Here is a 56,711-nt window from a genome sequence, read left to right as displayed (position 1 = left end):
TCGCGGTCCTCGGCAAACCCGCTCCGTCTGTGATAGTTGCCCATGGCATCTCCTTTGAACTGTATGTCCCGGCAAGGTCGGATCCGCCCAACCGTCTCGCATGGGACTTAGCAAACGGTGTGCCGACATAAAGAAACGAAAACCCGGCACGCCATCACGGGCGCGGGCAAAGCACTTCTTACAAAGGCCGGTAAATTAGCGCTGGACAGTGCAGTCCGATTTCCGCCAGGACCGGCAAGGATGCTTGGCGTCCGGCTGGTGGAACACCTGAAGAATCGACCTTGCTTCGAGAGCCTCCGCTCCATCGGAAACATTCCGAAATACCATCAGCATCGGCTTACAGTCGCTGGCATGGATGTTGCTTGAGTACCTATTGCGTGTTCATGCAAACGTATCTTTCATAGGGAGACACGAAGTGGCCCAGATTTCTTTTGAATTGCAGACCCGGCAGCAGACCACGCTTACACCTAGGCTGCAGCAGTCTGTCAAGCTTCTTCAAATGTCCACCTTGGACTTCAGCCGCGAAGTGGCCGAGGCCATCGCCAACAACCCTTTCCTGGAAGAGCAGGAAGATTCGTCCGCGACCGCTGATGCGATAGCCTCGACTCCGGACAGTGAGCATGAGCGTGCTTCATTACAGCCTGCTTCATCGTCCCGGGACGAGCAAGAGCCAATGCCGGCAACCCAGCATATCGAGGCCGATGCCCCGTCAGGATATTCCGGCGACTACCCTGTCAGTCGAAACGCCGACTCGTCCGACCCGGATGTCGGTCAATGGGCGCGCAGCGAAACCTCCTTTAAAGAGAGTCTTCTTGCCGACGCATGCGCTTATAAATTAAGCGAACGCGATTACACCTTGGCGCAATACATTATTGAGGCCCTTGATGACGATGGCTATCTTCGGATCCCCTTCTCGGACTTGGCAGATGCCTCGCAATTTTCTCCTCCCCCCCAGGACAGCGAATGGGAGATCGTCCTGCACCTGGTGCAGCAAATCGGAACGCCGGGCCTGGGTGCGCGCAATCTGTCGGAATGCCTGACGCTGCAACTGAACGCCTTGCCGGAGGATACCGCCGGCCGCGCGCTTGCCTTGCGTATCGTGACCGGACACCTGGACAGGCTGGGCCGCTGCGATTACCCCGGCCTGGCGCGGGTGCTTGATTGCGCTTCGCAGGACCTGCAGCAGGCTTGCGCTTTGATACGCTCTCTGGATCCCCGTCCAGGAGGGCGTTATAGCGCGGTAGATCCGTCTTGCTATGTGGTGCCGGACGTTATCGTACGCAAGGTCGGCAAGGCCTGGGTGGCCATCGGCAACGACAGCGCCATTCCTCAGGCCCGGCTTAACACGGCTTACGCCCAGGTTTTCAAGGAAACCCGCTATAACGGCCGCTCGCTTATGGCGCAGGCTTTGCAGGAAGCGCGCTGGCTGATGCGCAGCCTGGAGCAGCGCAGCACAACGATACAGCGTGTGGCGCAAGCCATCGTGGCGCGCCAGCAAACCTTCTTCGACTACGGCGAAATCGCGCTTCGCCCACTGATGCTAAGCGAAATAGCCGATGAGCTTGGCCTTCACGAATCCACCGTCTCGCGTGCGACCAGCAACAAATACCTGGCTTCGCCTCGCGGCATCTATGAATTCAAGCACTTTTTCTCTCGTGAGCTGGCAACGAGCTCTGGCGGCACCTGCTCCGCCGTTGCGGTGCGGGCGCTGATCCAGGAAATGATCGAGGAAGAAAACCCGAAAGCGCCGCTCTCGGACGTAACGCTTGCCAGCAAGCTGGCGCGCGAAGGGGTGGTCGTGGCGCGGCGCACCGTGTCCAAGTACAGGGCCCAGATCAAGTATCCCTCCGCCGAACTGCGACGCGCGCCCTAATGCTCCAGGGAGCGTCGCAGGGCCGGCCGGCCAGACAGGACACGGGACCGTCGGAACGGCCCGGGGACACGGGCGGGGCGCGCAACAGGGTAAAATGAACGCTTTTTGCGCCGACGCAAAAGCCATGCTTATCCTGACCATTCCTTACGCCGCCGCAACGCGTTGTGCTCCATGAGCGCAAGCGATTACGCCGTCCGCCTGGAGAATATCCACAAGTCCTTTGGCTCGAATGAAGTCCTGCGCGGAATCTCGTTCTCGGCCAGCCAGGGCCATGTCCTTTCCATTATCGGCGCCTCGGGCTCCGGGAAAAGCACGCTCTTGCGCTGCATCAACCACTTGGTGGTGCCCGACGAAGGCTTGGTTCACATAGGCGGCGAAACGCTGCGCAGCCACAAGCGCCGGGACGGCGTGGCGGTCAGCAGCGATCCCCGCCAGTTGGAACGCGTGCGCGCGCGCCTGGGCATGGTTTTCCAGAACTTCAACCTGTGGTCGCACCGCAGTGTCCTGCAAAACATCATTGAAGGGCCTGTGCATGTGCAAGGCGTTCCCAAAAATCAGGCCAGCGACTACGCCCTTCATCTGCTGGCCAAGGTCGGCCTGTCGGAAAAAAAAGACGCCTATCCCTCGGAGTTGTCGGGGGGACAGCAACAGCGCGTCGCCATTGCACGCGCCCTGGCCATGAACCCCGAGGTCTTGCTGTTCGACGAGCCCACCTCGGCGCTGGACCCCGAAATGGTGGGCGAGGTCTTGCGCGTCATTCGCCAACTGGCGGATGAGGGCCGCAGCATGCTGCTGGTCACACACGAAATGAAGTTCGCCCGCGAAGTCTCGGATCGGACCATATTCATGCATAACGGCTTGATAGAAGAAGAAGCGGCCCCCGATGTCCTCTTCGGACAGCCCGAATCCGAGCGCCTGCGCCAATTCCTGCGGCCCACTCATTAATCCTCGCCCATGCCGGATATCGCCTTGCGCCGGGGCAGACATTCCCGGCACTTTGGTAAGATCTTGGTTCCAGGGACGGCACCGCCCATTGCGATCATCCCTGCCATGGCAAGCAAACCACAACAATTGCCGGCTGCTTGCGCGGCCTTATCTAGGAAGACTCACGTGATCAAACCTATTATCCCAAAAGCCGCGCTGTGCGCGGGCCTGGCGCTGCTGGGGCTGAACATTGCCTCGGCCGCGACGCTTAAAATCGGTACGGAAGGCGGTTATCCGCCCTGGAGCATGGTCGATGCCGCCGGCAAGGTCAGCGGATTCGATGCCGATGTGGGCAATGCGCTTTGCAAGGAACTGGATGCGGATTGCCGCTACGTTGTCCAGGCCTTCGACAGCCTCATACCGTCGCTGGACGCCAATCGCTTCGACCTGATCATCTCGGGCATGTCGGTCACGCCCGAGCGCAGCAAACGTATCTCGTTCAGCATTCCCTATGCCGTCGAAGATGCGATTTTCGTCCTGCCCAAGGGCAGCGCCCTGATTTCCGCAGGCAGCGCCGATGCCATCTTCAAAGGGCTGGCCGGCAAGACGGTGGGCGTGCAAGGCGGCACCACCCACGGCGATTACTTGCGCAAGTCGGCCCCCGACCTGAAGATCAAGAATTACGATACGCTGGATCAGATGCAGATCGACCTGGATGCGGGCCGCCTGGATGCCACCTTCGCCGACCTGACCTCGCAATCCAAGTTTCTTAAGAAAGTCGGTGACAAGAACTTCGCCCTGTCCAAGCTAATCATCAAGGGGTCCTCGGCGCCGGAAGTCCTGGGCTATGGCATCGGCGTGGGGATCAACAAGGAAAAAACCGATCTGAAGAAAAAGGTCGACGCCGCCTTGTGCAAGCTTATCAACGACGGCACCGTCAAGGCATCCAGCGAAAAATGGTTCGATATCGATATTTCGAACTACGAGGTCTGCAAGAAGTAAGTTTCCATGCTCGAGACTATACAGTCGGTGTTGCGCGAAGGATGGGGCTGGACGCTTCTGCGCGGCACCGCCATGACCCTGCTCATCTCGATACTCGGCATGGCCCTGGGCATAGTCATAGGCATAGCGGGGGCCAGCATCAAGACCGCCGGCTCCCGGTTGCCCGGTTTGCTCGTTACCGTCTACACCACCGTGGTGCGAAGCATCCCCGAGCTGCTCGTCATCTATTTGCTGTTCTTCGGTTCGGTCCAGGCGGCCGCCGACCTGGCCGATGCGCTGAACTGGCAAGAGGCCATGACCAGTTGGTTTCCCGCCCTGGTCGGCATACTGGCGATAGGGCTCATAGCGGGCTCTTACGGCGTCGAAGTGTTTCGCGGCGCCCTGAACGCCATACCGTCCGGCCAGATCGAGGCCGCCAAGGCCATCGGCATGACGCCGGGCCAGCGCCTGCTGCGCATCGTCATCCCGCAAATGTTCTGGTATGCGCTGCCGGGCACCAATAACGTATGGCAGACAGCGCTCAAGGACACGGCGCTCATCTCGCTGGTGGGTCTGGTGGAAATCATGCGCGCCGCCGTGCTGGGCGCCGCCGCCACGCGTGAACCTCTGGCGCTGTATTTGATGGCCGGCGCTTTGTATTTTATTGTCGGCGTCGGCAGCCAGGGCTTGTTCGTATTGGCGGAGCGCCATTTCGGCCGCGGCATGAAGGGGCATTGACCGATGATAGACTCGGCCCTCTTTCAGCACACCGTCGCCAACCTGTTCCAGGGCTTCGGCCTGAGCGTCTACATCGGCCTGACGTCCATCCTCCTGGCTTCGTTCATCGGCCTGGGCCTGGCGCTGATGCGCATGTCGCCCAACACGCTGGCATCGCGCTTCTCATTCGTCTACAGCACCTGCTTTCGCGGCACGCCGCTGCTGGTGCAATTGTTCATTCTTTACTACGGCATAGGCACCCTGCCTTTCGTGCGCGAAAACCCGGCCCTGTGGTGGCTGTTCAGCGATGGCGGACGCTGCGCGATACTGGCCATCGCGCTGAACAGCGGCGCCTACGTCAGCGAAGTGCTGCGCGGCGGCTTCCAATCCGTGCCCAAGGGGCAGATCGAGGCGGCCAAGGCTTGCGGCATGTCCGCCACGCTGCGTTTTCGCCGCGTGGTCTTTCCGCTGGCCATCCGCCAGGCGCTGCCGGCCTATAGCAACGAGATTGTCCTGGCCATCAAAGGCACCAGCCTGGCCTCGACCATTGCGGTCATGGAATTGACCGGGCACGCCAAGCGCCTCATGAACCAGAACTATGCCATTATCGAAACTTTCATTCTGGCGGGCATGCTGTACCTGATGATCAATTTCTTCCTGCTGGCCTGCGTGCATATGCTCGAGCGCTGGCTTAAACACTGAACGCCGCCCAAGAGGCGGCCGGCCTGGGAATATTTCGATGACGCGCAAGCAACTCCCCCATATCGCCTTGCTGGGAACCGGCGGCACTATCGCCTCGACAGCCGGCGCCGCCACGGCACTGGCTGATTACTCGGTGACCGAGGGCATAGAGGCCTTGCTTACCGCGGTGCCTGAAATCACGACTCTGGCCGACATCCGGTGCGAGCAAGTGTTCAATGTGGACAGCCGCTGCGTCACGGGCAAGATGCTGTTGAAACTGGCGGCGCGGCTCGACAGCCTGCTGGCTGATCCAGCCGTCGATGGCGCCGTGATCACCCATGGGACGGATACCCTGGAAGAGACCGCCTACTTTCTGAATCTGACGATAAAAAGCGGCAAGCCCATCGTGCTGACCGGCGCCATGCGGCCCGGCTCGGCGCTGAGCGCGGATGGCCCTCTTAACTTGTATAACGCCATCCTGCTTGCTTCCCGGCGCGAAGCCTGGGGGCGAGGCGTGCTGGTCATGCTGAATGATCGTGTCCATGCGGCGCGCTTCGTCACCAAGACCAACACCACGCAGGTCGAGACCTTTCAGTCGTCCGGCCAGGGCAGCCTGGGCCAGATCGTCAATGGCCGGCTGCACCTGTATCAAAAATCCGAAAAACTGCATACTTTGGACACGCAATTCAGCCTGGCGGGCGTTCGCAAGCTGCCCGCGGTGGACATTATTTACGATCATCAGGACGCCGGCCCGCATCTGTACGATGCATCGATCGCCTCCGGTGTACAAGGCATCGTGGTGGCTGCTTGCGGAAACGGCAGCCTGTCGCCGCAAGCCGAGAAAGGCCTGAAGCGCGCCGTCAAACACGGAATCGCCTGCGTGCGCTGCAGCCGCAGCGGCTCCGGCATAGTGACCGCAAGCCCCAATGATGCCCGGCGCGGCCTGATTTCGGGCGATTCGCTGAATCCCCAGAAAGCACGGATACTTCTTATGCTGGCCTTGACGCTAAGCCGCGACCGCGACACGATCCAGTCCTGCTTCGACCGGTACTAGGGCGTGTCACCCTGAAGGGGAAGCCTCACGCGCCGCGGGTGGAATCCGTTGTCGGGCATCGCAGCCTGCGCACGCTTTCAAAACGCCGCGCACGGCCGCTGATGGGGTCGGCGAACTCAATGGCGCGGGCAAGCAGTTGCAAGGGCCGGCTGAAATCGTCGGATTCGCCATACGGCCTCAACTCCGGGTAGAAACTGTCGTTGCATATCGGCATGCCCAAGCCGCTCATGTGAACACGCAGTTGATGCTTGCGCCCGGTACGCGGCCGCAAGCTGAACAAGCCCAGGCCCCCGGTTTCGGTCAGCAGTTCAATATGCGTTTCGCTGTTCGGCTCACCGTCGACCTCTTGCATGGTGAAATGGCCTGGCCGGGGCAGGATAAGGCTGCGCCGCAACATGGGCAGCGCCACGTCTCCTCGCAGCGGCGCCAGGGCCTCATACTCCTTGCGCACATCACGGGTCTGGAACAAGGTTTGATACGCGCCCCGGCTTTCCGGATCGGCGCAGAACAGCAGAACCCCGGCGGTATCCCGGTCCAGACGGTGGATCGGACTAAGCAAAGGCATGTCCAGCGCCTGGCGCAGGCGGGTCAAGGCGGTTTCGCGCAGGTAACGGCCGCCCGGCGTGCTGGCCAGGAAATGCGGCTTGTCCACAGCCACCAGATATTTATCGCGAAACAGCACCGGCAACTCGAAGGGAAGCTCGGGCTCCTGGGGCACCTCGCGGTAATACCAAAGCCAGCGCAATCCTTTGTAGGAATCGCCGGAAGCCTGCGGCACACCCGCCTCGTCGACGATTTCCCCACGCTCCAAGCGGCCTTGCAAAACCGGCGGCGGCACATGCCCGAAGCGCTCGACCAGAAAATCCAGCAGCGTCGTCCAAGACCCCGCAGGCAGATAGACCCGGCTGGGCGCCACGCCATCGCGCAAGGGCAATGGCGCATTGCGCACGAAATCTATACGACGGCTTTTCTTCAAGGCGCTATGCCGCCCAGTCCAGGATGACCTTGCCGCTTTGTCCGGACAGCATGGCGTCGAAGCCTTGGCGATAATCATCGACGGCATAGCGGTGGGTAATGATGGGCGACAGGTCCAGCCCGCTTTGCAGCATGGCCACCATCTTGTACCAGGTTTCAAACATTTCCCGACCGTAGATCCCCTTGATCTCCAGGCCCTTGAAAATGATTTTGTTCCAATCGATGCCGAAGCCGCTGGGGAGTATGCCCAGCATGGCGATCTTGCCGCCGTGGTTCATTTCTTCGAGCATGGATTCGAAGGCGCTGGGGACACCCGACATCTCCAGGCCCACGTCGAACCCTTCGGTCATGCCCAGTTCGGCCATGACATCATGCAAGGATTCCCGGCTTACGTTCACCGTGCGGCTTGCCCCCATGCGGGCGGCCAGTTCCAGGCGGTAGTCGTTCACATCGGTAATGACGACATTACGCGCGCCCACATGCCGGGCGATGGCGGCAGCCATGGCGCCTATCGGGCCGGCGCCCGTAATCAGCACATCCTCGCCCACCAGGTTGAACGCCAGCGCCGTGTGCGTGGCATTGCCGAAAGGATCGAAGATCGCCGCCAGCTCGTCCGGGACATCGTCGGGTATCTTGAACGCATTAAAAGCCGGCAACGCCAGGTATTCGGCAAAGGCGCCCGGCCGGTTGACGCCCACGCCCGAGGTATTGCGGCACAGGTGACGCCTGCCCGCCCGGCAATTACGGCAATAGCCGCAGGTGATGTGCCCTTCGCCCGAAACCCGGTCGCCGATCGTGAAGCCGCTGACCTCCTGGCCGATTTCGACAATCTCGCCCACGTATTCGTGGCCGACATGCATGGGTACCGGTATCGTCTTGCTGGCCCAGTCATCCCATTTCCAGATATGAATGTCAGTGCCGCAAATAGCGGTCTTTTTTATTTTTATGAGGACATCGTTGTGGCCAACCACCGGGCGCGGAACGTCTGTCAGGGTCAAGCCGGTGTCGGGTTCGAGTTTTGCGAGGGCTCGCATGGTGTGCTCCGATAAAGCGTAGTAAGCGGTTTGCGTCAGATCACGTCCAGCTTGCGGCCCGCGCGCTCGAAAGCCGCAACCGCCCGGGCGATCTGTTCCGGTGTATGGGCCGCGCTCATTTGGGTGCGGATGCGGGCACGGCCCATGGGCACGACCGGATACGAGAAACCGATCACGTAGACCCCCTCGTGCAAGAGCTCCTCGGCCATCTTGCCGGCCAACTGGGCATCGCCGAACATCACGGGAATAATGGGGTGTCCGCCCGGCACCAGGTCGAAACCCAGATCCTGCATCGCTTGCCGGAACAGCCGGCCGTTCTCGTGCACGCGCTGGCGCAAGGCCAGGCCTTCGTCGCTTTCCAGCAGTTCCAGCACGCGCAAGGAAGCCGACACGATGGCGGGCGCCAGGGTATTGGAGAAAAGATAGGGGCGCGAGCGCTGCCGCAACAGCTCCACGACGGACTCGTGCGCCGCCACATAGCCCCCCGAAGCGCCGCCCATGGCCTTGCCCAGCGTGCCGGTAATGATGTGGACCCGTCCTTCGACTCCGCAATATTCAGGCGTGCCGCGGCCGTTTTCGCCGATAAAGCCGACGGCATGCGAATCGTCCACCATGACCATGGCGTTGAACTCATCGGCCAGGTCGCAGATGGATTTCAGGTCGGCGATGATGCCGTCCATGGAAAATACGCCATCGGTGGCAATCAGCTTGTAGCGCGCGCCAGCCGCGTCGGCGGCCTGCAACTGCGCCCGCAGGTCGGCCATGTCGTTGTTGGCATAACGATAGCGGCGCGCCTTGCACAAGCGGACTCCATCGATAATGCTGGCATGATTCAACGCATCGCTGATCACGGCATCATTGTCGTCGAGCAGCACTTCGAACAAGCCGCCATTGGCGTCGAAGCAACTGGAATACAAGATGGCATCGCCCATTTTCAGGAAGCGCGCAAGCGCCTGCTCCAGCTGCTTGTGCCCGGCCTGCGTTCCGCAAATGAAACGCACTGACGCCAGGCCGAACCCCGCCGTTTCCAGGCCCTGCCGGGCCGCTTCGATCAGACGCCTGTCGTTGGCCAGCCCCAGATAATTGTTGGCGCAGAAATTCAGTACATAATCGCCGCCCGCCAGGTGCACCTGGGCCGCTTGCGGGCCGTCCAGGATACGCTCGGCCTTGTAGAATCCGTCGGCGCGCAGTTGCTGGATCTGGCTTTGAACATGATCTAGAAAGGAATTCCGCATGAAAGTATCCCGGGTCGTATCGGATGAAAATGCTGTCGCAATCGTCAATATACTGCAAGCCTCAAAGGAAAAAAGCCAGGCAACCTTCGTCGCCTGGCCTTTTTCAATGCCGCGCCAGCCTTTACGCCGCGGGAGCCGGCAAGCCCTCGCGCCGCAATCTGACTCCCTGCCTGAACCACATCAGCGCCAGGATCAGCAAGGCCGGTATGTATGTCCAGAACTCCGATGGGCGAGACGGATTGGGGACTTTTATTTCCGCCACATCCCAGCCCTGTTCCCATCCGGCGCGGCGCGCCTGGCTGCCGAAACGAACCGCCGCGATCTGGGCCTGGTCGCCCATGGCCATGACGGTCAGGCCCGCGGCCGAGAGGCGCTGCATCCCGGCCGAGTCGCCCGTTGCGGTGTTGCCCTCGGGCAAGGCGGGCAAAGGCACGGCCACGGTTTTCTGCAGCTCTTCGCCTTCCAGGTTCATGCCCTTCAGCACTGCCACCAGACGGCCTTTGTCAGGCATGTCCGCCGCCGTCTTCAGCAGTTCGGCGGGAGGCCGGCTTTCATATTTGGGCGCCAGGTGGTTCATGAAATAATCGGGCCGGAACAGCATGAAAGTGACCAGAAGAAGCAGCGCCACTTCCGTCCAGGAGGCCTTGACGCGCATCCATTTCATGGTGGCCGCCGCGAAGGTCAGGGACGCCAGGGTGGCGCCGCCAACCACCAGTACCAATTCGCTCCAGCCTTCCACGTCGATCAACAGCAACAAGGGATTGAACACGAACATGAAGGGCAGAACCGCCGTGCGCATGGCGTAAGTCACCCCTTGTATGCCCGTCTTGATGGGATCTTCGCCCGAAATCGCCGCGGCAGCGAAGGTGGCCAGCCCCACGGGCGGCGTGATGTCGGCCATGATGCCGTAATAGAAGACGAACATGTGCACCGCGATCAAGGGAATGACCATGCCGCTTTGCGCGCCCAATTCGACCACCACCGGCGCCATCAACGTGGCCATCAGGATGTAGTTCGCCGTCGTGGGCATACCCAGGCCCAGCACCAGGCATACCGCCGCAGTGAAGAAAAGCATGGCCAGCACGCTGCCCATGGAAATCAGTTCGACGAACGCCGTCATGCGCAGGCCCAGACCGGTCAGCGTGATGGCGCCCACGATAAGCCCCGCCGTGCCGCAGGCAATGGCGATGCCTATCATGTTGCGTGCGCCCTCTTGCAGGCCGTTCACCGTTTCCATTACGCCCACGCGCACGGACTGCCGTACCTCCTGCTTGCGGAACCATGCGATCAGGGGCCGCTGCGTCAGCATCTGGATCACCATGGATACCACGGCCCAGAACGCCGACAGCCCCGCCGACAGTTGCTCCACCGACAGGCACCAGACCAGGACACCGATGGGTATCAGGAAATACAAGCCCGCACGCACTGTGGGCCAGGGTTCGGGCCGCGAGGGATTGGTGATGTTGATATCCGTGGGCAGGTCGGGATGCGATGCTGAAATACGCAGCAGCCACAAGTACAAGGCCACCAGCAAGGCGCACAGTATCCAGATGGCCGCGGCGCCCGCGACCGCCTGCACCCCCACTCCTATCCAGTAGACCAGCCCCATGACCACCAGCGAGCCCGCGATGCCCATGCCCCAGCCCGCCAGCTTTTGCAGCAGGGTGCGCGGCTTGCCCGTCGACATCATCGGCTGTATGCCCAGTTTCAGCGCCTCCAGGTGGACGATGTAAAACAAGGAAATATATGAAATGCTGGCGGGCAGCAAAGCATGCTTGATGATGTCGGTATATGGTATGCCGACATACTCGATCATCAGGAAAGCTGCCGCCCCCATGACAGGCGGCATGATTTGCCCGTTGACCGACGACGCGGTTTCGATGGCGCCGGCGCGTATGCCGCCGTAGCCGGCCTTCTTCATGAGTGGAATGGTGAAGATGCCGCCGGTGACCACATTGGCGACCGACGACGCCGATACAATGCCGTTCACCGCGGACGATACCACCGCCACCTTGGCGGGCCCGCCGCGCAAATGGCCCAGCAAGGCGAACGACACTTGCATCATGTAGTTGCCGGCCCCGCAGCGATCCAGCAACGAACCCAGTAATACGAAAATGAAAATATAGGAGACCGATACGCCCAGCGCCACGCCGTACACGCCTTCAGTGGTAAGCCACATGTGCGATACCAGGCGCTCGATGGAGGCGCCGCGATGAGCCAGCGCGTCGGGCAGCCAAGGCCCCAGGAATACATACATGACGAAAACGGCGCCCAGCACCGCCATCGGCGCGCCCAGGGCGCGCCGCGTCACCTCAAGCAGCAGGACCAGGCCGATGCTCGCCACGACGATATCCGTAGTCGTGGGGATGCCAGGCCGGGACGCCAGTTCCTTATAGAAAAAATAAAGATATGCGCCGCAAAAGCCGGCGATCAGCGCAAAAACCCAATCGAACCAGGGCATCTTGTCGCGCGGGGAGCTCTTGCGCGCCGGATAGGCAAGGTAGCCCAGGAACATCGCAATGCCCAGGTGCACGGCACGCGCCTCGGTGTCGTTGAGTATGCCGAAATTGAGCGCAAATGGCAGCGGCGAGGCATACCATAGCTGGAACAAGGACCAGGCGATGGCGCCGCAGAAAAGGACAGCGCCGGCGATCCCGCCTACGTTGCGGCCACCACGATCGACGTCGGCAACCAGTTGTTCCAGATTGGCATTCGTGGTCTGCTGCGCGGCAGCGGACGGCGGGGATGTCGTACTCATGCTTGATTCCCTATTGTGTTTCCATCAGGTACCCAATGCGCCGGATGCGGCGCCAGGATGGTCACCTATACGGGCGGCTTGTGGCCGCCCGGTTCAGCTGTGCTTCATGATCCATGCATCGGCAACAGATGCATGGACCCGATGCATGTATAGGCTTACATCAAGCCTTTTTCCTTGAAGTACTTTTCGGCGCCCGGATGCAGGGGAGCCGACAAGCCGTTCTTGGCCATATCCTTGGCCACCAGGTGCCCAAAGGCGGGATGCAGTTTTTTGAAGTCTTCGAAGTTGTCGAAAACGGCCTTCACGACAAGATATACCGTTTCTTCCGGGACATCCGCCGACGTCACGAAGGTAGCCAGCACGCCATAGGTGTTGGTTTCCTGCGGGTTGTTGGGATACAAGCCGGCCGGAATAGTCGCCTTCGCATAATAAGGATTATCCGCCACCAGCTTATCGACCACCGGACCGGTCAAGGACATCAGCTGCGCGCCGCAAGTGGTGGTCGGATCCTGGATGTTTGCCGAAGGGTGGCCCACGCCATACATGAAGCCATCGATCTTGCCGTCGCACAAGGCGGGGCCGTGCTCGTCGGGGCGAAGCTCGGATGCCAGCGAGAAATAGCTAAGGTCCAGGCCTTTGGCTTTCAGGAATTGCTCCATGGAAGCGCGCGTGCCCGATCCCGGATTTCCCACGTTGAAGCGCTTGCCTTTCAGGTCGTCGAAAGACTTGATGTTGGCGTCCTTGCGGACCACATAGGTGAAGGGCTCGGGATGAATGGAAAATACCGAACGCAGCTTTTTGTAGGCGCCGGCATCCTTGAACTGGCCCTCGCCGTTATAGGCGTTATAGCCCACATCGGACTGCACCACGCCCAGATCCAGTTCGCCCGCCTTGATGGTGTTCACGTTGAACACCGATCCGCCGGTGGACTCGACCGAGCAGCGCACGCCATGCTTGGCGCGATCCTTGTTTACCAGGCGGCAAATGGCGCCGCCCGCCGCATAGTAAACGCCCGTCACGCCGCCAGTGCCGATGCTGACAAACTTTTGCTGTGCGGCTGCGGGCAATGGGGACGCCAATGCCGCGAACATGGCCGCTGCTCCGGCCGTCATGGCCAAACGCTTGGTTAAAGGGGATGCTAAGAACTTATGCATGTCGATCTCCTTGGGGTTTCCCCGCTGTTTTATTTCCGGCTGGTAACCGGTGATTGCGCAAGCACTTGCCAAGGTGTGCAAATACCTGCGATGAACTGCAGCGCCGGCATGTGCCGCAACGCTTTCAATAAACACGATGCCGCGATGACTTGTTTCATTGGCTATTGCCTCGCGGAGTCCAATAAGCCAGTTCGTCGCGCAGGCGCAACTCGACCTCATCCAGGCGATTAAGCACCGCCTTGCCCCCTCGCGCGGCAAAGCGGGCAATAAGATGTTCGGCCAAAGCCAAGGGCCCCGCCATGGTGTGAAAGAACGACCCCGGCCCTTTGCGTGAGCCAGCCCCGGCGCTGGATTCCGACTGGAACAACAAAACATGCGCCGCGTTCAAGGCCAACGGCGACAATGCATCGTCGGTGAGCGCGACAAGCACCACGCCCCGGCGCGCCGCCTCGCGCGCCACTCGCACTGTCGGCGTCGAATAAGGCGCCTGCCCTATCGCGATCAACGCATCGCCTTCACCCAGCATTTCAGCCTGTTCGTCCAATGTGCTTCCGGAACCATCGAGCAGCACCCCGTTGCGCTGAACCAGTTGATAGGCATAGCGCATTTGAAATGCCGTTCCGAAACTGGAGCGCGATCCCAGAAAACCCACCAGCCTGGCCTTGAGCATGGCCTGGACCGCCGCGTCGAACTGCGCAGGCGTATTAAGCGAGCATGCCGACTGCACGGCGCGTCCTTGCAGTCCGGCCAGTACATCGTGGGCGGGCAGCATTCCTTTAGGCCCCCCGGATGCCTGCAATTTGGCGGCCCGCTGACGCAAGCCATAACCCCCGCTTGCCAACGCTTGCTGAAAGGGCGCGCGGAAACTGTCGTAGCTTTTATAACCCGCGGCCCGCGCCAGGCGCAGCATTGTAGCGGGCGAAACAGATAAGGCCTGAGCCTGCCGCCGCATGGACCATAGCCCCACTTCAGCCGGATGGCCGCTGACCCAGCGGGCCGCCCGCTGCAGCTCGGGAGGGAGCTGGGCGAATATTGCCAGAAGGCGTTCTTGCGGCGTGTTGGCCAGGGATGTCATAAGCTGACGGGCAGGTAAAAATCCGAAAAAACATATGCTACAGCGATTGAGAAATTTAAAACAAATGTTTTCATCGGGGTTTGCCCTAGGTTAGCGTCAATCGCATAACTTGCATGCATGCTTGACGAATTAGTCATGCGCTTCTACGATGCAACAGACATTGACATGAACTGTCGATTTGTTTCATCAACCCGTCGCAAAGCCATGGTCTTGCTTCACCTACCTAGCACGAGTTACCTATGAAAGCTGGATCGCAGTGTCTCTGGCAATGGGCGCTCCGAAGTGCGACGATTCTGTTGATGGGCTCCGCGCTGTTCGACATGTCCGCGTACGCGCAACAGCGCCTGGTGCGGGTCGGGATCTTCGAAAACGCGCCTGAATTGCATATGGACAACGGGCAACCCAGCGGAATTCTTGGAGAACTGCTCAGCGCCGTCGCAAACACCGAAAAGTGGACACTGACTCCGGTAGCCTGCGAATGGCGAGACTGCCTTGAGGCCTTGCAGGAAGGCCGCATCGACCTGATGCCGGATGTCCCTCATTCCGTGGATCGAAGCGATCTTTACGATTTTCATAAAGTACCTTCCCTGCATAGCTGGTCGCAGATGTATCAACACCCGGATGAGCGCATAACCTCGGTACTCGATCTGCAGGGTAAGCGCATCGTATCGCTGGCGGGCTCCGTGCAGGCCGATTACATAGCGTCCCTGGCCGGCAGTTTCGGAATCCGGGCCCAGCTTATCGGCGTCAGCGACCTGCAGGAAGGTTTCGCCATGGTTGCCGACAACCGGGCCGACGCCGCGGTGGCCAACTATTATTACGGAGAATTGCACGCGGCGAAGCGAGGCCTGGTCGCCACACCGCTCATGTTTCAGCCGACGCAATTGTTCTACGCCACGAAGAAAGGCCGGAACATCGATTTGCTGGACGCCATAGACCGGAACCTGACCGAATGGCAGGGCGACTCCGAATCGGTCTACTTCCGCATCCTGCAGCGCTGGGGCCAGGCCACGCCTGCCGCCTCCGTCCCCTCATCGTTCTGGTGGGTTATCTCGTCGCTGGGATTGCTGCTGGTGATGGCCCTGGGCCTTGCGGCCCTTTTCAAGGCGCAGGTCAATCGGCAAACCCGTCACCTCAAAGCCAGCGAGACCAGGCTCAATACCATACTGGACAGCGTCGACGCCCATATCTACATCAAGGACAGGCAGCTAAAGTACCGCTACGGGAACCATCAGCTATGCGAGTTCTTCGGCCTGCACGCGCCCGACCTGATCGATCGCCGCGACGACGAGTTTCTTAGCGGTACCTCCCTGTCCCAAGTGCGCCAGAACGATCTGCGCGTGATCAATAACGGCGAACGGGTGGCGCTCGAAGAGCAGGTCGCCAAGCCTGGCGGGCAAGGCGTTGATACCTTCTTCTCCATCAAGATCCCGCTGCGCGATAGCCGGGGCAAGGTTGAGGCGCTCTGCGGAATTTCCACCAACATCACCGATCACAAGGTCACTCAGGCCGCGGCGCATCGGCTGGCCTACTACGATCCGCTGACCGAGCTGCCCAACCGCCGCCTGCTGCTGGAGCGCATGGGCCATGCGCTCGAGGCGGTACGCTGCGGCGCCGGCATCGGCGCCGTCCTGTTCGTGGACCTGGACAACTTCAAGCGCATCAACGACGCCCGGGGCCATGTCCTGGGCGACGCGGTGTTGTGCGGCGTCGCCCAGCGCCTGAAAGACATGGTACGCGGCGTTGACACCGTCGCCCGCATTGGCGGCGACGAGTTCGTCATTCTGCTTGATCACTTCGGCCGCACCCAGGAAGAAAGCGCCCGCATCGCCATGACCATCGCCGAAAGCGTGCGGGCGGCGCTGGAGCAGCCCCTGATCATTGACGGACAGCCCTATTTCTCCGGCGGCAGCATAGGCGTCACCCTGTTGCGTCCCGACGGAAAATCCACCCACGATGTGCTGCGCGAGGCGGACACCGCCATGTACCGCGCCAAAGAATCGGGACGCAACCGGGTCGCATTCTATGAAACCAGCATGCAGACCGAAATCGAGGAAAGACTGGCGCTGGAACACGACTTGTCGCTGGCCATAGGCACAGAGCAGTTGGGCATGTACGCACAGCCGCAATACGACAGGAATGGAGACATAGCCGGGGCGGAGCTATTGATCCGCTGGGAGCACCCCACCCGCGGCTCGATTTCGCCATCCCGTTTCATTCCGATTGCCGAAGAGACCGGCGTCATCCTGCGCATCGGCGACTGGACGCTGCAGCAGGCTTGCAGCACGCTGTTGCGGCTGGAGCAAGCCGGCCAGCACTACCCGTTATCCATCAACGTAAGCCCCCGTCAGTTCCGGCAGCCGGACTTCGTCAGCCGGGTGCGCGAGATCGTCCTGGAATCGGGCGCGCCAGTGCACCGCCTTATATTCGAAGTCACCGAAGGCATACTCATCGAGGACCTGCAAGGCGCCATCGACCGCATGGCGGAGCTTTCCGACATCGGCATCCGCTTCTCGATAGACGACTTCGGAACCGGCTACTCCAATCTGACCTATCTGAAGCGCCTGCCGCTGTATGAACTGAAAATAGACAAGAGTTTCATACACGATGCTCCCGGCGACCCCGACAACACCGCCATCGTGAAACTGATACTTGCCATGGCCAAGCAACTTAGTTTGCGCGTGGTGGCCGAAGGGGTGGAAACCCAGGCGCAAGCCGACTTCCTCAGCGCGCTGGAATGCGACGCCATGCAGGGCTACCTATTCGCCCGCCCCATACCCATTGCGCGCTGGCTCGATTCCTCACACACCGAGCCCTTGGCCAAAACGCCTTAACCGGGCCGCGAGATCTCGGACAAGGCTTCTGCGGCCGTGTCGCTGCCCGCTCCGTCCACAGCCATATCGCCAAGCGCAACGATACCCACCAGCCTTTTATCGGCATTGACAATAGGCAGGCGCCGCACCTGATTCTCGCTCATGATCTTGCATGCTTTTTCGACCGAGTCGTTTTCATAAGCCCACAACACGTCTTCCGACATCACATCGCGCACCTTCGTATCGGGGCTCCTGCCATCAGCCACGGCCCGGATGGCGATATCCCGATCGGATATCGTGCCTATCATGCGATCGTTCTCGCCAACCGGCATCAGGCCGAAATCGCCGTCCCTCATTTGCCTGGCGGCATCCTTGATCGTCGCGTCGGGAAACACGACTTTTACATCGTGACTCATCACATCTTTAAGCTGTTGCATTTTCATCTCCCTTTCCAACATAACTGGATAAAGTCCGAGCCTTACACGCGGTCGCGCAATTGCGTCACGCCCCGCTGCTCGGCGCAGTGCTTGCAGCAGAACATGACCCCGTCCTTCTCCAAGCCATGGCCGATGATCTTCACACCGCAGTGCGAGCATTCGGGTGCAAGTTTATGGATAGCACATTCATAGCTGTCGAATGTGTAGCTTTTACCGGCCGCAACGATCTGGAAAGCCTTATCGTAGTCATTGCCGCAAGCATCGCATTTGGGCATATCCTTCCTCCTTGAAAGCGTTGAAGAAGGCGTCGCGCCTGGCGCCGCCACCCGAAGGGAAGAGAGCAAGCGACATGCCGCCGCTTCGGCCGGTCAGGCCAGTGCGGTATCCAGCAGCATCATCAACACGAATCCCAGTATGAGCCCCAGCGTGGCATGCGATTCATGGCCTTGCCGGTGCGACTCCGGGATGATCTCGTGGCTGATCACGAACAGCATGGCCCCCGCGGCGGCGGCCAGCCCCCAGGGCAGGAGTGCCGCCGATAACCCGATGACGGCCACGCCCAGCACCGCCGCAAGCGGCTCGATCAAGCCCGAAAACACCGCCACGCCCACCGCCATGCCGCGCCCATAACCCACGCTGCTTAGCGCCAGGGCCACGACCAGCCCTTCAGGCACATCCTGGATGGAGATACCCATCGCCAACGCCCGCGCGCCGATTTCGTCGGGTCCCGCAAAGCCCACGCCTATGGCCAGGCCCTCGGGAAAGTTATGCAGGCAGATGGCCAGCACGAATAACCACACGCGCTTCATCTTTCTGGCGCGCGAGCCCTCCAGCCCCTTGACGAAATGCTCATGCGGAACCGATCGGTCGATCAGGAGCAGCAGCGCGGCTCCCACGATGATGCCGCCGCCCACGATGCCGCCCGCCCCCCAAGGGCCGGCGCCTTGCTCCCTTGCCACATTCAAAGCCGGAATGATCAGCGAGAAGGAACTGGCCGCCAGCATCACACCGGCGCCGAAACCCAGCATCGCATCGTTGGCGCGTTGTGAAAAAGGGATGGAAAAAATGACGGGCAAGGTTCCCAGCGCCGTTGCGAAAGCCGCCATGGCGCCCCAGCGCAATGCGCCCACCAATTGCGGATCGTCCATCACCAGCCGCGCATAGAAATCCACCAGGACGAGAATGGCCGCAATGACAAGAATCAGCAGGCCGATGGAAAAACCGGACCGTATCGACTGAGCATCATCCATGGGTTAGCTCCCCCCGCTTACAAGGCACTGGAAAATCATAAACCCGTCCTTTATACTCAATAGTTATATATAAGTTTCCACTAATTCGTAGTAGTTTTATATGTCGGCTGGTAATTTACTGGTTTACCCCTAATCAATACCCACAGCATGACCGCCTCGATCCGATCCCTATTCCGTCCCCTGTCCGCGCTGTTCAAAGGCGCCCTATTGGGCACCGCCCTGCTCGCAGCCGGCTCCAGCCACGCAAGCGAATGGCCGGAACATCCCATAACGATGCTGATGGGATTTCCCGCCGGATCGGGCGTGGACGTCATTGCGCGCAGCATTCAGGAACCTCTTCAGCAGGCATTGGGCGTGCCCGTCGTCATCGACTATCGCTCGGGAGCGGGAGGCAATCTTGCCTCTGCCGCCGTGGCACGCGCCAAGCCCGACGGTTACACCATCTTGCTGGGCACCGCCGCCACCCATGGCATCAATCCCGCCATCTATAAAGAACTGCCTTTCGACGTCGAAGAAGACTTTACTCCCATCGCTCCGCTGATCGATGTATCGAATGTGCTGACCATCAATCCCAAGGTCATCGATGTCAACACCGTCGAAGACTTCATCGCCGAGGTCAAGGCAAACCCCAACAAATACTACTTCGCCTCGACCGGCGTGGGTACGGGAACGCAATTGGCTTTCGAAGAGTTCAACGCCCGCGCTGGCCTGAAAATGGTGCACGTACCTTACAAAGGCGGCCCCGAGGCGCTGCAGTCAGTCGTGAAAGGGGAAACCTGCTGCATCTTCAATCAAGTGCAAACGGTTCTGGGCCAGTACAAGGCCGGCACTGTGCGCTTGCTGGGCGTATCGACTGCCAAGCGCATCGATGTCGTCAAAGACGTGCCAGCCATCGCTGAAAAGGCCATACCCGGCTTCGACAGCTATATCTGGTTCGGGCTTTTCGGACCCAAGGGCATGGATCCGGCACTCGTCCGGAAAATCAATGCCGCCGCCACACAGGCCCTGCAAAATCCCGATGTCGCCAAACGGCTGACCTCGACGGGCAACACCATCCATGTATCCTCGCCCGAAAAATTCCGTCAGACCGTGCACGACAACCGGACGAAGTGGGCCGAAATCGTAAAGGCCGCCGGCGTGACGATTCAATAAGCGCAAATCAATGCAGTCAAAACGGGCGGCTCCAATGGGAGCGCCCGTTTTTCATTTCACCATGGCGCCACCGAAATGGTTACGCCAGGAGCAAATTCGATCAAGCCATCGCTTATTTGGCCTGGGAATACTTGAACGTGCCCACCGCCGTCGCCATCAACAAGGAATCATCCAGCAAGACCTCGGCGCGGGTGAAGAACACGCTGCGCCCTTTGCGCTCGGTGTACCCCTTCGCCACCAGGATTTCGCCCTCGCCGCTGCCGATGAAGTTGGTGGTCAGCGACAAGGTCAGGCTGCGCAGCGGCGGCTCTCCGGGCTCCGCATACAGTCCGCTATAACCCGACACCGAATCCAGCAGGGTGCATATGACCCCGCCGTGGACCCGCCCCGTCCGGTTTCCCAGTTGGGTCGACATCGGCAGATGCATCTCGGCATAGCCGGGCGACCACTTCACCAGAGTGACGCCCATCCACTCCAGGAATGGGTTGTTGATAAGTAGCGGTGTCTTGCTTTCGGGTGCCATACAGGTTGAAGTCCAATAGTTTGGGAAAACGTTAGCTTAACGTGTATGAGACATCCGGCGGGGCGCGAGCCCCTGCGTCGCTTCAGTCCTGTATTCCCTTCGCATCGCCGTCAGAACCATCATCGGACAGCTTCACCGCCTCGCTGGCAATCAGCTCCAGTCTTTCGCCTTCGAAATCGGCGTGCAGCGGCTCCAGCGCCGGCATGGTCCTGTTGGCTTTGGACGACAGCTCGCTGAAGCGTGATGCCTTGCCGTACAAGCCTTGCTGGCCGGCCACGGCCGTGACCGTGCTGTTGTAGTGCCGGCTGACGGTGTCCAGGGTTTCGCCCAGCTTTTTCAGGCGCTCGGCCACGACGACGACCTGGTTGTAGATCTCGCCGGCTCGGGCACTCAGTTCGTGCGCCTGCTCGTTGCTGCGCGCCACCATCCACAGGTTCGCGACCGTCTTCAATATGGGCATCAGGGTCGTATGCGATACCAGGATGACGTTGCGCTGGTAGCCGTAGTCGAACAGTTCCCTGTTGTGCTTCATGGCCTCGATATAAGCCGGTTCGATAGGCATGAACATCAAGACGAAGCTGGGGCTGCGCATGCCGATCAGATTGCTGTAGTCCTTTCTTGCCAGGTCGTCGATATGATTGCGCACGGCTTTTACGTGCGCATCCAGCGCCCCACGTATTTCGGCCTCGGTTTCGGCGGCGATGGCGCGGTCATAATCCACCAGCGACACTTTACTGTCGATGACGATGTGCTTCTGGTCGGGCAGCTTCACCACGAAATCGGGCTGCCGATTATTGCCCTGCTCATCCTTGAAGCGAGGTTGCGACTCGTAATGATCGCCCTTGACCAGGCCGGCCAGCTGCAGCGTCCGCTCCAGTTGCACTTCGCCCCAATTACCGGTGGCCTTCTTGTCGCCTTTAAGCGCGGTGGCCAAGGTATTGGCCTCGGCGCTTATCCTCAGGCCCACTTCGAGCACACGCTTGATCTCGGAACCCAGCGATACATTGCCGCGCAAGGTTTCGTCATGCACCTGGTTCACACGCTGCTGGAAGCCGTCGATCTGCTCACGGAAGGGTTTTAGCAATGCATCCAGGGAGCTCTGGCTATTTTGCGCGAAGGTCTTGCCTTTTTCCTCGAGTATCTGATTGGCCAGGTTCTGGAATTCCATTTTCAGTTGGGCGCGGGACTGTTCGAAGCTGGTTTTCATTTCCTGAAAACTGGCCTGCCTTTCGGCATGCACCGCCTGCATTTCGGCCAGCTCCTTGTCCAACTGCGCATAGCGCTGGGCCAAAAGCTGGAAATCGGCATCCTTGACCGTCACGCTCAAGCGGGCTTCTTCCAGGCGTTCCTGCAGGCTTTGAACGGTCGATTCGCTGCGTGCCAACTGACGGTCGATATGCACTTTCTCCGATTCCACGCCTATTACCTGATTCTTGGCCTGATCCAGTTCCGCGCGCAGCTCGGTCAGTATCTCGCCACGCTGCTTGGCAAGGTTCTGAAGGACAGTCATGCCATCGCGGGCCTGTGCCAGAAGACGGCGGTAATACATGGCCGCCATGATGAAACCGGCCGCGACGGCCAGTACCAGCAGCCATATGCTGTCGGCATCCATGGGTAATTGATCCATACCTTATTCCTTTAGCGATACCGCGGCGCGCCATCGCGTTGTTGACCTAATCTTTTTCAAGTTCCGCCCGGGTTGAAGGTATAGTATGTCGTCGTTGATGACATATCCATACTGTATACATATATACGTCCATTTTTCAGGCAGGCCCATGAGCAAGACAAAATCCCCCTGGCCGTTGCGCTGGGACCTTCTGCTGCGCTATCGATTGATTGAAATCATCGCTCAATGGGAGGGGCGCCTGACGACCAATCATTTATGCAATAGCCTGGGCATAGGCCGCCAGCAAGCATCGAAGGATATCAATTGCTACCTGCGCGACGTCGCACCCGGCAATCTGGTGTATGACCGCCACTTGAAAGGCTACAAGCCGACGCCGGATTTCCATCCGCGGCTGACCACGGGCAATGCCGACGAGTATCTGCACATCCTGGGACGCAACAAGGATATCAGCCATACTTTCGATGCGCTTGACCTTGAATTCACCAACACGGAAGTCCTGCATGTGCCGCTGCGCAATATCCATCCCACGGTACTGCGCCCGCTGGTCCAAGCGGCAAGAGAGCAGAAACGTGTCGAAATAAGCTACATATCATTGACATCGCCCGTTGCCGAGACGCGCGTCATAGCCCCGCACACGCTGGTTTGCACGTCGCTGCGCTGGCACGTCCGCGCCTATTGCGAGAAAAACCGCGGCTACCGCGACTTCGTCCTGAGCCGCTTTCGCGGCCAGCCCGAAATCATAGGCGATTCCCCCAACGCCAAGGCGGAAGACGTTTTATGGAATACCGAGGTCATTATTCGCCTGGCGCCCGACACGCGGCTCAGCCCCGTGCAACAAGAGATCATCGCGCATGATTACGGCATGGCTGACGGTACGCTGGATGTTCCCACGCGCGCGTCTCAGGTCGTCTACGTTCTGCAGGCATTCGATATCGATCCCTACAAGCAATCGGTCAAGCCGGAAGCCCAACAACTGGTCATTGAAAACTACAGGGAAATAGAGCCTTACCTGTATTAGTATCCCGCCTCCGGTGCATTACAGTAAACTTCTGTACTTCGAATTCCTGCAAGCATCGGCATCAAGCGCCTTGTATGAACCAAACCATGCATAGAATCTGCACCCGTCTGGCCGAAACCGCTGTATTGACCCTTACGCTGACCGCCGCCGCGCTGGCACATGAGGCCTGGCCGCCTCACGACCACGCCGTGCAGCTCGTCGTAACCGCACCGGCGGGCAGCATTGACGACACGATAGCGCGCCTGGTCGCGGAGCAACTGAACAACCAGCTTCACGCCAAGTTCGTTGTGGCAAACCAGTATGGCACCAACGGCAACACCGGTGCCGGCATGGTCGCCGGGGCTCCGGCCGATGGCAGCCGCTTGCTGCTGTCGAGTGCGGGCACCCTGGCGGTAAATCCAAACGTGTTCAGGGATCTGCCTTTCGACCCGCAAAAGAGCTTCCAGGCAATCGGGCTGATCGCGGACATACCGAATATCCTGGTGGTCAACAGCGACCTGCCTGTGCGCAGCCTTGCCCAGTTCAACGACTACGTCAAGACCCATCCCGGCGAGGTCAACTTCGGCTCCAACGGCAATGGCAGCTCCACACATCTGGCCGGCCAGCTATACATGAACGACATCGATGCCAATATGGTCCATGTCCCCTATAGCTCGCCCGAACTGGCCACCAACAACCTGATTGCCGGCGAGATCCAGTCCATGTTCCAGCTGGTTCCCGGCATCCAGAGCCAGATCAAGGCGGGCAAGGTCCGGGCGCTGGGCATTATGGCCCCCAGCCGTTCCAGCGCCTTGCCCGATGTGCCGACCATGGCCGAGCAGGGCCATCCCCGCCTGCTTGCCACGCACTGGCTCGCACTGCTGGCGCCCAAAGGCACGCCCCCGGACATCATCGAACAGGCAAACAAGGCCCTGAACGACGCGCTGAATGATCCCGCCCTTAATCAAAAACTGACCGGCATGGGTGCCATCGTCCTGGGCGGCGCCCCGCAAGACCTGGATGACACGCTGGCATCTTCCTTGAAGAAATGGCGCAACGTCGTTTCCAGCGCCGATATCCGGCTGCAGTAAAGGCCCGCCTTTACCCATTGGCGGAAGCGAAGGCCGCCTCTACAATGGTTTCATGGCCTTAATCGGCAGCACTCATGCAAGGAGCCATCATGCAAGACACCATCGGCTGGGTAGGCTTGGGAAAAATGGGCCTGCCCATGGCACAGCGCCTGTTGCATGCCGGACACCCCTTGCATGTCTGGGCGCGCAATCCCCAGCAAACGCTGGCCCTGCGCCAGCAAGGGGCAAAAATCGCCACCGACCTGATCGAGCTCGCCCAACGGTCGCGCACGGTCTTTACCATACTGGGCGACACCCGCGATGTCGAAAGCGTCTATAGCGACATGACGCAAGGCATCCAGCCCGACACCTTGTTCATCGACATGACCACGGCCGCGCCCTCGATCGCCGCCGACATCCGCAAGGCTCTGGAGCAGCGGCACGCCCGATTTCTGGATGCGCCCGTCACCGGCGGTGTGGCCGGCGCCGCCAAAGGTACGCTGACGCACTTCGTGGGCGGCGACACGCAAGATATCCAACGCTGCGCGACGCTGTTGGCGCAATTGGGCCAGCGCGCCGTTCATTGCGGAGAAGCCGGATCGGGCTATCGCATGAAGCTCGTCAACCAGACCATCATCGCGGGAACCTTCCTGGGCCTGGCAAACGGCATGGCGCTTGCTCGGGGCGGCCATTTTGACACCGGACTGTTGACCTCCGCGCTGGGCACGGGCACCGCGTCGGGCTTGCTGTTCAATTCGTATGCCGAACGCATGATGGCCGGCAGCGGCGAAATCACGTTCACGCTAGGCTTGTTGCGCAAGGATTTGCGTCTGGCGCAAGCCGAAGCCGAGCTGCAGCAAAGACCTTCCCAGTTCCTGAACTTCGCGGTCCAGCGCCTTAACATCGCCTGCGAGCGCTTCGGCGCGCATGCCGGTGTCCAGATGCTGGGCCAGCTGGACGATTGACCGCCTTAGGCTTGCGGCGCCGGAAACACCGGCTCGCCCAAGTTCTGCATAAGGCGGTTGGCCCACGCAAAGATCGAACCCGCATGCAGCAGATCCAGTATCTCAGCCTGTGTCAATCCCACATCCTTAAGCGCCTGGATATCGTCCGGCCCTATGTTTTCCGGCTCTTCGGTCAGGCGTATGGAAAAGTGCGCGATGGCCTTTTCACGTTCGTTGACGCCGGCGCTGCGCGGATCGTCGAAGACCTGTGCGACAGTGTCGTTGCGTTTGGCCAGTTGTTCGAAACGCTGGGCATGTACAGACGCGCAATACACGCAACCGTTTATTCGCGATACCACCAGAGAGCTTAGCTCGCGGTCGGCCCGCGCAAGTCCGCCCGGCGCGTACATGATGGCGTTGAACGCCTCGGACCGCTGTTTCAGGATGGCTGGCTGATGCACCAGAAAAAGATAGTAGTCGGATACCTTGGCCTTGGGATGGCTCATTTCCAGCACCTCGGTCTGCAAAGGCGTGCAGTTGTCCGGGTCGACCACGTCCAGCCAGGCTTTCCACTCCAGCGTTTCGTTGGTGTAGCCATTGTTTTCGATAACGGCGCTCATAGCGACTCCAATGCCTTCATGGCGGAAAGGCCGGCGACCAGCCGAATCTGATACGACAGGAACGCCACCAATTGCGCCAGAGTCACGATATCGGGGGTGGCCATGCCGGCATCGCGCAGTTGCTCGAGCGCCGCCTTGTCGCCGTCGACTGGCTTGAGAATCAGTTTCCCGGTGAATATCAGCATGGCCCGCAAGCGCGACGGCGGCAAGTCGTCGACCCGCCCGCCCTCGATGGCGGCTATTGCCGAAGCGTCCACGACATGATCGGCAAGCGCATCCCGATAGTGCTGCGTCAATGCGACGGAGCGGGACAGGATACTTGCGTGCCAAGCCACCAACAGGCGCTCTTGTATCGGCAGCCCCTGGCTGGAGGGATCGAAGAAAAGCTCGTAGCTGCCCTGTGTGGCATGCACGACCTTGTGCCGGGCGTGGCGAACGCCATACAACGGATCGGCCGGTGTCAGGCCCACGATTGCATCCACGGCATCGCCGGGGCCCGTCTGGGCCCCGGCCGCTGGAGAGGTGATGTCATTCATAAACTTCCTTTTCTGGAACCGGCTTATGCCGGCGTCCATTCGTCGCCGAATATCTCAGGCTCGTTATAAGCCTGCAACTGGACAAAATGCGTATCGATGTTTTCAACGTACAACAGGCTGGCGATCCCTTTGGACAAGCGCTCGGCGCCGTCGCTGATGGCTGGGATATCGCCCGATACCGTTCCATGCGTCAGGGTGGAAGGGTAGCAAAAACAATGGATGCGGGACAAGCCAGGCATGGAACCGGCTCGTTTTTCCTGGAACTCGAAGGCGGGCCCCAAATCGGGCGAATCCTGCAATTCCTTATCATCGCCGCCCTCTTGTGGAGAATAGCGATCCGACCAGACCCGCAGATGCCGGGCGATCCTCGCGTATTCCGGGCGGCTTTGCCAATCGATGCCGAATCCTGTGGACAGAATCAGGAAATCCAGCGCAAATTCCTTTTTGGGCGTAATCACCCGCAGTTCGCCGCCCTGCTCGCTCACCTCCAGCACCGGCGCGCCCAGATTGAAGCGCGCATTAGCATGCCGCGACACACGCAAGACGCTGGCGCGCGGAGGCGGCACCTGCTGCACATTGATGTAATGCCGTATCCGCCACTTCCACTCGTCGGGCAGATCCACGAACCCGTGTGTGTAGCCGGGGTTGCCCGCACCCTTGCTTTTATTGATGCGCGGCAGTTCAGCGCGGCGTATAAGCAGATCGACGCTGGCCGCCCCATTTTCCAGCGCCGTGCCCGCGCTGTCCATGGCCGAGGCGCCCGCCCCCACCACACCGACCCGCATTCCGCGCAAGGTCGAATAGTCCATATCGTCGGAGGAATGGGCCCAAAGCCGGCGCGGCAACCGCGCAACAAAATCCGGAACGGATGCGCCGCCCAGGCCGTCGCGGCCGGTGGCCAATACTGCGCGGCGCGCGTATATCGTGGACAGGCCCGCCGGCGATGAAACGCTCAATTCCACATGATCGCGATAGGGCACGATGTCCCGCACATGGTGCTCGTTGCGCACGTCCAGACTCAGCACGCGCCGGTACCAGCGCAGGTAATCCATCCATTGCAGGCGCGGAATCTTGTCCAGGCGATTCCATTCCTCCACACCGAACTGCGCTTCGAACCAGGCCCGGAACGTCAGCGCGGGAAAGCCCAGCGCCGGACCGGTAAGCTGCTTGGGCGAGCGCAGCGTTTCCATGCGCGCCGTGGTCGCCCATGGACCTTCGAACCCCGGCGCCGCGCTATCGAAAATCCGGGCCCGCATACCCTTGAATCCCAGCGAGGCCGCCGCGGCCAACCCTGCCATGCCGCCACCGATAATGGCGACATCCAGCAGCTCCTGTCCGTTTATCGATGCCGACGGCACCCACTGCCTGGCAGGAAGGTCGAGCCAGGCGATGTCCTGCGCAAGGCGCTGTTCAAGCGCGTCCAGCCCCTGAACGGGGGAGAAAAAACGAGTATGAGTCATTATGCGGGAGGAAAAACGTAGAGAAAATTCAAAAAACGAGGCGGCAAGGTTGCGGCTCAGGCGGCATCTTTGTCGGGCGCGGGCTGAAAGGGATCGGCGTCCTTGGGCAGCCCGCTTGGATCGCCCGCCACGAAGCGGGGTACATTGGCGCTGGCGTAGTCCCACATTGCCTGGACCAGCCGGGAACCTTCGTCGGGCAAGGTCCGGTCGCGATGCTTGATCACACCCATAAGATAGGGAACATGCCGGTCGATGCCGCGAAACACCACACCTTCGGGCGACATGGTTGTCGCGGTGAGCGGATCGACCAGCGCCACGCCAACGCCGGCACGCACCATCATCAATGCGCTCAGCGACGAGGTCGTCTCGATTTGGCGCCTGGGCCTGGCGGTGGGATTGTTATGCAAAAGCGCCGTCGAAAGGCGATGCCGCAAGCCCGTGCGATTGGACATTGTAATAACGGTGTTGTCGCCCAGCTCGCTCAAGCGGACGACGGTGCTGGCCGCCAGGGGATGGTTGGCGGGCAACGCCAACACGCAAGGAGCCTGCCCGGACCACAACAGTTCGCAGCGCCCCAGATCTATGGGCAGGCTGATCACGCCGATGTCCGCCTGCCCGTCGGCCACGGCCTGAACAACGTCGTGGGGCTGAAAGGTGTCGATATACAGCTTGTATTCGAATACGGGCTGGCTGCGCTCCAGCAGCCCTATCGTGGTGGGCAGCAAGCTGGAGCCCAGGGAATAGGTCGCCGCAACCCGAAGCGGGCGACTCTGGCCGCCTGCGATCTCGCGGGAACGGCTATCCAGTTGCTGCAGGCCAGCCAGGACATTGCGCACTTCTTCGTAGTACTCGCGCCCTTGTTCGGTCAGGGTTACCTGGGGGCGGGTGCGGGTGAACAGCATGAAACCGAGTTCCTGCTCCAGATCCTGGATTTGCCGGCTGACCATGGGCTGTGACCGATCCAGCAAGCGTCCGGCCGCCGTGACGCTTCCTGCGGAATACACGGCGGCAAAGGCTTCGAGTTGACGGATTTCCATTATTGGACGCCTGAAGAAACAAGGACGGTCCGACTCACCGGACAATATGCAAATTATACATTTACCAAAAGTAACCATTCAATAATTGAATGGCAATATCTGCACACGGTTTTATGGCACAAGCGGTTGGGGAAATATATCCCATATTGACCATGGGGATTATCGTTTTACGCCGAAGCAATGCTCCAACCCCGGGAAATCGCCCCCTTTGACATCGGCGGCATAGCGCTCGGCCGCCGAGCGCACCATGGCGCCAACGTCGGCAAACTGCTTGGCGAACTTGGGAATCCGGTCTCCGCTAAGGCCCAGGATGTCCTCGGTCACAAGGATTTGCCCGTCGCACGCAGGGGAGGCGCCAATACCTATGGTGGGCACCGCCAACGTCTCGGTAATGCGCCGTCCCAGGCTCTCGGCAACCCCTTCCAGCACGACGGCGAAAGCGCCCGCTTGCTCGTGGGCCACGGCATCGCGCAGGATGCGCTCGGCGGATTCATCCGTCATGCCTTGCGCCTTGAAGCCGCCCATCGTATTGACATACTGCGGCATCAAGCCCACATGGGCCAGCACGGGAACGCCTCGCTCGACCAGGAAACGGGTGGTTTCCGCCATCGCCATGCCGCCCTCCATCTTGATGCCGTCGGCGCCGCTGGCCGCCAGCATGCGGGCGGCATTGGCGAAGGCCTGTTGCGGTGACTCCTGATAGCTGCCAAAAGGCATGTCGACGATAATGCAGGCATGGCTGGTCGAACGCACAACGGCGGCCGCATGCGAGGCCAACTGATCTACGGTAATCGACAAGGTATTGGGCAAGCCGTAGCCCACCATGGCCGTCGAATCCCCGATCAGGATCATATCCAGCGCGTCGTCCAGCAGGCGGGCGAACGGGGCCGTATACGCCGTCAGGGCGGCTATCTTCTGCTGGCCCTTATACGCCACCAACTGGGGTACGCTGACTCGCTTGACCTGATTGTGAACACTCATATCTTTCTCCTGACTCTTCCTGAATAACGCTTGTGCGTGAAACCAAATGAAGCCTTACCGCACTGCAACAACCGTATAATCGGGTAGATTACCCGAAAGAACAAGTCAACAAATGCGATGTCTTACGGAGGGCACCCGATGTCTACAAATCAAAACACCGTTACCTTTCACGATGGCCGCGAGGCGCCGCAATTGGGCCTGGGCGTATGGCAGGTTGAAAACGATGTTGCCGCAGCCGTCGTGCAAACGGCGATAGACGTCGGCTACCGGTCCATCGACACGGCAGCCATCTACGGAAACGAAGAGGGCGTGGGCCGGGGCATAGCCCAGTCTAACGTCAAGCGCGCAGACCTGTTCATCGCCACCAAGCTCTGGAACGACCGCCACGGCCACGATACATCCAAAGCGGCTTTCGAAGAAAGCCTGGAAAAGCTCGGTCTGGACTACGTGGATCTGTACCTGATCCACTGGCCCGTCCCCAAGAACGGGCTTTACGTCGACGCGTGGGAAACCATGATCCAGCTTCGGGACGAAGGCAGGGCAAAGTCCATAGGCGTATGCAATTTCAATATCAACCACCTGCAAAAGCTGCTGGATAAGACCGGCGTGCTGCCTGTGGTGAATCAAATCGAACTGCACCCGAATTTCCAGCAGGCCGATCTGCGCGAATTCCACGCCGAACACGAAATCATCACCGAAGCCTGGAGCCCCCTTGGGCGCGGCAAACTATGGGAAGACCCCACCCTGGTCGGCATTGCGCACAAGCACAGCCGGTCCGTCGCGCAGGTCATGATTCGCTGGCATACGCAACTGGGCAATATGGTCATCCCGAAATCCATCACACCCAGCCGCATCCAGGAAAACTTCCATGTGTTCGACTTCACGCTCGACGCCGAAGACATGGCCGCCATTGCCGCACTGGATCGGCCCGATGGCCGCGACGGCCCCGACCCCGAACTTTTCCGGCTGCCTAAATAGCAGGACAGCCCCAACCAGGCTACACGGCGTCGCGCGCCCCACGGGTCATAAACGCAGCCAGCCCCGGCGCGCAAGCAAACACCGCAAACAAGGCAAGGGCCGCTTGCTGCGCGCCCTGCATGCCCCCGGGATCGGTGAATCCAGCCGCATTCGTGACCATGCCGGCCAGCGAGGCGCCCATGGCCATGGCATAAAGCTGCAAGGTGGTGATGGCTGCCGACGCGATGTTTTCCTGCCCCTTGGGCGCCGACTTGAATACACGGGTCAACATATTGGGCCAGCATAGACCCACGCCTACCCCCACGCCCAGCAATGGAGCCATCAGCCAGTTGGCGCCGCCCTGCGACGACAAGTCGGCCATGGGCAGCATCCAGGCCAGCATCGCCAGCGATGCGGCCGATGCCAAAGGGCCGGCCACCATGAGGCGATTGGCCGTGGCCGTGGAACGGCTGGAGCTGACGAATGAGCCCAAGGTCCAGCCCGCCGACATCAGCGCCGTCCAATAGCCGGCCACCAATGGGCTTTTCCCGTGTATCGATTGCAGGAAATAAGGGATATAGATTTCCGTCGTCACGCCTATGCTGAGCAGGCAAATGCAGGCATACAGGCTGCCAAGCGCCGTTTGCGCCGAATACGAGCCCGTCGGGAACAAACGCACGCGGGCGCGGCCGTCGATCTTCGCGATCAGGACCGCAATCGACAAGCCCGCTGCAATACCCGCCGCGTTCCATGCCCAGCTATGAACAAGGCTGGCGACCGATACGACAAGCACCGACAGGGCCAGCAACGATATGCTGCCCAGCGGCGCCTGGGTCCGTTTGCCTGCGGCCCGTCCATTCTGCACCAACTGCGTATGCACCAGCAGGGCAAGAATCGCCGCGATCGGCACCACCGCCCAGAACGCCAGCCGCCAGTGGCCCGTCTGGGCGAAGATGCCGCCTATCGCCGGCCCGGCAAGCGTGGCCACGCCCCACATGCTGGACACCAGAACCATGGCCCTGGACCAAAGACGTTCATCGAAAACCAGCCGGACCGCGGAATAGCTGAGTCCCAGCAGCAAGCCGCCGCCCAGCCCCTGCACCGTGCGCGCCGCCAGCAGCCAGAGCATTGCAGGCGCCATCGCGCAGGCTATTGTGCCGCCCACGAATACGGCAATCGCCAGCAGGAAGGCGCGCCGCAGTCCGAACTGCTCCATAGATTTGGGCGAAAGCGCGGAGCCCAGGATGGAGGCAACGACAAAAAGCGTCGTGTTCCAGGCGTAATATTGCAGGCCTCCGATGTCATCGACGATGGAGGGCAGGATGGTGGTGACGATGTACACATTGACGGCATGCACCGCTACGCCGCCCGCCAAGGCCAGGGACCGCAAGCCGTTGCGGCCCCATAAAAGCTCGGACCATGACCCTGTATGTTTTGTATGCATAGTTGATGCCGCTTTGAAATACCGGTTCAGCAAGCCGCATGCTGGTCATCCCGGCATCTTCCTGAGCCCCACCGCAAAGCGGTTCCATCCGTTGATGGCCACGATCAGAAGGGTCAGATCCGCCAGTTCCTGATCGCTGAAATGCGGCCGCACGATATTCCAGACCTCGTCCGGAACATGCGTTTCGGCCACTAGTGTAAGCGACTCCGTCCATGCCAATGCAGCCCGCTCGCGATCGGTGAAGAAAGGCGTTTCACGCCATGCGACCAGCGTATCAAGCCGGCGGTCGGTTTCGCCGCCCTTGCGCGCATCCGTGGCGTGCATGTCGGCGCAGTATGCGCAGCCATTGATCTGCGAAGCACGCAGGCGCACCAATTCCGCCAATGGTTTTTCAATACCCGATTTGTCTATTTGTTTTTCCAGGCCCAGCATCGCCTGAAGCGCTCCAGGGCTGGCCTTGTAAAAATCCATACGGGGTTCCATATTCTGCTCCTATGCGAAAGTTGGTTGAAGCCGCCGGCCGATGCGGGCGACAGAGCAGAGTCTAGGCTTTAAACTGGACCTGAAAAATAGCCATTTTTTATTATTTTCAGGTTACCAGTTTGGACATCCACATAACGCTGCATGCCAACAGCGATCTTGTCGGCCAGATCTACCGCCAGATACGAGCGGGAATACTGGACGGCCGCCTGCAATCGGGCGAACGCCTGCCTTCGTCGCGCTATCTGGCCGTACAGCTTGGAGTTTCCCGCAAGACCACACTGGAGGCTTTCGAACGGCTGGCGTCGGAGGGCTTTCTTTTCGCACGGCCCGGATCCGGCACCTATGTTGCGGATGCCATGACACGGCTGCCTACAATCGCGGCGCGCCCCTCCGGCGCAAAGGCCAGGGCCGGGTCCCTCTGGGACACCTTGCCCACGCCAATCTCCATGCCGCGCCCCACTGCCGCTCTGCCAATGAATTTCGCGGGTGGCGTGACCGACAAGACGGTGTTTCCCGTCAGTGCCTGGAGGCGCTGCGTAAACCATGCCTTGCGCGATCAGCTGCGCGATGCGGGCGGCTACCGCGAGCCCGCCGGCGAGCCTCAATTGCGGCTGGCGGTCTCGCGCTACCTGGGCTTTAACCGAGCGCTCCACTGCACTTGGCAAGATGTCATCGTGACGCAAGGCGCCCAGCAAGCGCTCGACCTTATTGCGCGTGTCATGATCCGTCCCGGCGACACGGTCGCCATCGAAGATCCCTGCTATCCGCCCGCCCGAGCCAGCTTCACGGCCCTGGGCGCCAAAATAGCCCCCACTCCCGTGGAGACGACCAAGGGCTGATCGTCAGCGCGCTGCCAGACAGCGCGCGGCTGGTCTATGTAACGCAATCGCATCAGTTTCCGCTGGGCATGCCCATGAGCGTGGAGAGGAGGCTGGAATTGCTGGAATGGGCCAAACAGCGCGATGCCGTGATCATTGAAGACGACTACGACGGCGAATTCCGTTTCGAGGGCCGTCCCCTGGAACCGCTTAAAAGCCTGGATAAGGCAGGCTTGGTGGCTTACGTAGGCACATTCTCGAAGACGATCTTTCCCGAACTGCGCATCGGCTACATGGTTCCTCCCGCCAGCTTGGCCTCGCCCCTGCACAAGGCAAAGCAAATCGTGGACTGGCACGGCAGCACGCTAATGCAGACCTCGCTTGCGCGTTTCATGCAGAATGGAGATTTCGCCAAGCACCTGCGCCGCGTGCATAAGCTTTATTCGGCCAGGCGCGAGATGCTGCTTTCGCATTTGCGCGGCGAGCTTGCACCCTGGTTCCATCCGCCGCTCCAGGCAGCGGGCATTCATCTGGCGGCTCGATTCAGCCAACCAATGCCAGAGTCCGCGGTTATCGAGCTGGCGGGCAAAGAGTTCGTAGGCCTATACGGAATATCCCAGTTGTATATCAAAGCGCCCGCCCAGCCAGGCCTGCTTTTCGGCTACGGCGACATCGGCAAGGAAGACATTGATGCGGGACTGAAAAAACTGGCCCGCGTCCTAACCACCATGCAGGCCTGTAGCGGCAACTAATAATGCGGCGGCTTTTCGACTGCGTACGGATCGGCGCCGCCTTCGCTGGCGGCCTCGCCCAGCCGTTTTACCAATGCGGTGCATAGCGCGCGCAATTCATCAATCTGCTTTTGCTGCTCGTACACCTGCCGGTTCAGTTCCAGCACCAGATCTTCCTGCGCGGTCAGTTTCAGCTCGATATCGATTAAACGCTCTTCCATACCCACGGCCATGCTCTCAGCTGAAAACCGCCATTTTAATCCGCCCGCCGTACAAGACGGGAATCAACGGTTCTCAATCGACGGACAATCGCTTACGATCATCCCTGCGCAGTTATGCATCGATCCCGCAGGACAAGCCATATGAATAAAGATTCGGCACTCGTTTCACAACTCAAGACACTGGCTGCATACCATGGCTGGGCCAACGCTTTGCTTCTGCGTCAATTGGAGGCCGTCGCGGACGAGCATTATTTTGCGCCGGCGGGGTTGTTTTTCGGTTCCATACACGGCACCCTCAATCATCTTCTGCTGGGCGACAGGTCGTGGTACGGCCGCTTCGCGGGCGCGCCCGAAATATTTTCCAGCCTTGCTCAGGAAGTGGAAGCCAGGCGCCCCGAGCTTGCCCAGCAATTATGCGTGCGCAGCGGGCTCTGGTTGTCCCTGATAGAGAACACACCGGCCCGGGTCATGGCCGGTACGCTGCATTACACCACGACGGCCGGGCAGCCGGCGGCAACGCCATGGATAGGCACGCTTACCCATGTCTTCAACCATGCCACACATCATCGAGGCCAGATCAGCGCGGCGCTGACCCGCTACGGCTATGAGTGTCCGGAGCTTGACCTGATTTATTTCCTGCGCCAAGCATAGCGTCAAGCTGGTCGCCTATTCCTGAACGCCCTGGACGACGGCCCATGGCGTCGGAAAAGCATACGCCTGGGCCAAGTACTCGACCATAGCCCGCACTATTGCCGGCGGTTGACGTTCCGGGGGATACACCGCATATATGCCTCCTGTGGCCGCAACGGGTTCATCCAGCTGCAGAACCTGCAGCTTTCCCGCACCCAAGGCATCGGCAACGATAAAGTCAGGCTGGTAGATGATGCCTTGTCCGCCGACTGCGGCGGCCGTCAAGGCCTCTACATTGTTGGCGCAAAGGTTGCCGCTGATCCTTATGCGGGTCCCGCCGTCCTGGCCGAATGCCCACTCCTGGCTGCTCAACAAGGCCAATGAATAGGCCAGGCAATTATGGCGCGACAGTTCGGCGACCGTCGACGGTCTGCCATACCGTGCCAGATACAAGGGCGACGCGCAAACGACCATCGAGCTATCAGCCAGTTTCCTGATGTCCGAATGCGCACCCATGATGGCGCCGGCGCGTATGCTCAGATCGCATTCCTTCCGCATCGGGTCAGTTTCGCGATCGCTGAATCCCAGCTCAACAGCCGTCGAATGATAGCGGCGGCTGAAGGCGGGCATCAGCGGTGCAATATAGCGGACGCCGAAGTACAGGGGCACGCTCATGCGCAGTCGCCCGCTTACCTCTACCTTTTGCGACATGGCGGCCGCTTCGGCCTCGTCGATATCGAACAATATGCGCTGGCACGCTTTAAGGTGGTCTCTGCCTTTGTCGGTCAGACTCAGGTGCCGCGTCGTGCGATGAAACAACCGGACGCCCAGGCGAGCCTCAAGTGTGTTGATATGCTTGGTCGCCATTGCGGCGGACATCCCCAGGCTGCGCCCTGCCGCCGAAAGGCTGCCTTCGGAAGCGGCGCGTACAAGGACTCGCATACTCATCACCCGGTCAAGCATTGTTTTCAATCCGATCCAGATCAAACGCTAGAATATTTCAGGCTGTTACGCCTCTGCAAGCAGGCGAACGCCGCGTTGCCAGGCATAGGACTCCGAGGACGCATAGCTTTGATGAATTGCCCCGATATAAACATTCAACTTCCCCCATTCAAATGATAGTGATTATCATTTAATCGAATCATAATCATTTGGAGAAGGTCATGTTGCTGCTCGCCCGAAAAACCAGTCAGATGGCATTGCACATGTCGGTTGCGTTCGCCGTCACTTATATCTGCACGGGCTCGCTTGCCACGGGTGGACTGGCCGCCATACTCGAGCCGGTCTGCAATGTAGTGCTGCTGCCGTTGCACGACAAGCTTTGGAGCAAGGCGCAAGCACGGCGCCGGACAGAGAACCATCCCACCCTGGCCCGACAGGCCATCTGAATCACCTGTACTTGTCATAGACCCCAGACACTAGCGTACGTTCAGCCGGGCCATCAAAAACTCAAGAAATACGCGGGTCTTGGCCGGCATCAGGCGCGATGGAAACAGCGCCATCAGCGGGATGGGGTCGAATTCCCAATCAGGCAATACTCGCTGTAGCGCTTCCTCTTCCGTGTTCCATGTCAGGTTGTGGGCAGTCAAGGGTACGATGCCCATGCCCAACCCCGCCATGCGCATCAACATGGCGACATTATTCATGGCCATACGCCCTTTAACCGTAATTTTTTCCACCCTGGTCTGTGAACGAAGCTCCCAGACTGACTCCGCCCTGCCGGCGGATGTCCGCAGGCATTCATGCCTTGCGAGATCCAAAGGCACGATGGGCGTCCCTTTGCGGGCCAGGTATCCCGGCGCCGCATAAAGCCCCAGGGTCACATATCCCAAGCGACGCGAAACCACGCCGGAGTCGGGTTGATGCCCGATACGTATAACGATATCGAAAGGTTCCGCCAAAAGATCGATGTGCTTGATTCCCAAGTCGTATTCGCATTCGATTTCGGGATACTCCTGCGCAAAATCCCGCATGATCAGTGGCATGGAAAGCAGCGCAAAGCTGACAGGCATGGATATTCGCAACCGGCCTTTGGGCCGTTGCGCCATCTCGTCCAGCTCTTCGTGGGCGATGCGCGCCTCTGCGATGACGTGCTGGCAACGCTCGAAATAAACGGCCCCCGCTTCGGTCAGTTCCACCTTGCGGGTACTGCGATTCAGTAAACGCACTCCTATGTAGCGCTCCAGCGCGCTGATCCGGCGCGAAAGCGTCGAGGCGGGCATGTCCAGAGACTCGGCCGCGCGGGTGAAGCTCCTGCTTTTGGCCACTTCAACGAAAAGTGCAATGTCATCCAAGGATGGACTCATAGATTATTCCAAAAATACGGATAGATATCTTCTATTTTCCTAGGGAACGATACCTATTATTAACGTTTTTGGAAATATGTTTACAAGAAATACGGGTTTATCCCAATACATAATCGGCACATACTTCATCCATCGAAACAAACCTTGCATCGCAAGGAAACGCCAAATCCGGCGCAATTCGGTTCCCTTAATTTAATTGGATGGAGTTCTAACCATGAAGACCCTTGCAACCACACTGATGATTTCCCTTTCCGTTTTGGCCGGCGCAGCCCAAGCCGCCGACGAATCCACAAAGACCCGCGCCCAAGTCGTGGCGGAACTGCAGCAAGCACAATCGCAGGGCCTGATCAGCTACGGCGAGCAGGCCTACCCTGTGGAAGTCGGCACCGCCAACAGCAACAGCCGCGCCGACGTGCTGGCTGAATTGGCCGCTGCCCAGAAGGCGGATGCCATCAGCAACGGCGAACTGGACTACCCGCCTGTCGCCGGGATCGACAGCAATAAAACTCGCGCAGAGGTGCAGGCGGAATTGTTCAACTACGTATCGTCGGGCCATGCGCATCAAGTCGAAGCCTGATTACCTTGAGCAGAAAGCAAAATGGCCGCAACTTGCGGCCATTTTGCTTTTGTCCCGCGATGCCGGGCCAGTGTCGGCCTACGCCTTCATTGCCGAATCGCACCAGTACCCGCTGATTAACTGATCGGGTCGGGCCTGCGCAACCACCCTGGCCGCATCGGCCCAGGCATCCAGCCGCACGCGCAGACCCGCATATACGCCATGGCCCAGGCCTGCCGCAATGCGTCCGGCAGCAGCCAGCCCTTCGCCTGCCTTGATCGACCCGTCCGCAACAATATCGCAGCCGGACAGCATGCCCCAGCCCGTTTCGATATGATTGCCGGCTACGATCGATTCTCCCGCCTGTATTCCCCTGGCCACAATAATATCGTGCTCGGCCTGCACCTTCCCGCCGGCCTTGATGCCTTGGTCGCACTTGATCGACCCGCCCGCCACCAGGCATTGACCCACCCGTATATCGCCCGCAACCGATATGCCTTGGCCCGCGGCAACGTCCCACTTCGCGCGCACATTGCCGCCGCATTCGAAGCGGGACTGCGCTTCTATCCCCCAGCCCGCGGATACATCGCCCTCGGCGCGTATGTGCCCGCCGCTGACGATTCCGCCTTGCGCCTCGATGCCTTCGCCCGCCACGATATCGGTACCCGCCTTGATCCCGCCCTCGGTGCGTATCCATCGGCCCGCACGCGCCACCGTATCCACATTGATTCCCTGCCGCAGCACCAAGGTGCCGGCAAATACGATTGCATTGGCGTCCACGAAATCCAGGGTCAGGACCGCATCGGTCGGGCCGAACTGATCCAGCAGCCAGCAGGCATCGTCGATCCGGTCATGGGCCACCAGGGCATCCAGGATTTCCTGATAATCGCCCTGGCCATTCTGGTCGCGAAGAAACCATCGATATCCCGACGCGCAGGGGTTCTTGGCTTTGACGAAATTTTTAGTAAGTTGCATGACGATTCAATTTGCGAGTTTGCGCCCGCCTGATAGAGGCGGGTCTCATCGATTGCGAAAACAGGGATGCGGCGGTAAGCCGGATAGGAGCCCACGCGGGGCCCGTCGCCCTTAGCCGGGCTTGGACCGCGCATAGGCCGACCGCACGGCCGCTTCCTGAGAACCCAGGAAAAGCGCGCGGGACGGCCAGGGACGGATCGGCTGGACAACAGAGTGTCCGGACAGTCGCCCGTGTTTTGACATGAAGGTCAGCATGGCACGATTGTAGTCGAATCGGCGTAGCCGGATATTCGCCAGGAGCGGGCCCGCCGCTGAATGCCTATGGCGTAAATCCGGCTACGCCGGGGCCGCATCAGACGGATTCGCGCCCGGCCTCGACCCCAGCGCCGCGCCGCAACGCAAGCCAGTATCCCACCGCCACCACGAACAAGGCGCCCGCTGCCTCGATAGCGATCCTGGCCGGCCCCTCCACTTGGCCGAACCGATTGACGATCGCCACGTCGGTAACCAGCATGCCCGCGGCGATCCAGCCCAGCAGGCCCGCCCCCACAGTGACGATTATGGGAAAGCGGTCAAGCAACTTCAGCAGCAGGGTACTGCCCCAGATGATGATGGGGACGCTAACCAGCAGGCCAAAGATAATAAGCAGCACCTGGTGATCGGCATGCGCGCCTTGCGCCGCGCCGGCGATTGCCACGACGTTATCCAGGCTCATGACAAAGTCGGCAAGGATTATGGTCTTGATGGCCGACATCAAGGAACTGCCGCCCTGGATATCTCCGGTTTCGTCCTCGCCCACCATAAGCTTTACGCCTATCCATAGCAGCAGCGCCCCGCCGACCAGCTTGACAAAAGGGAGTGCCAGCAGGGTCAACGCGAAGATGATCAACACCACCCGGAGCCCTATCGCCCCGCCCGTGCCCCACAGAATCCCTTGCATGCGTCGCTCCGGCGGTAAATTGCGACAGGCCAGCGCAATCACCACGGCATTGTCGCCGCCCAGCAAAACATCTACCATGATGATCTGAAATACGGTTATCCAGCTTAGGTTTTCCAGAAACTCCATCACCCCGGCTCCATGAAAAGGATTTGCGGACATGTCGGAGCGCCCGCAGACTTAATCGCATTACGATATATTTACATCCTACATCCAGGCCTGCGGCAAAGTCGAAAATAACCCTTATGCCGCCCTGGGCATTTTTTTGGAGCCGCGACAAGTGAATTCGCTACTGCAAGGGTTGTCCGCTTTTCCGATCACGCCGGCCGACAAGCATGGCATCGTGGATACCGAGACATTGGGCATGCTTGTGGCCCGCCTTCGCGACGCCGAGGTCGATTCCATCTGCGTGCTGGGCAGCACAGGCACGTACGCCTATTTAAGCCGGCGGGAAAGGCGACGCGGCATTCAGGCCGCGCTATCCCATGCCGGCCGAACTCCCGTCATGGCGGGCATAGGGGCCTTGCGCAGCGACGAAGTCCTGGCCTTGGGCAAGGACGCCCAGGAAGCCGGCGCCGCCGCGGTATTGCTGGCGCCCGTTTCGTACACGCCTCTGTCTGACGACGAAGTTTTCGGATTGTTCGAAACCGTTGCCGCGCAGATCGACATCCCCATTTGCATCTACAACAATCCCGGCACGACCCACTTTGCTTTCAGCCCGGAACTTATCGGCCGGCTTAGCGCCTTGCCGGGTGTGATCGGCGCCAAGAACCCGGTACCCGACCCCGAGAACATCGCACAGCAGCATGCGGCCCTGAAAGCCTTGGTGCCGACCGATTTTTCCTTGGGCTATAGCGGCGACTGGAATGCCGCCGAAGCCCTGCTTGCGGGCGGAGAAGCCTGGTACAGCGTAGCCGCTGGCCTCTTCCCCGAACCGTGCCTGGCCATCGTGCGCGCCGCGCAAGCGGGCCAAGCCGATCGGGCGCGATCACTGAACGCGGCCATGGAACCTCTGTGGAGCCTCTTTCGCCGGTTCACCAGCCTTCGCGTGATGTATGCCGCCGCCAATAGCCTGGGCGTGACTCAGGCCGAACCGCCGCTGCCCATTCGGCCGCTGTCCGGGCCGGACCATGTCCTGGTGCAAGCCGTCGTGGAAGAGCTTGCGAACATCAACGCCGGCTCGACCAAGGCATAGTCCGCCGACTTACAGAACAAATATCATGCTGCCCACCCTTATCGAATTACAAGAATCGCTGGTTCGCGGCGAAACATCGTCGCTAAGCTTGACCCAGGCTGCCTTGACGCGCATCGACGATGCGGCGGGCGAAGGCGCCCGGGCTTTCACCAAGGTCTACCACGACCGTGCGCTCGCCGCCGCCCAGGCCTCCGACATCCTGCGGGCGGCCGGACTGACTCGCTCGCCCATAGAAGGCCTGCCCATTTCCATCAAGGATTTGTTCGACATCGAAGGCGAGGCCACGCTCGCCGGTTCCACTGTGTTGAAAGGTGAGGAACCCGCCGCTCGCAATGCGACGGCGATCCAACGCTTGATCAATGCCGGCGCCATTGTCGTAGGCAAAACCAATATGACCGAGTTCGCCTTTTCGGGACTGGGGCTGAACCCCCACTACGGCACGCCAAGCAGCCCCTGGGATCGTGCCACCGGGCGGATTCCCGGCGGCTCTTCCTCGGGCGCGGGTGTTTCGGTGGCCGACCGCATGTCTGTTGCGGCAATCGGAACCGACACAGGCGGTTCCGTTCGCATACCGTCCGCATTCTGCGGACTCGCCGGATTCAAACCCACCGCCCGCCGTGTTCCAACGCAGGGCGCGCTGCCCTTGGCCTTCAGCCTGGACTCCATCGGCCCGCTGGCCGCATCCGTGGCTTGCTGCGCAACGCTCGATGCCATCCTTTCAGGCCAGGCCCGCGAAACCGGCGAAGCGCCTCGGCCAGCCCGATTGCGTTTCGCGGTTCCGGCCTCCGTCGTACTGGATGGAGCCGACGACCACGTGCTTGCCGCCTTTCAGCACACTCTGCAAGAAATCCGCCGCGTCGGCGCGCAGGTCGATATCGTCGACTTTCCCGAATTCCAGCAATTGGCCCACATCAATCGCCTGGGCGGCTTCGTATGCGCCGAAGCCTGGGCATGGCACAAGGACCTGCTGCGGGATCGCGCGGCGCACTACGACCCGCGTGTCGCCTCACGCATAGCGCGCGGAAAGGATATGTCGGCTGCCGACTATATCGACCTGGTGCAGGCGCGGCCCGAATGGATCGCTTCCGTCGAGGCGCGCTTGCGCCACTACGACGCCTTGCTGATGCCCACCGTTCCCATCATTGCGCCGTCCATCCAAGAATTGCTGGAATCCGACGAGGCCTACTTCAAGGCCAATGCGCTTATCCTGCGCAATCCGACCCTGATCAACTTCCTGGATGGTTGCGCGCTCTCCATCCCCTGCCACCGAGACGGCGCCGCGCCCGTCGGCCTGATGATCGCCGGGCCGGCCATGCGCGATGACCACATACTGCGGGTGGGCATGGCGCTGGAATCCGCCCTCCGGCCAATGCCGGCCTAAGCGCGTTTACAAATGGCCAGGGCGCCATGGCCATATCATGCGCCTCCCACCGTATAAAATACGGCGGTTACTGGAACATCTCGCTTGAAAGGAAAAACGTGAGAAAAGTTGTACGCGGCAAATTACACGGCATACGGGTCACCGGGGCCGACCTGGACTATCACGGCTCCATTACCCTGGATCCCGATCACTGCGAAGCCGCCGGCATACTCCCCATGGAGTTCGTGGATATCTGGAACAAGAACTCCGGTGCGCGCATCAGCACCTATGTCATCTATGGCGAACGCGGCTCGCGCTGCTGCATCCTGAACGGCGCCGCGGCCCGCACCTGCCAGCGCGGAGACGAAGTCATCATATGCAATTCGGTATACGTGACCGAGCGGGAAATCGAAGGCATCAAGCCGGCCATCCTTACCTTCAACCCCGACAATTCCATCAATGAACGTCTGGGCTACAGCGTGGCGCGCGACGAGCAGGATCGCCTGACATTCGAAATCATCAAGTTCGACTGACATCCCCCGCGGACTTGCCGCCGGAAGCGGCGGCTTTTTATATCGTGGGGCGGCAGGCGATAAAAAACGCCTTGCCGGGCTATCGATGTTCACGAAGTCCGGCAAGGCGTCCGCCTCTATGCGATGGCATCAATCCAATGAGATTTTCGCCTTGGCGGCCACACCTTTCCACTTGGTGATTTCGTCCTGAACGAAGGTGCGCAACTCTTCAGGGGTGGAACCAATGGTGTCCGCGCCAAGGTCGGCGAGGCGCTGCTGCACCTTGGGATCTTTCAGCACTTTGGCGAATGCGGCGGACAACTGGTCCAGAATGTCCTGAGGCGTTCCAGCCGGCGCGAAAATGGCATTCCATTCATATGAAGCATAGCCAGGCAAGCCCGACTCGGCAATGGTAGGCACCCCTGGCAGCAACTTGCTGTGCTCAGCGCCGCCCAGGGCGATCGCACGCAGCTTGCCGCTCTTGATGTGCGTCCACGACGAACCCAGGCTGGCGAACATCATGGGAACCTGGTTGCCCATCACGTCGATCATGGCCGGACCGCCGCCTTTGTAAGGCACATGGATAAGCTTTGTGCCTCCCAGCACGTTGAATAGCTCACCCGCCAGATGCTGGGCCGAACCGGGGCCGGACGACGCATAGTAAAGGGTATGTTCGCTGGCCTTGTCCTCGGCCTTGACATCGTCCACCGTTTTGATCGACGAGGAAGGATTGACGACAAGAACGTTAGGCACCTTGATCAGCAAAGAGATCGGCGAAAAATCCTTCAAGGTATCGAAGGTCATTTTTTCGCGCAATGCCGGGTTCTGCGCATGGTTGGAGGCGTCCATCAGAATCGTATAGCCATCAGGCTTCGCGCGGGATACATAAGCGCCGCCCAGCATGCCGCCCGCTCCGCCCTTGTTGTCGACGATGACGGTCTGGCCCAATTCCTTTTCCAGCTCGGGCGCCATCAGGCGCGCCACCAGGTCGACGGTGCCGCCGGGAGGGTAGCTGACCACCATGGTAATGGGCCGTTCGGGATAAGCGGCGCTTGCGGCCGCCGCGCTACCCAGGGCCAGTGCGCCCAGGGCGAACTTGGCCTTCAGGGCAGCTTTCTTGAATGCGTGCGTGGTATTGGACATAGTTATCTTCAGAATCTAAAAAGCGATTTAGGGGTATGCGACAAAATTTCAGCCAAATCTTCCTGGCATGCCACGGCATGGGTCAACCAATGCAGCGACTTGCGCATCGAACATAAGGACTCGTGTTCCGTATGGGGCCAATCGCTGCCCCACATCAAGCGCCGAGCCCCGAAACAATCGATCAGATGCTGCACGATGGCCGTGCATCCCTCGATCGAGCCTTCCGGCCAAATCCGGTATACCGCCGACAATTTGACCCATACGCGTCCAGAGCCGGCCAGACTGCATAGATATTCAAGCTGGCCAGGCTGGACGCCGTGCTTGAAATCCGGGCGGCCAAGATGATCGACAACTATCTTGTCCGCCCTTTGCAACAGGGCCGGCATAATGGCCGGCAATTGCTGATAGGGGCAATGAACCTCCACATGCCAGCCCATCGAGTTCAGTCTCTCAAAAAATCTCTGCCAGGATGCTTGAGTGAAATCGGGCAGAGGGCGGCCGAACAGGTTCAGCCTGGCCCCAACGACTCCATGGTCATTCAGCGCATCGAGCGCTTTGAGATCGATGTCTGGGTCCACCACGGCAACGCCGCGGCAGCGGCCTGCGGCCTGCTGCAACGCCCCAACCAGGTAGGCGTTGTCGGTGCCCAGGAAGCTGGGTTGAACCAGCACCCCGTATGCCAGTCCCTGCTCATCGAGCTGCTTCAGGTATTCATCCAGCGGCGCGGCGTAATCGGGGGTATAACGCCGCTGGGCCGCCACAGGCAGGCCCGGCACAAAAACATGGGCATGGCTGTCGACGCTGGCGGGCGGCGGGAAGCCGGAAATCCGGCCGGCCATCGATTTGTCTTCTGTAAACATTTAAAACATTCTAGCGAGGCTACGCATATTCATCTATTATGGAAATAATATTTATGCATATCACTTAAGTATGGAAATAAGTCAGCTGAAGAATTTCCTGGCGGTGTTGGAACACGGTGCCATAAGCCAGGCGGCCCATCAGTTGGGTATGGCCCAGCCGGCCCTCAGCCAGTCCATCGCCCGCATGGAAAAGAGCTTGGGCGTCAAGCTGTTTGAGCGCTCCCGCAATGGCGCCCTGCCCACGGCGGCGGCGCTGGCCATCGCGGATGACGTCAAGAGCAGCCTGTTCCGCCTGGATGAAGCGGCGCGAAAGGCCCGGGCCACTCGCAAAGGCCTGGCGGGTTCGCTGGTCATCGGCCTGGTATCGTCCGCCCTGTTCGACGTACTGCCCAAGGCTCTGCGCAACGTGCGCAGCCATGCCCCCGACCTGGAAATCACCCTGAAGGAAATGGGCAACGACGAATTGGCATCCGCCCTTGAACTGGGTATGGTGGATATCGGCCTGATGCACGCGCCGGTAAAAATAGCCGGCCATATGTATGAAAAAACCTTGCGTCAGGACCGCCTGATTGCCGCGGTGCCCACGACCCTGGCCCGCTATATGCCGTCGGAAGTCACCCTTGCGCGGATCGCCGAAGTGGGCCTGGTCATGTATCCGCAAGATCAACTACCCGTTTTCTATGCCGGCATTACCGATGGCATACGCAAGGCCGGCTGCAAGGTCAAGATCAACATGCATGCCAACCGGACCTTGACGGTCATGGCCTGCGTGGCCGGCGGCATGGGCATCGGCCTGCTGCCCAGTTGGATACGCACCCTTGATTTTCCCGGCGTCACATTCCTGGAAATTTCGGATTCCCACCACCTGCCCGACTTCGATCTGGTCGCCATATGCTCGGCCAAGTCGGCTGCCGCCATGGACCTGCTTTTCGCGGATGTATAGCGGGTTTCGGCCGCCTCCAGTCCCTGGCCAAGCGAAGTCCACCCACCATACAAACTCCAATTGACGCGGCAAGCCCTGCGGGTTAAACCCTGAGGAAGCCCCACTCCAGCTTGCATCGGATTGCTCGTATAACTCGTATAAGAATTGTTGCGCGCAACAGCGCAACATCAACAGCAGCGTTCTAGGAGACACTATGAAGACTTCAATAAAGCAGTTTGCCTTTATGTTGTGCTTTTCGCTGGCGGCCATACAACCGTCCATGGCAGAGAACATCTCCATCGCGACCGGCGGCACCGGTGGCGTCTACTACCCCATCGGCGGCGGCATCGCCTCGGTATTGTCCAAGAAGGTGCCCGGCATGGAAGCAACCGCCGAAGTCACCGGCGGTTCGGTCGACAACCTGAAGCTCATAGACGGCGATGCGTCCTACATCGGGCTGTCCATGGCCGACGCCGGCCAGGATGCCTATAAGGGCGAAAACAAATTCAAAGGCCATAAGGTGCCGTTGCGCACCCTGATGATCCTGTATCCGAACCGCATGCATGTGGTCACGGTGGAAGGGCGCGGCATCAAGACCATGGCCGACCTGAAGGGCAAGCACATCTCCACGGGCTCGCCGGGCAGCGCCACGGAAGTCATGGCCTTCCGCATGCTGGAAGCCGCCGGCCTGGACAAAGACAAGGACGTTCAACGCGAACGCCTTAGCGTGGCCGAGTCGGTCAATGGCGTAAAAGACAACAAGATCGATGCCTTCTTCTGGGTGGGCGGATTGCCCACTGCGGCCGTCACCGACCTTGCCAATACACCGGGCACGAAAATCAAGATGATAGACAATGCCGATCTGGTTCCGGCCATGAATAAAAAGTACGGCAATCTTTATGTCCAGGACACCATACCAAAATCCACCTATCGCGGCATGGATGCCGACAACAAGCAGGCAACGGTCATGAACATCCTGGTTGCCAACGAAAAAATGAGCGACCAAACCGCCTACAACATCGTCAAGACCATTTTTGAAAGCCGCGACGACCTGATTGCGGTACACAAGGACACGGCCGAATTCAAGCTTGAAAACCAGAAGGCGGCGGCTTCGCCCATACCCTTCCACCCAGGCGCCATCAAGTATTTCACAGAGCGCGGCGCCAAACTCAATTAAGCCCCCAACCCACTACCCCAACCCGCGCGCGGTTGGGGTTTTTCTTTTGGCTCGCCTCCGTGGCACAGCAAGGCACATAGATGCCGGACACATTTAACGAGACCCCAAGCATGAGCGAACCCATTGAATCGGATCCGAACAACGCGGTCAGCGAAGAGGCCTTGCACAAGGCGGAACAATACATAGAAGAGGAAGAGGGCGCGGCCAACCGCATGGGCGGATGGTTGGGGATATTCCTCTCGGCCGCCGCCATCATCATGTCGCTGTTCCATATGTACGCGGCCTATGCCATCGTGCCCACGCAGACCTTGCGGCCCGTGCATGTCGGCTTCGTCCTATTCCTGTCCTTCCTGATATTTCCCGTCAGCAAGCGCTTCCGCCACCGCATCATGTGGTGGGATTGGCTGGTCTCCCTGCTGGCCATCGCCATCGTCGTTTACCTGATCATGGGCGGCGACGACTTCACCGACCGCAATACCATGCCCAATGCGTGGGATATATTTTTCGGCGTGGCGCTTATCCTGCTGGTGCTTGAAGCCATGCGCCGCACGATAGGCTGGATACTGCCCGTCATATCGATCTGCTTCCTCTTGTATGCATTCCTGGGGGCTTACCTGCCGCATCCCTGGACCCATAAGGGCTATGACATCGGCCGCGTCGTCGGCTTCATGTACATGACGCTAGAGGGCATCTACGGCGTGGCCGTCGACGTATCCTCCTCGCTGATCATCCTGTTCACGATTTTCGGCGCCTTCCTGCAATTCTCCGGCGCGGGCAAGTTCTACATCGACTTTTCTTTTTCGGCCATGGGCGGCAAGCCCGCGGGCGCCGGCCGCACTGTCGTCTTGGCCTCCTTCCTATTGGGCGGCCCATCCGGGTCGGGCGTTGCCACCACGGTTACGCTGGGCACCGTAGCCTGGCCCATGCTGGCCAAGGTGGGCTATGAGCGCAATGCGGCTGGCGGGCTACTGGCGGCGGGAGGACTGGGCGCCATCATCTCCCCCCCCGTCATGGGCGCGGCCGCCTTCATCATCGCCGAGTTCCTGAAGATATCGTATCTGGACGTGTTGTTGATGGCAGTCATACCGACCCTGCTGTTCTATCTTGCCCTGTTCCTGATGGTGCAGATCGATGTGCGCAAGTACGGCATGGGCAACATCATCTTCAAGAAAGTCGACACAGTCTGGAATTTGACAAGGCACTACTGGTTCCATTTCCTTTCGCTGATCTCTATCGTTGCCTTCATGATGTGGGGGTTCTCGCCGGTCATGTCGGTGTTCTGGGCCACCATCGTCTCCTGCCTGACCAGCTTCCTGCGGCCAGATACCGCCATGATTTCCTACGACTTCTTCCGGGGTAAGGGAAACCTGTCTGAAACCTTCTTTCAGTCTCCGCTGATTCAGGCATTGCGGGCCGGCTCGGTCGGCATGCTTAGCGTGGGCGCCACTTGCGCGGGCGCGGGCATCATCGTCGGCGTGGTGACGCTGACCGGCCTGGGCCTGAAATTCAGCGGCATCGTCATCGACTACGCCGGCGGATCGCTGCTGCTCACGGCCGTCTACACCGCCCTGGTGGTCTGGATCATCGGCCTGGCCGTACCCGTAACCGCCTCGTACATCATTTGCGCGGTCATCACCGCACCGGCCCTGATCAAGCTTGGCGTGCCGGATTTCGCGGCCCACATGTTCATTTTTTATTACGCCGTGCTGTCCGAGGTTTCGCCCCCGACAGCCTTGTCGCCGTTCGCCGCCTCGGCCATCACCGGCGGCGACCCCTACAAGACCACCATGCAATGCTGGAAGTACACCATACCCGCCTTTCTGGTGCCCTTCATTTTCGTGCTGGACCCCAGCGGGCAAAGCTTGCTTCTGATGGGATCGACCAAGGCGCTGGCGGCGGCAAACTGGCTGGAAATCCTACAGGTCACGGTGACGGCGGCGGCGGGGATCTTTGCACTGGCGGTCGGGTTCCAGGGCTGGCTGCGCCGGCGCGCCACTACCCCGGAGCGCGCGCTGTTGATCATCGCCGGCTTCGCCCTGGTCTATCCGGGCCCCATAGCCAATACGATAGGTTTCGTCCTGATTCTGATCGCGTTGGGACTGCATTGGCGCAAGGGAACGCTTGCGGCGCCTTGATAGGTATAACATCGGCTGTAGGCGGCATGCGAACGACCATATCGGAGCATGCCGTGCTACCAATTGGCTTGGAACCCTATGTATACAGCGCGAGTCTGTCCGGGATAAAAAACCGCCCTGTCGCGCGAACCAGCGTTCACGACATAATCCGTTGTGGCCACGTAATATTTGTTTGTCAGGTTGCGCGCATCGATAAATATCCGATAGCGCTCCCCGGGATCTTTGTAACCCAGGGTGAAATTGACCAGGCCATAACCCGGCGCCTTCAACGTATTGGCCTGGTCCACGTCCGAGGAAGAAGCCAGCTCGATGCTGGGCCCCCCGTAGAAGCCTTGGGGATGACGATACACCAAACCAAAACGGGCGACATGCTGTGGAATGCCGGGCAATGCATTGTTGCCGTAAGTCGCATCGCCGTCGAAGCGGAAATGGTTCCACGTATATGCAATATCCCATTCCAGGCCGCCAGGCACACGGGCCAGCGGCAGCGTTCCATGCAGCCCAAGTTCCAGCCCCATATGCCGAGTGCGGTCAGCGTTGCGCGCCAGGACGGCTCCCGGATAAGCTGCCAAGGGAAACTCCACCAACTCATTCCTGATCCAGGCATGATAAACGGCCGCATCCCATCCAAAATCCTTCCCCCCGCCCCGGGTACCCAATTCCAGCGTCGTTGCCCGCTGCGCCTCCAGATTGCCTTCCTGTGTGTAAAACGCCAAGCTGTTGGGCGGCTCGAAGCTTCGGCTGATATTGGCGAAGACCTGTGCCTGCGGCCGGACATCCCATAGCAGGCCCAGCTTGGGACTAAAGCCGAAGTAGCGGTCGGAACCGCTTCCGTCCGCAAAAAACGACGCCGCGACAGGCGATACTTTATTCGCCGTGCGGCGCTCCGCCCATGCCGCTTGAGCGCCCACAATCAACGCAACATCGGAGCTGATGCCAAGGCTGTTTTCCGCAAACAGCTCGAATGAACTTCGCCTGGCGCCGATCGATACCACTTCAGAGCCTGGAGCGGGCAAGTAAGGCGATCTGGGCCAATCGTCGGGTAAAAAAACCTGGTTCTCGCTGGAGCCCCGTCCATAATTGGCGCCCCATACAAAACGATGCTTGCGGCCGTCACGTTCACGATTGATTTCGTGGCGCAAGGAAGCTCCATAATCCCTGGCGTCGTAATGGGTAACTCTGCTCGCCGCCGGAGAAACAAACTTCGTACCGGTATGGAACACACCCATCGATAGCTTGTCCGCATCGCCCACACGCCAATCATGCTGATATGCCACATGCCAACGGGGCGCTGTCCTGATATGGGAATCGGACCGCAAATTGTCGGGGTTTGCCGCGGACGGATCTTCCAGCAACTGGCCTAGAGTCAAAGGCCCGGGCATCTGGACCCGATAATGCTCGCTAGTCACATGCAAACGGCCTTGAGATCGCGCATCAAACCGATACCCCAGGTTTCCATAGAATCGCGTTACGGTGTGCCCCGAATTTTCACGGTAACCGTTGGTTCGCGCACTGCTGATGGAAGCATAGGCGTCCAGTCCATTGCCGAATGATTGTCCGGCTCGAACCTGCCCCTTCAAATAACCATCCGGTCCACCTTCCATACGCCATTCCGCACCTGGATGCGTGTAGCCGGTGGGCGAGACCAGATTGATGGCTCCGCCCAGTGTGGCCGCGCCATATTGAAGCGAATTGGCGCCGCGATACAGTTCGATATAGTTGGCGCCGGCCGGATCGGCATAAATGGTATCTCCGAGGTCATCGGTGCGGCCCAGCGGAAGACCGTCGCGCAACAAACGGATTCCACGCAAGCCGCTGGGCGCCGAAATCCCCGATCCACGTATCGACAGCCGTGCGCTTACCTGACCCGATGGATTCCGGACATAGACGCCGGGGACACCTGCAAAGGCTTCTTGCAAACCCAGCACCACGCCTTCTTGATATTTATCGGCGGGAATGACGGAAACATTACCCGCAATGCCTCCAAGCTCGGCTCTGGCCGTATCAATATCCCGTTCCAAGCCTGACACATTGCCTTTTATACGGATGGCTTCCAGACTATGGGCATCGTCAGCGCCCGAATGCGCTATGCCGGGCAAAAGAGAAAAACAAGCAAGGACTGCCGTAGAGAATAAATCGATACGTCGTTTATGCATAGTGAAAGAAATTCAGCGGCTGGCGAAAAAAGGACGCCGCCAACGGCGGCGCCCAACTAAAGCTCATCTCTGTAACCGCCAGCTTGCCACTGTCGATCAATGAAGCAATAAGTGCGGCCTGGTCAAGGCCTCCTGCGGTAAGGTCGGTATTCTCCAGTACGATCTGCTGATCGAAACCACTGCAGTTGCCGGACTGTCGTCGACCAGCGATATGCGGAATTTTGGGAGTGTAGAGTCACAAAATGGCATAAAAAGAAAAATTTACTATTCTTGACCGGCTTTCAGCATGAAACACGATTCATTTCGTTGCAATGGCTGAGCCAAACAGCGTAACTTTCGCAACCATGACCCGTATTTATATATCACGGCTGTTCCTGGCACTCGTTGTATCCGCCTGGGTATCTCTTTGCCAGGGCAAGCCCCTACTCTTGCAAGACAACGATAGCTGGCCCATTCCGCTTTCGAACCACGTGCAAGTGTACGAAGACGCTAGCGGGACCATGACCATTGATCAAGCCGCCCTGCTGCCCCTTGATGATCCTCTCGGCTTCCAACCTGGGACGGCCAAGGCCTTGCAGATCGGATATACCAGATCGGCATGGTGGTTAAGCATGGAAATCGTCAACGGCCAGGCACAACATCAATCCTTTCGGCTATGGCCGGGCATGCCGGCGCTGGCCCGCCTGGATTACTACATAAAGAGCGGCACGAGCTGGCGCCACGTTGCGACCGGACAAAAAGTTCCATTATCGAAACAGGATCAAAACCTCCTGCATATGCAGGCGCTTGCTTTGCCATTGAAGCCAGGCGAACGAAATCACATACTCATTCGCCTGGAATCGACCGCAGCAATTCATCTGCACCCCATGATCTACTCCGAGGCTTCATTTCAGAGCGCCGTTGATCGTACGACCCTATGGGACGGCGTGTTGTTTGGCGGTCTGCTTTCGCTGGCATGGTGTGCCCTGCTGATCGGCTTTCTATCCCCCAGCTTCCGGTTCATCGTACTGTCTGCCTTGTGCGTAATCATCGCACTGTACGAAGCGTCGATACGCAACTATACCAAGCTATACCTTTGGCCAGAAACGGTGGAATGGGCCCACCGCAGCCCCATTGTCCTGGGTCATCTTTCGCTGTCCGTGTTCATGGCTTTCGTTCTTATTATGGCCAGGAGCGAAAAAATCCATTGGCCTGCCCGCCCTTATTTCATGGCGCTGGCCGCCCTCGAACTGGCCGTGTCTGCCATGGGACTGCTCTTTAATCCACACTTTGCGGCTCACCTTGGGTTGTTCACATCCCTTCTTTTCGGCCTCAGCATGCCCGTCGCCGCATTTATGTTGCTCAAAAATGCCGCCCCCACCGGACGGCTGATGTTATTGACCGGCCTGTTCATCTTCTTCCATTCCTCGTTGCGTACGGCCGAGCGGCTGGGCTTCCTGCCTCAGTTCGTCACCGATATAGGCCTTGGCAATCCAGGCACCAATCCAGTCATTGCGCTGGGCGGCCTGGCGATCAATCTGGCGGTGCTGACGGCATGGATAGTACTGATAGGAAAGCAGCGTCAGGCGGCGCATGACACTCTTATCGATTGGCAGGCCCAGGAGCAGGAGCGCTTGAAAGAACAAATCGCCTTAAAGACTCGAGAGTTGCATAAGGCCTTGCAGTATGCCGAGGAAAAAAACCGTCAGAAAACCGAAACTTTGGGCTACATAGGACATGATCTGCGCGCACCCGCCGCAACCATCGTCGGCTACACCCGTTTGCTGGGAGACACCATGGCAGCCGAACAGGACCGTAACGTCAGAGCTATAGAGCGTAGCGCCCAGTACCAATTGAAGCTGATCGACGAATTGCTTGAATATGCCAAGAGCGAACTCAAGCCGCTCGAGCTACAGCCAGCCCCAACCGATATGGCTCAGACTCTGGATGATATCCTGCAGTACGCCCTTAGTCTCTGCTCTCAGCAAAACAACCAGTTCCAGATAGAGACTGAGAACCCTATACCCGCCAACGCCGTATTGGATAATCAGCGCCTGCAACAGGTCCTGCTGAACCTGATTTCCAACGCGGCCAAGTTCACCCGCAATGGCTATATCCGCCTGGCTGTCCATGCGGATCCGGATCAATCGGAGTGGCTATTGACATTTACCGTATCCGATACGGGACGCGGAATCGATCCAGGAAAACAGTCCCTTATTTTCGGTGCATTCGAGCAGGAAGAGATCCACCCAGGCAGCGCAGGGCTTGGCTTGTATATCGCTCAACGCATTGTCGAAAATATGGGCGGAAAGCTGACGGTAAAAAGCGTAGCTGGGATGGGGAGCCAATTCAGCTTCCAGGTTCGGGTGGAAGCCATGGACGCGGAAACGATCACTTGGTCGGGTCCTCCCCAAGCCGCTATGTCCGGGCAAGTCGGCGGCGGTCTCGGCATAGCGGACGAAACTCAGGTGCCCCCAGCCGAAATTCGCATGGATTTGGCTAAGCTTGCGCGTAACGGGCAGCTTAGCGATATCGAGGACTGGCTACGCATCCAGGCCAAAAATCATCCCCGTTATGCACGCTTCTTTGATGACATCTGGAATGCTTTGCATATCCTTGATCTGGAACGAATAGAGTCGATGGCATTGTCAAACGGCGGGCCCGCCCATTGACTTATTTACGGCCAACGCCCTTGCCAGACTGATTCTGTACCGGCGGCGCGCCAGGCGTCGCTCTCCCCGGATCCGAGACATCCTCGGGCTCCACTCCCGGCGGGAAATTAATGCGTGTCGTCGGGGAATTGGGGTCGACGGGCGCGTTTACCAGCGAACGTTGCCCTTCTTTTAGTGCTTTCGTGTTTTTGTCCCGCTCTTTCTGGGTGGTTTCCTTGCGGTATGACTCGGCCATGATATCTGGGGCCGCTTTGTCGTTCTTCGTCGCCATGGTTGACCTCGCGTCGGCTTGCGGTAAATCTACCGGTTTAATGAGAGCAATACAGCAGACGGCAGCAAGCACCATTCCCACTGCCCATCCGACGCCACAACGGCGCTGAGGCTGCATACCGGAGATCGCCCTTGCGGCCGGCGGCTATAGCGTCCCCTTTCGCTTGAACTGCTCCGCCAGCTTCTGAAGCTCTTCTTCGGATAAATCCTCGATATCTATCATTTCGTCGCGCGCCTCCTTGATGGATTGAAGCAGTTCATCAAGTTTCAGGTGCACCGCCTGGCTGTCCTTGTTCTGGCTCTGCTGTATCAGGAAAACCATAAGAAAAGTTACGATCGTCGTACCGGTATTGATGACCAACTGCCAGGTTTCCGAATAATCAAATAGCGGCCCGCTTATGGCCCATCCCAGCACCACGAGAAAAGCCAGGCTGAAAGCCATGGGCGATCCCGCCCACTTGGTCACATGCGAAGCGCATTGATCGAACACGTGCAGTATCTTGTGATGCGGGCTGTCGTTCCGGCTCTCGTCCATATTCATGCTCTCCGGGTATGCATGTGTATTTCTGCGGCCCATATCCTGCGATCTCCTTCGTTGCCACTTGCCATGCTGCCCTAGCAATTTTCATGCCGGGACGCCGCACAAAGAGTCTTCCCTATGCTGAATAGCGAGTCACTGTGGCTTTGGCACGATCGAAGAGCTGGCTACAGAAAACCTATCCATCTTCCCGCCACGACCGCACCCAGCCAGATCAGCAGGGAAGCTGCGGCATGCGCACGCACGGGCGTTGGCATCCTGGGAAATTCAAGTCCTTCGCGCCAATACTTGCTTGCATGCAACCACAAGGCATTGGCCGCGCCAAGGATCACCAAACAGATCTTTGCCAGAAATGCCGGATTCCCGGCATACTCAGTGGCCTTTACTGAAAACAGCCACAAGCCCGTAGCAATCGCAAGCGCAAGGCCTGTGGCGGCCATTCGCGACAGGAAGGGCGCGATCTGGTTCAAGGGCGGCCCCCGATAAATGCCCAGCAACAACAGATCCAGGGATACGATGGTTCCCACCAGCATGCCCAGCGATGCAATGTGCGCGGCGTTGACCAGCAAGTAGGCCATCTCCGAATGCCGCAGCCACACCGCGGGCGTCAGATTCTCCAGCCATTGAAGCAGCACGTTCAGCGTGCCTTCTGTATGCGTTCTGGATACAGGTCGTAGGTCTTGCCGTCCACTGTGATCTGTACCGCCTTCATGCGCCTTTCCGCATGGTCTTTTGACCGATTGCCTGTTGCTGAAATGCGGTCGCCCGCCTTGGCCGATCCCTCGATAAACCCAGCCTTCCGGGTCTGGGATGGATTTGCCAGTTCCACCCGCCAGACGCCGTCGCTGGCCGTTTCAACATCCAGCCGCGGATGTGGCGGCGCCATCCGCACAGCTTGCACGACACCGGTAAGTTGTATCTGCTCGGTGTCCGCCCACGACCAGCCGTGATGCCCGTATGCGCTATTCATGAACAAGCCGGCTGCCAGCCCAAGCGCGGGCCAGGCTAGAAATCGATAAGGCATGGTACCCCCCGTTATCAGTCAGGAACAGCAGCCTATTCTCCACCTCCCTTGAAAAGATGTCCATGCCCGAAGCCCGTGTTGACTATGCCGCAGGTTTCGAGCGGCATGGCGCGACCAGCGGCTTTCCTCGGTTTGGGCTAGGATTACGCCAACTTGCTTGGCCGGCATGCCATGGACTGGCGGTACCGCGACGGCAACAGCGCGGCATAAAGGAGCGAAAACATGTATGAATCCAAGAATGAGCCTCTGTTGGCCCGAAGCCATTTCACTCTACGCGTATTAAGGCATCTAGGACTGGCCGCGATCGTCGTGGGGATTACACTGGCGGTGGGAGTCATGGGTCACCTATGGTTGGAGCCCATACATTGGCACGACGCAATATTGAACATATCGCTGATATTGGCAGGCATAGGTCCATTCGTCATGCCCGCCACCATAGCGGGAAAACTGTTCTTCGCCCTGTACAGCATTCTTGTCGGGCTGGTGTTCGTCGGCACGCTAGGCCTGGTGCTGGCACCGCTCGCGCATCGCCTGATCCATAAATTCCACCTGGATGGCGACAACGACTAAGACAATGCTTTTCTGCCGGCGTCCCTTAATAGCCGTAGAATTCTTCGCTGCGTATATCGTCTTCATCGATACCTGCCTGGTTCAAGGCCCCCTTCAAGGCTTCCACCATGGCGGGCGGCCCCACAACGTAGAATATCGGGTCGGCCAGGCCGGTAATTTCACGCTTGATCAATTCGCCGCTTACCATGGCCTGCTCGCCCGTCCAGGCTTGCGCTGACTTCGACGCCTGCGT

The 56,711-nt window shown here is 59.6% G+C and carries 54 protein-coding genes and 2 pseudogenes (2 of these 56 running past the window's edge); 24 read left to right on the top strand and 32 right to left on the bottom strand.

The window, feature by feature from the left end; all coding sequences use genetic code 11:
* Nucleotides 1–44: the beginning of a BON domain-containing protein gene (locus V0R37_RS05400; protein ID WP_420373520.1), read on the bottom strand. The gene continues 532 nt to the left of window position 1, outside the view; only the first 44 of its 576 coding nucleotides appear in the window; its start codon is at nt 42–44; its stop codon lies beyond the left edge, outside the window.
* Nucleotides 45–415: 371 nt separating this feature from the next.
* Here V0R37_RS05400 and V0R37_RS05395 point away from each other — a divergent pair, with 371 nt between their 5' ends.
* The 6 genes from V0R37_RS05395 to V0R37_RS05370 all read left to right on the top strand — a co-directional run bounded on the left by V0R37_RS05395 (nt 416) and on the right by V0R37_RS05370 (nt 6,230).
* Nucleotides 416–1,873 carry an RNA polymerase factor sigma-54 gene (locus tag V0R37_RS05395; RefSeq protein WP_489685794.1) on the top strand — a complete coding sequence of 486 codons (1,458 nt, stop codon included), beginning with the start codon at nt 416–418 and terminating at the stop codon, nt 1,871–1,873.
* 171 nt (nt 1,874–2,044) lie between these two features.
* Nucleotides 2,045–2,818, top strand: coding sequence for an ABC transporter ATP-binding protein (locus V0R37_RS05390; RefSeq protein ID WP_420373518.1), 774 nt, complete (start codon nt 2,045–2,047; stop codon nt 2,816–2,818).
* Nucleotides 2,819–2,983: 165 nt separating this feature from the next.
* Nucleotides 2,984–3,799, top strand: a complete 816-nt coding sequence (locus V0R37_RS05385) for a transporter substrate-binding domain-containing protein (RefSeq protein ID WP_420373517.1) — start codon at nt 2,984–2,986, stop codon at nt 3,797–3,799.
* A 6-nt stretch (nt 3,800–3,805) separates the two neighbouring features.
* Nucleotides 3,806–4,516 carry an ABC transporter permease gene (locus V0R37_RS05380; protein WP_420373516.1) on the top strand — a complete coding sequence of 237 codons (711 nt, stop codon included), beginning with the start codon at nt 3,806–3,808 and terminating at the stop codon, nt 4,514–4,516.
* A 3-nt stretch (nt 4,517–4,519) separates the two neighbouring features.
* A complete protein-coding gene (locus tag V0R37_RS05375) occupies nt 4,520–5,197 on the top strand; it encodes an ABC transporter permease (protein ID WP_420373515.1) in 678 nt (225 codons plus the stop codon).
* Nucleotides 5,198–5,234: 37 nt separating this feature from the next.
* Nucleotides 5,235–6,230 carry an asparaginase gene (locus tag V0R37_RS05370; protein ID WP_420373514.1) on the top strand — a complete coding sequence of 332 codons (996 nt, stop codon included), beginning with the start codon at nt 5,235–5,237 and terminating at the stop codon, nt 6,228–6,230.
* Between the two features lie 25 nt (nt 6,231–6,255).
* On the opposite strand, the gene V0R37_RS05365 is transcribed toward V0R37_RS05370, so the two are convergent.
* The 7 genes from V0R37_RS05365 to V0R37_RS05335 all read right to left on the bottom strand — a co-directional run bounded on the left by V0R37_RS05365 (nt 6,256) and on the right by V0R37_RS05335 (nt 14,461).
* Complete coding sequence (locus V0R37_RS05365) at nt 6,256–7,206, bottom strand: pseudouridine synthase (protein WP_420373513.1); 951 nt, start codon at nt 7,204–7,206, stop codon at nt 6,256–6,258.
* Between the two features lie 4 nt (nt 7,207–7,210).
* Nucleotides 7,211–8,239 carry an L-threonine 3-dehydrogenase gene (tdh, locus tag V0R37_RS05360; RefSeq protein ID WP_420373512.1) on the bottom strand — a complete coding sequence of 343 codons (1,029 nt, stop codon included), beginning with the start codon at nt 8,237–8,239 and terminating at the stop codon, nt 7,211–7,213.
* A 35-nt stretch (nt 8,240–8,274) separates the two neighbouring features.
* Nucleotides 8,275–9,474: a glycine C-acetyltransferase gene (locus tag V0R37_RS05355; protein ID WP_420373511.1), complete on the bottom strand. Its 1,200-nt coding sequence runs from the start codon at nt 9,472–9,474 to the stop codon at nt 8,275–8,277.
* A gap of 121 nt (nt 9,475–9,595) precedes the next feature.
* On the bottom strand, nt 9,596–12,232 hold the full coding sequence (locus V0R37_RS05350; protein WP_420373510.1) for a TRAP transporter permease: 2,637 nt from the start codon (nt 12,230–12,232) through the stop codon (nt 9,596–9,598).
* 155 nt (nt 12,233–12,387) lie between these two features.
* Nucleotides 12,388–13,344 carry a TAXI family TRAP transporter solute-binding subunit gene (locus V0R37_RS05345; RefSeq protein ID WP_420373643.1) on the bottom strand — a complete coding sequence of 319 codons (957 nt, stop codon included), beginning with the start codon at nt 13,342–13,344 and terminating at the stop codon, nt 12,388–12,390.
* Between the two features lie 71 nt (nt 13,345–13,415).
* Nucleotides 13,416–13,544 (bottom strand): hypothetical protein, encoded by a 129-nt coding sequence (locus tag V0R37_RS05340; protein ID WP_420373509.1) that lies wholly within the window; start codon nt 13,542–13,544, stop codon nt 13,416–13,418.
* Nucleotides 13,541–14,461, bottom strand: coding sequence for a MurR/RpiR family transcriptional regulator (locus V0R37_RS05335; protein WP_420373508.1), 921 nt, complete (start codon nt 14,459–14,461; stop codon nt 13,541–13,543). Before V0R37_RS05335 ends, V0R37_RS05340 begins: the two co-directional genes overlap by 4 nt.
* A 239-nt stretch (nt 14,462–14,700) precedes the next feature.
* Between V0R37_RS05335 and V0R37_RS05330 the strand changes: the two genes are divergently transcribed.
* Entirely contained in the window at nt 14,701–17,295 is a 2,595-nt protein-coding gene (locus tag V0R37_RS05330; protein WP_420373507.1) for an EAL domain-containing protein, read from the top strand.
* On the opposite strand, the gene V0R37_RS05325 is transcribed toward V0R37_RS05330, so the two are convergent.
* From V0R37_RS05325 to V0R37_RS05315, 3 genes are all read right to left on the bottom strand, one after another.
* Nucleotides 17,292–17,711, bottom strand: a complete 420-nt coding sequence (locus tag V0R37_RS05325; protein ID WP_420373506.1) for a CBS domain-containing protein — start codon at nt 17,709–17,711, stop codon at nt 17,292–17,294. The two genes, V0R37_RS05330 and V0R37_RS05325, sit on opposite strands and share 4 nt — an antisense overlap.
* Before the next feature lie 41 nt (nt 17,712–17,752).
* The gene (locus V0R37_RS05320) at nt 17,753–17,986 is read right to left on the bottom strand and encodes a hypothetical protein (protein ID WP_420373505.1); all 234 of its coding nucleotides are present in this window, start codon (nt 17,984–17,986) and stop codon (nt 17,753–17,755) included.
* 93 nt (nt 17,987–18,079) lie between these two features.
* Nucleotides 18,080–18,961, bottom strand: a complete 882-nt coding sequence (locus V0R37_RS05315; protein ID WP_420373504.1) for a ZIP family metal transporter — start codon at nt 18,959–18,961, stop codon at nt 18,080–18,082.
* Nucleotides 18,962–19,108: 147 nt separating this feature from the next.
* Here V0R37_RS05315 and V0R37_RS05310 point away from each other — a divergent pair, with 147 nt between their 5' ends.
* Nucleotides 19,109–20,113, top strand: a complete 1,005-nt coding sequence (locus V0R37_RS05310; RefSeq protein WP_420373503.1) for a Bug family tripartite tricarboxylate transporter substrate binding protein — start codon at nt 19,109–19,111, stop codon at nt 20,111–20,113.
* Between the two features lie 112 nt (nt 20,114–20,225).
* Here the strand turns inward: V0R37_RS05310 and V0R37_RS05305 are convergent, their stop codons facing one another.
* Both V0R37_RS05305 and V0R37_RS05300 read right to left on the bottom strand, forming a co-directional pair.
* A complete protein-coding gene (locus V0R37_RS05305; protein ID WP_420373502.1) occupies nt 20,226–20,636 on the bottom strand; it encodes a PaaI family thioesterase in 411 nt (136 codons plus the stop codon).
* 82 nt (nt 20,637–20,718) lie between these two features.
* Nucleotides 20,719–22,263: a DNA recombination protein RmuC gene (locus V0R37_RS05300; RefSeq protein ID WP_420373501.1), complete on the bottom strand. Its 1,545-nt coding sequence runs from the start codon at nt 22,261–22,263 to the stop codon at nt 20,719–20,721.
* A 148-nt stretch (nt 22,264–22,411) separates the two neighbouring features.
* Between V0R37_RS05300 and V0R37_RS05295 the strand changes: the two genes are divergently transcribed.
* The 3 genes from V0R37_RS05295 (at nt 22,412) to V0R37_RS05285 (ending at nt 25,295) form a co-directional block, all read left to right on the top strand.
* A complete protein-coding gene (locus tag V0R37_RS05295; protein ID WP_420373500.1) occupies nt 22,412–23,281 on the top strand; it encodes a helix-turn-helix transcriptional regulator in 870 nt (289 codons plus the stop codon).
* A gap of 74 nt (nt 23,282–23,355) precedes the next feature.
* On the top strand, nt 23,356–24,351 hold the full coding sequence (locus tag V0R37_RS05290; protein ID WP_420373499.1) for a Bug family tripartite tricarboxylate transporter substrate binding protein: 996 nt from the start codon (nt 23,356–23,358) through the stop codon (nt 24,349–24,351).
* A gap of 89 nt (nt 24,352–24,440) precedes the next feature.
* Nucleotides 24,441–25,295, top strand: a complete 855-nt coding sequence (locus V0R37_RS05285; RefSeq protein WP_420373498.1) for an NAD(P)-dependent oxidoreductase — start codon at nt 24,441–24,443, stop codon at nt 25,293–25,295.
* 5 nt (nt 25,296–25,300) lie between these two features.
* Here the strand turns inward: V0R37_RS05285 and V0R37_RS23385 are convergent.
* From V0R37_RS23385 to panB, 4 genes and pseudogenes are all read right to left on the bottom strand, one after another.
* Nucleotides 25,301–26,430, bottom strand: a pseudogene (locus V0R37_RS23385) (CMD domain-containing protein).
* Between the two features lie 23 nt (nt 26,431–26,453).
* On the bottom strand, nt 26,454–27,890 hold the full coding sequence (locus tag V0R37_RS05270) for an NAD(P)-binding domain-containing protein (RefSeq protein WP_420373495.1): 1,437 nt from the start codon (nt 27,888–27,890) through the stop codon (nt 26,454–26,456).
* Nucleotides 27,891–27,946: 56 nt separating this feature from the next.
* Nucleotides 27,947–28,927, bottom strand: coding sequence for a LysR family transcriptional regulator (locus tag V0R37_RS05265; RefSeq protein WP_420373494.1), 981 nt, complete (start codon nt 28,925–28,927; stop codon nt 27,947–27,949).
* Between the two features lie 159 nt (nt 28,928–29,086).
* Nucleotides 29,087–29,908, bottom strand: coding sequence for a 3-methyl-2-oxobutanoate hydroxymethyltransferase (gene panB, locus V0R37_RS05260; RefSeq protein ID WP_420373493.1), 822 nt, complete (start codon nt 29,906–29,908; stop codon nt 29,087–29,089).
* A 138-nt stretch (nt 29,909–30,046) separates the two neighbouring features.
* On the opposite strand from panB, the gene V0R37_RS05255 reads away from it, so the two are divergent.
* Nucleotides 30,047–30,886, top strand: coding sequence for an aldo/keto reductase (locus V0R37_RS05255; protein WP_420373492.1), 840 nt, complete (start codon nt 30,047–30,049; stop codon nt 30,884–30,886).
* A 19-nt stretch (nt 30,887–30,905) separates the two neighbouring features.
* Here V0R37_RS05255 and V0R37_RS05250 read toward each other — a convergent pair whose 3' ends face one another.
* Together V0R37_RS05250 and V0R37_RS05245 are read right to left on the bottom strand one after the other, a co-directional pair.
* On the bottom strand, nt 30,906–32,309 hold the full coding sequence (locus tag V0R37_RS05250) for an MFS transporter (RefSeq protein WP_420373491.1): 1,404 nt from the start codon (nt 32,307–32,309) through the stop codon (nt 30,906–30,908).
* 45 nt (nt 32,310–32,354) lie between these two features.
* Nucleotides 32,355–32,792, bottom strand: a complete 438-nt coding sequence (locus V0R37_RS05245) for a carboxymuconolactone decarboxylase family protein (protein WP_420373490.1) — start codon at nt 32,790–32,792, stop codon at nt 32,355–32,357.
* A 119-nt stretch (nt 32,793–32,911) separates the two neighbouring features.
* On the opposite strand from V0R37_RS05245, the pseudogene pdxR reads away from it, so the two are divergent.
* A pseudogene (pdxR, locus tag V0R37_RS05240) lies at nt 32,912–34,362 on the top strand (MocR-like pyridoxine biosynthesis transcription factor PdxR).
* Here pdxR and V0R37_RS05235 read toward each other — a convergent pair.
* Complete coding sequence (locus V0R37_RS05235; RefSeq protein ID WP_420373489.1) at nt 34,359–34,562, bottom strand: SlyX family protein; 204 nt, start codon at nt 34,560–34,562, stop codon at nt 34,359–34,361. The pseudogene pdxR and the gene V0R37_RS05235 overlap by 4 nt on opposite strands.
* 141 nt (nt 34,563–34,703) lie before the next feature.
* On the opposite strand from V0R37_RS05235, the gene V0R37_RS05230 reads away from it, so the two are divergent.
* Nucleotides 34,704–35,213, top strand: a complete 510-nt coding sequence (locus V0R37_RS05230) for a DinB family protein (protein WP_420373488.1) — start codon at nt 34,704–34,706, stop codon at nt 35,211–35,213.
* 15 nt (nt 35,214–35,228) lie between these two features.
* Here the strand turns inward: V0R37_RS05230 and V0R37_RS05225 are convergent, their stop codons facing one another.
* Nucleotides 35,229–36,134 (bottom strand): LysR family transcriptional regulator, encoded by a 906-nt coding sequence (locus V0R37_RS05225; RefSeq protein ID WP_420373487.1) that lies wholly within the window; start codon nt 36,132–36,134, stop codon nt 35,229–35,231.
* A gap of 221 nt (nt 36,135–36,355) precedes the next feature.
* Between V0R37_RS05225 and V0R37_RS05220 the strand changes: the two genes are divergently transcribed.
* Nucleotides 36,356–36,580: a DUF2061 domain-containing protein gene (locus V0R37_RS05220; RefSeq protein WP_420373486.1), complete on the top strand. Its 225-nt coding sequence runs from the start codon at nt 36,356–36,358 to the stop codon at nt 36,578–36,580.
* Between the two features lie 30 nt (nt 36,581–36,610).
* Here the strand turns inward: V0R37_RS05220 and V0R37_RS05215 are convergent, their stop codons facing one another.
* Nucleotides 36,611–37,498, bottom strand: coding sequence for a LysR family transcriptional regulator (locus tag V0R37_RS05215; protein ID WP_420373485.1), 888 nt, complete (start codon nt 37,496–37,498; stop codon nt 36,611–36,613).
* Nucleotides 37,499–37,712: 214 nt separating this feature from the next.
* Here V0R37_RS05215 and V0R37_RS05210 point away from each other — a divergent pair, with 214 nt between their 5' ends.
* Nucleotides 37,713–38,075 (top strand): DUF4148 domain-containing protein, encoded by a 363-nt coding sequence (locus V0R37_RS05210; protein ID WP_420373484.1) that lies wholly within the window; start codon nt 37,713–37,715, stop codon nt 38,073–38,075.
* A 78-nt stretch (nt 38,076–38,153) separates the two neighbouring features.
* Here V0R37_RS05210 and V0R37_RS05205 read toward each other — a convergent pair whose 3' ends face one another.
* Both V0R37_RS05205 and V0R37_RS05200 read right to left on the bottom strand, forming a co-directional pair.
* A complete protein-coding gene (locus tag V0R37_RS05205) occupies nt 38,154–39,029 on the bottom strand; it encodes a hypothetical protein (protein ID WP_420373483.1) in 876 nt (291 codons plus the stop codon).
* Nucleotides 39,030–39,381: 352 nt separating this feature from the next.
* Nucleotides 39,382–40,098, bottom strand: coding sequence for a TerC family protein (locus V0R37_RS05200; RefSeq protein ID WP_420373642.1), 717 nt, complete (start codon nt 40,096–40,098; stop codon nt 39,382–39,384).
* 148 nt (nt 40,099–40,246) lie between these two features.
* Here V0R37_RS05200 and V0R37_RS05195 point away from each other — a divergent pair, with 148 nt between their 5' ends.
* From V0R37_RS05195 to panD, 3 genes are all read left to right on the top strand, one after another.
* Nucleotides 40,247–41,161, top strand: coding sequence for a dihydrodipicolinate synthase family protein (locus tag V0R37_RS05195; protein WP_420373482.1), 915 nt, complete (start codon nt 40,247–40,249; stop codon nt 41,159–41,161).
* A gap of 25 nt (nt 41,162–41,186) precedes the next feature.
* Nucleotides 41,187–42,542, top strand: coding sequence for an amidase (locus V0R37_RS05190; protein WP_420373481.1), 1,356 nt, complete (start codon nt 41,187–41,189; stop codon nt 42,540–42,542).
* Nucleotides 42,543–42,640: 98 nt separating this feature from the next.
* Complete coding sequence (panD, locus tag V0R37_RS05185; RefSeq protein ID WP_420373480.1) at nt 42,641–43,054, top strand: aspartate 1-decarboxylase; 414 nt, start codon at nt 42,641–42,643, stop codon at nt 43,052–43,054.
* A gap of 129 nt (nt 43,055–43,183) precedes the next feature.
* Here the strand turns inward: panD and V0R37_RS05180 are convergent, their stop codons facing one another.
* Entirely contained in the window at nt 43,184–44,176 is a 993-nt protein-coding gene (locus V0R37_RS05180) for a tripartite tricarboxylate transporter substrate binding protein (RefSeq protein ID WP_420373479.1), read from the bottom strand.
* Nucleotides 44,177–44,184: 8 nt separating this feature from the next.
* Nucleotides 44,185–45,036, bottom strand: a complete 852-nt coding sequence (locus V0R37_RS05175; protein WP_420373478.1) for an amidohydrolase family protein — start codon at nt 45,034–45,036, stop codon at nt 44,185–44,187.
* Nucleotides 45,037–45,106: 70 nt separating this feature from the next.
* Here V0R37_RS05175 and V0R37_RS05170 point away from each other — a divergent pair, with 70 nt between their 5' ends.
* The 3 genes from V0R37_RS05170 to V0R37_RS05160 all read left to right on the top strand — a co-directional run bounded on the left by V0R37_RS05170 (nt 45,107) and on the right by V0R37_RS05160 (nt 49,270).
* Nucleotides 45,107–45,979, top strand: a complete 873-nt coding sequence (locus V0R37_RS05170) for a LysR family transcriptional regulator (protein WP_420373477.1) — start codon at nt 45,107–45,109, stop codon at nt 45,977–45,979.
* A gap of 193 nt (nt 45,980–46,172) precedes the next feature.
* Nucleotides 46,173–47,135, top strand: coding sequence for a TAXI family TRAP transporter solute-binding subunit (locus tag V0R37_RS05165; protein WP_420373476.1), 963 nt, complete (start codon nt 46,173–46,175; stop codon nt 47,133–47,135).
* A 110-nt stretch (nt 47,136–47,245) separates the two neighbouring features.
* Complete coding sequence (locus tag V0R37_RS05160) at nt 47,246–49,270, top strand: TRAP transporter permease (RefSeq protein WP_420373475.1); 2,025 nt, start codon at nt 47,246–47,248, stop codon at nt 49,268–49,270.
* A gap of 56 nt (nt 49,271–49,326) precedes the next feature.
* Here V0R37_RS05160 and V0R37_RS05155 read toward each other — a convergent pair whose 3' ends face one another.
* Nucleotides 49,327–51,291 carry a TonB-dependent receptor family protein gene (locus V0R37_RS05155; RefSeq protein ID WP_420373474.1) on the bottom strand — a complete coding sequence of 655 codons (1,965 nt, stop codon included), beginning with the start codon at nt 51,289–51,291 and terminating at the stop codon, nt 49,327–49,329.
* 446 nt (nt 51,292–51,737) lie between these two features.
* On the opposite strand from V0R37_RS05155, the gene V0R37_RS05150 reads away from it, so the two are divergent.
* On the top strand, nt 51,738–54,077 hold the full coding sequence (locus V0R37_RS05150; protein WP_420373473.1) for a sensor histidine kinase: 2,340 nt from the start codon (nt 51,738–51,740) through the stop codon (nt 54,075–54,077).
* A 1-nt stretch (nt 54,078) separates the two neighbouring features.
* On the opposite strand, the gene V0R37_RS05145 is transcribed toward V0R37_RS05150, so the two are convergent.
* The 4 genes from V0R37_RS05145 to V0R37_RS05130 form a co-directional block, all read right to left on the bottom strand.
* Nucleotides 54,079–54,348, bottom strand: a complete 270-nt coding sequence (locus V0R37_RS05145) for a hypothetical protein (protein ID WP_420373472.1) — start codon at nt 54,346–54,348, stop codon at nt 54,079–54,081.
* Between the two features lie 144 nt (nt 54,349–54,492).
* A complete protein-coding gene (locus tag V0R37_RS05140) occupies nt 54,493–54,888 on the bottom strand; it encodes a low affinity iron permease family protein (protein WP_420373471.1) in 396 nt (131 codons plus the stop codon).
* 164 nt (nt 54,889–55,052) lie between these two features.
* Complete coding sequence (locus tag V0R37_RS05135; protein WP_420373470.1) at nt 55,053–55,520, bottom strand: DUF6644 family protein; 468 nt, start codon at nt 55,518–55,520, stop codon at nt 55,053–55,055.
* A gap of 2 nt (nt 55,521–55,522) precedes the next feature.
* Nucleotides 55,523–55,855, bottom strand: coding sequence for a DUF6152 family protein (locus V0R37_RS05130; protein WP_420373469.1), 333 nt, complete (start codon nt 55,853–55,855; stop codon nt 55,523–55,525).
* A gap of 276 nt (nt 55,856–56,131) precedes the next feature.
* Here V0R37_RS05130 and V0R37_RS05125 point away from each other — a divergent pair, with 276 nt between their 5' ends.
* The gene (locus V0R37_RS05125; protein WP_420373468.1) at nt 56,132–56,479 is read left to right on the top strand and encodes a two pore domain potassium channel family protein; all 348 of its coding nucleotides are present in this window, start codon (nt 56,132–56,134) and stop codon (nt 56,477–56,479) included.
* A gap of 25 nt (nt 56,480–56,504) precedes the next feature.
* On the opposite strand, the gene V0R37_RS05120 is transcribed toward V0R37_RS05125, so the two are convergent.
* A protein-coding gene (locus V0R37_RS05120) for a ferredoxin--NADP reductase (RefSeq protein WP_420373467.1) crosses the window boundary here: on the bottom strand, nt 56,505–56,711 show its final stretch. The gene runs 513 nt beyond the window's last position; 207 of the gene's 720 nt are visible here — the last part of the coding sequence; its start codon lies beyond the right edge, outside the window; it ends in the stop codon at nt 56,505–56,507.

This window comes from Pollutimonas rozaliensis, from assembly GCF_048751585.1.
GTDB lineage: Bacteria > Pseudomonadota > Gammaproteobacteria > Burkholderiales > Burkholderiaceae_B.
This window is presented reverse-complemented; position numbering and strand designations above follow the sequence as displayed.

Excerpts from the sequence above, each read along its gene's own strand:
- V0R37_RS05390 (WP_420373518.1), top strand. The coding sequence starts at position 2,045 with ATGAGCGCAAGCGATTACGCCGTCCGCCTGGAGAATATCCACAAGTCC.
- V0R37_RS05380 (WP_420373516.1), top strand. The coding sequence starts at position 3,806 with ATGCTCGAGACTATACAGTCGGTGTTGCGCGAAGGATGGGGCTGGACG.
- V0R37_RS05375 (WP_420373515.1), top strand. The coding sequence starts at position 4,520 with ATGATAGACTCGGCCCTCTTTCAGCACACCGTCGCCAACCTGTTCCAG.
- V0R37_RS05370 (WP_420373514.1), top strand. The coding sequence starts at position 5,235 with ATGACGCGCAAGCAACTCCCCCATATCGCCTTGCTGGGAACCGGCGGC.
- tdh (WP_420373512.1), bottom strand. The coding sequence starts at position 8,239 with ATGCGAGCCCTCGCAAAACTCGAACCCGACACCGGCTTGACCCTGACA.
- V0R37_RS05355 (WP_420373511.1), bottom strand. The coding sequence starts at position 9,474 with ATGCGGAATTCCTTTCTAGATCATGTTCAAAGCCAGATCCAGCAACTG.
- V0R37_RS05350 (WP_420373510.1), bottom strand. The coding sequence starts at position 12,232 with ATGAGTACGACATCCCCGCCGTCCGCTGCCGCGCAGCAGACCACGAAT.
- V0R37_RS05345 (WP_420373643.1), bottom strand. The coding sequence starts at position 13,344 with ATGACGGCCGGAGCAGCGGCCATGTTCGCGGCATTGGCGTCCCCATTG.
- V0R37_RS05340 (WP_420373509.1), bottom strand. The coding sequence starts at position 13,544 with ATGAAACAAGTCATCGCGGCATCGTGTTTATTGAAAGCGTTGCGGCAC.
- V0R37_RS05335 (WP_420373508.1), bottom strand. The coding sequence starts at position 14,461 with ATGACATCCCTGGCCAACACGCCGCAAGAACGCCTTCTGGCAATATTC.
- V0R37_RS05330 (WP_420373507.1), top strand. The coding sequence starts at position 14,701 with ATGAAAGCTGGATCGCAGTGTCTCTGGCAATGGGCGCTCCGAAGTGCG.
- V0R37_RS05325 (WP_420373506.1), bottom strand. The coding sequence starts at position 17,711 with ATGCAACAGCTTAAAGATGTGATGAGTCACGATGTAAAAGTCGTGTTT.
- V0R37_RS05320 (WP_420373505.1), bottom strand. The coding sequence starts at position 17,986 with ATGCCCAAATGCGATGCTTGCGGCAATGACTACGATAAGGCTTTCCAG.
- V0R37_RS05315 (WP_420373504.1), bottom strand. The coding sequence starts at position 18,961 with ATGGATGATGCTCAGTCGATACGGTCCGGTTTTTCCATCGGCCTGCTG.
- V0R37_RS05310 (WP_420373503.1), top strand. The coding sequence starts at position 19,109 with ATGACCGCCTCGATCCGATCCCTATTCCGTCCCCTGTCCGCGCTGTTC.
- V0R37_RS05305 (WP_420373502.1), bottom strand. The coding sequence starts at position 20,636 with ATGGCACCCGAAAGCAAGACACCGCTACTTATCAACAACCCATTCCTG.
- V0R37_RS05300 (WP_420373501.1), bottom strand. The coding sequence starts at position 22,263 with ATGGATCAATTACCCATGGATGCCGACAGCATATGGCTGCTGGTACTG.
- V0R37_RS05295 (WP_420373500.1), top strand. The coding sequence starts at position 22,412 with ATGAGCAAGACAAAATCCCCCTGGCCGTTGCGCTGGGACCTTCTGCTG.
- V0R37_RS05290 (WP_420373499.1), top strand. The coding sequence starts at position 23,356 with ATGAACCAAACCATGCATAGAATCTGCACCCGTCTGGCCGAAACCGCT.
- V0R37_RS05285 (WP_420373498.1), top strand. The coding sequence starts at position 24,441 with ATGCAAGACACCATCGGCTGGGTAGGCTTGGGAAAAATGGGCCTGCCC.
- V0R37_RS05270 (WP_420373495.1), bottom strand. The coding sequence starts at position 27,890 with ATGACTCATACTCGTTTTTTCTCCCCCGTTCAGGGGCTGGACGCGCTT.
- V0R37_RS05265 (WP_420373494.1), bottom strand. The coding sequence starts at position 28,927 with ATGGAAATCCGTCAACTCGAAGCCTTTGCCGCCGTGTATTCCGCAGGA.
- panB (WP_420373493.1), bottom strand. The coding sequence starts at position 29,908 with ATGAGTGTTCACAATCAGGTCAAGCGAGTCAGCGTACCCCAGTTGGTG.
- V0R37_RS05255 (WP_420373492.1), top strand. The coding sequence starts at position 30,047 with ATGTCTACAAATCAAAACACCGTTACCTTTCACGATGGCCGCGAGGCG.
- V0R37_RS05250 (WP_420373491.1), bottom strand. The coding sequence starts at position 32,309 with ATGCATACAAAACATACAGGGTCATGGTCCGAGCTTTTATGGGGCCGC.
- V0R37_RS05245 (WP_420373490.1), bottom strand. The coding sequence starts at position 32,792 with ATGGAACCCCGTATGGATTTTTACAAGGCCAGCCCTGGAGCGCTTCAG.
- V0R37_RS05235 (WP_420373489.1), bottom strand. The coding sequence starts at position 34,562 with ATGGAAGAGCGTTTAATCGATATCGAGCTGAAACTGACCGCGCAGGAA.
- V0R37_RS05230 (WP_420373488.1), top strand. The coding sequence starts at position 34,704 with ATGAATAAAGATTCGGCACTCGTTTCACAACTCAAGACACTGGCTGCA.
- V0R37_RS05225 (WP_420373487.1), bottom strand. The coding sequence starts at position 36,134 with ATGCGAGTCCTTGTACGCGCCGCTTCCGAAGGCAGCCTTTCGGCGGCA.
- V0R37_RS05220 (WP_420373486.1), top strand. The coding sequence starts at position 36,356 with ATGTTGCTGCTCGCCCGAAAAACCAGTCAGATGGCATTGCACATGTCG.
- V0R37_RS05215 (WP_420373485.1), bottom strand. The coding sequence starts at position 37,498 with ATGAGTCCATCCTTGGATGACATTGCACTTTTCGTTGAAGTGGCCAAA.
- V0R37_RS05210 (WP_420373484.1), top strand. The coding sequence starts at position 37,713 with ATGAAGACCCTTGCAACCACACTGATGATTTCCCTTTCCGTTTTGGCC.
- V0R37_RS05205 (WP_420373483.1), bottom strand. The coding sequence starts at position 39,029 with ATGCAACTTACTAAAAATTTCGTCAAAGCCAAGAACCCCTGCGCGTCG.
- V0R37_RS05190 (WP_420373481.1), top strand. The coding sequence starts at position 41,187 with ATGCTGCCCACCCTTATCGAATTACAAGAATCGCTGGTTCGCGGCGAA.
- V0R37_RS05180 (WP_420373479.1), bottom strand. The coding sequence starts at position 44,176 with ATGTCCAATACCACGCACGCATTCAAGAAAGCTGCCCTGAAGGCCAAG.
- V0R37_RS05175 (WP_420373478.1), bottom strand. The coding sequence starts at position 45,036 with ATGTTTACAGAAGACAAATCGATGGCCGGCCGGATTTCCGGCTTCCCG.
- V0R37_RS05170 (WP_420373477.1), top strand. The coding sequence starts at position 45,107 with ATGGAAATAAGTCAGCTGAAGAATTTCCTGGCGGTGTTGGAACACGGT.
- V0R37_RS05165 (WP_420373476.1), top strand. The coding sequence starts at position 46,173 with ATGAAGACTTCAATAAAGCAGTTTGCCTTTATGTTGTGCTTTTCGCTG.
- V0R37_RS05160 (WP_420373475.1), top strand. The coding sequence starts at position 47,246 with ATGAGCGAACCCATTGAATCGGATCCGAACAACGCGGTCAGCGAAGAG.
- V0R37_RS05150 (WP_420373473.1), top strand. The coding sequence starts at position 51,738 with ATGGCTGAGCCAAACAGCGTAACTTTCGCAACCATGACCCGTATTTAT.
- V0R37_RS05145 (WP_420373472.1), bottom strand. The coding sequence starts at position 54,348 with ATGGCGACGAAGAACGACAAAGCGGCCCCAGATATCATGGCCGAGTCA.
- V0R37_RS05140 (WP_420373471.1), bottom strand. The coding sequence starts at position 54,888 with ATGAATATGGACGAGAGCCGGAACGACAGCCCGCATCACAAGATACTG.
- V0R37_RS05130 (WP_420373469.1), bottom strand. The coding sequence starts at position 55,855 with ATGAATAGCGCATACGGGCATCACGGCTGGTCGTGGGCGGACACCGAG.
- V0R37_RS05125 (WP_420373468.1), top strand. The coding sequence starts at position 56,132 with ATGTATGAATCCAAGAATGAGCCTCTGTTGGCCCGAAGCCATTTCACT.